54 protein-coding genes, 4 tRNA genes and 1 pseudogene (2 of these 59 running past the window's edge) are annotated in these 57351 nt (G+C 58.6%); 12 read left to right on the top strand and 47 right to left on the bottom strand.

Going from position 1 to position 57351, the window contains the following annotated elements; genetic code table 11:
- The 3 genes in view from trpS to rpe are tightly spaced (at most 19 nt apart) and all read right to left on the bottom strand, a layout consistent with a single transcriptional unit that may run on beyond the window.
- A protein-coding gene (gene trpS, locus R0I78_RS04800) for a tryptophan--tRNA ligase (RefSeq protein WP_019933220.1) crosses the window boundary here: on the bottom strand, positions 1-782 show its 5' portion. 226 nt of this gene lie to the left of the window's left edge; 782 of the gene's 1008 nt are visible here — the first part of the coding sequence; its start codon is at positions 780-782; its stop codon lies off the left edge, out of view.
- 19 nt (positions 783-801) lie between these two features.
- The gene (locus R0I78_RS04795) at positions 802-1470 is read right to left on the bottom strand and encodes a phosphoglycolate phosphatase (protein ID WP_317074510.1); all 669 of its coding nucleotides are present in this window, start codon (positions 1468-1470) and stop codon (positions 802-804) included.
- The gene (gene rpe / locus R0I78_RS04790; RefSeq protein WP_019933218.1) at positions 1463-2137 is read right to left on the bottom strand and encodes a ribulose-phosphate 3-epimerase; all 675 of its coding nucleotides are present in this window, start codon (positions 2135-2137) and stop codon (positions 1463-1465) included. Before rpe ends, R0I78_RS04795 begins: the two co-directional genes overlap by 8 nt.
- A 212-nt stretch (positions 2138-2349) precedes the next feature.
- Here rpe and R0I78_RS04785 point away from each other — a divergent pair, with 212 nt between their 5' ends.
- A complete protein-coding gene (locus tag R0I78_RS04785; RefSeq protein ID WP_317074509.1) occupies positions 2350-2526 on the top strand; it encodes a DUF2970 domain-containing protein in 177 nt (58 codons plus the stop codon).
- On the opposite strand, the gene R0I78_RS04780 is transcribed toward R0I78_RS04785, so the two are convergent.
- From R0I78_RS04780 to pilM, 9 genes and pseudogenes are all read right to left on the bottom strand, one after another.
- Positions 2523-3341 (bottom strand): Dam family site-specific DNA-(adenine-N6)-methyltransferase, encoded by an 819-nt coding sequence (locus R0I78_RS04780; protein ID WP_317074508.1) that lies wholly within the window; start codon positions 3339-3341, stop codon positions 2523-2525. The two genes, R0I78_RS04785 and R0I78_RS04780, sit on opposite strands and share 4 nt — an antisense overlap.
- Before the next feature lie 73 nt (positions 3342-3414).
- Entirely contained in the window at positions 3415-4749 is a 1335-nt protein-coding gene (locus R0I78_RS04775; RefSeq protein ID WP_317074507.1) for an SPOR domain-containing protein, read from the bottom strand.
- Positions 4750-4752: 3 nt separating this feature from the next.
- Entirely contained in the window at positions 4753-5820 is a 1068-nt protein-coding gene (gene aroB / locus R0I78_RS04770; protein WP_317074506.1) for a 3-dehydroquinate synthase, read from the bottom strand.
- Positions 5821-5835: 15 nt separating this feature from the next.
- Positions 5836-6354 carry a shikimate kinase AroK gene (gene aroK, locus R0I78_RS04765; protein WP_026344579.1) on the bottom strand — a complete coding sequence of 173 codons (519 nt, stop codon included), beginning with the start codon at positions 6352-6354 and terminating at the stop codon, positions 5836-5838.
- Between the two features lie 157 nt (positions 6355-6511).
- A pseudogene (locus R0I78_RS04760) lies at positions 6512-7714 on the bottom strand (type IV pilus secretin PilQ); the annotation flags it as partial.
- A 71-nt stretch (positions 7715-7785) separates the two neighbouring features.
- The gene (locus tag R0I78_RS04755) at positions 7786-8328 is read right to left on the bottom strand and encodes a pilus assembly protein PilP (protein WP_317074505.1); all 543 of its coding nucleotides are present in this window, start codon (positions 8326-8328) and stop codon (positions 7786-7788) included.
- Complete coding sequence (locus R0I78_RS04750; protein WP_317074504.1) at positions 8325-8909, bottom strand: type 4a pilus biogenesis protein PilO; 585 nt, start codon at positions 8907-8909, stop codon at positions 8325-8327. The genes R0I78_RS04755 and R0I78_RS04750 overlap by 4 nt, the downstream gene beginning before the upstream one ends.
- Entirely contained in the window at positions 8906-9460 is a 555-nt protein-coding gene (locus tag R0I78_RS04745; protein WP_317074503.1) for a PilN domain-containing protein, read from the bottom strand. The genes R0I78_RS04750 and R0I78_RS04745 overlap by 4 nt, the downstream gene beginning before the upstream one ends.
- The gene (pilM, locus tag R0I78_RS04740) at positions 9448-10506 is read right to left on the bottom strand and encodes a type IV pilus assembly protein PilM (protein ID WP_317074502.1); all 1059 of its coding nucleotides are present in this window, start codon (positions 10504-10506) and stop codon (positions 9448-9450) included. Before pilM ends, R0I78_RS04745 begins: the two co-directional genes overlap by 13 nt.
- 163 nt (positions 10507-10669) lie before the next feature.
- On the opposite strand from pilM, the gene R0I78_RS04735 reads away from it, so the two are divergent.
- Entirely contained in the window at positions 10670-13048 is a 2379-nt protein-coding gene (locus R0I78_RS04735; protein WP_317074501.1) for a PBP1A family penicillin-binding protein, read from the top strand.
- A 51-nt stretch (positions 13049-13099) separates the two neighbouring features.
- Here the strand turns inward: R0I78_RS04735 and R0I78_RS04730 are convergent, their stop codons facing one another.
- The gene (locus R0I78_RS04730; RefSeq protein ID WP_317074500.1) at positions 13100-13945 is read right to left on the bottom strand and encodes a Tim44-like domain-containing protein; all 846 of its coding nucleotides are present in this window, start codon (positions 13943-13945) and stop codon (positions 13100-13102) included.
- Between the two features lie 141 nt (positions 13946-14086).
- Between R0I78_RS04730 and dnaB the strand changes: the two genes are divergently transcribed.
- Complete coding sequence (dnaB, locus tag R0I78_RS04725) at positions 14087-15481, top strand: replicative DNA helicase (RefSeq protein WP_019933205.1); 1395 nt, start codon at positions 14087-14089, stop codon at positions 15479-15481.
- 9 nt (positions 15482-15490) lie between these two features.
- A complete protein-coding gene (gene alr, locus R0I78_RS04720) occupies positions 15491-16579 on the top strand; it encodes an alanine racemase (protein ID WP_317074499.1) in 1089 nt (362 codons plus the stop codon).
- A gap of 73 nt (positions 16580-16652) precedes the next feature.
- On the opposite strand, the gene R0I78_RS04715 is transcribed toward alr, so the two are convergent.
- The 3 genes from R0I78_RS04715 to zur all read right to left on the bottom strand — a co-directional run bounded on the left by R0I78_RS04715 (position 16653) and on the right by zur (position 18289).
- The gene (locus tag R0I78_RS04715) at positions 16653-17531 is read right to left on the bottom strand and encodes a bile acid:sodium symporter family protein (RefSeq protein WP_317074498.1); all 879 of its coding nucleotides are present in this window, start codon (positions 17529-17531) and stop codon (positions 16653-16655) included.
- 63 nt (positions 17532-17594) lie between these two features.
- Positions 17595-17801: a hypothetical protein gene (locus R0I78_RS04710; protein ID WP_317074497.1), complete on the bottom strand. Its 207-nt coding sequence runs from the start codon at positions 17799-17801 to the stop codon at positions 17595-17597.
- Positions 17802-17839: 38 nt separating this feature from the next.
- A complete protein-coding gene (gene zur / locus R0I78_RS04705) occupies positions 17840-18289 on the bottom strand; it encodes a zinc uptake transcriptional repressor Zur (RefSeq protein ID WP_317074496.1) in 450 nt (149 codons plus the stop codon).
- 159 nt (positions 18290-18448) lie between these two features.
- On the opposite strand from zur, the gene R0I78_RS04700 reads away from it, so the two are divergent.
- The 5 genes from R0I78_RS04700 (at position 18449) to oxyR (ending at position 22168) form a co-directional block, all read left to right on the top strand.
- Positions 18449-18631: a type II toxin-antitoxin system HicA family toxin gene (locus R0I78_RS04700; RefSeq protein WP_014293460.1), complete on the top strand. Its 183-nt coding sequence runs from the start codon at positions 18449-18451 to the stop codon at positions 18629-18631.
- Between the two features lie 43 nt (positions 18632-18674).
- Positions 18675-19115 (top strand): type II toxin-antitoxin system HicB family antitoxin, encoded by a 441-nt coding sequence (locus R0I78_RS04695; RefSeq protein ID WP_317074495.1) that lies wholly within the window; start codon positions 18675-18677, stop codon positions 19113-19115.
- Between the two features lie 123 nt (positions 19116-19238).
- Positions 19239-20234, top strand: a complete 996-nt coding sequence (dusA, locus tag R0I78_RS04690) for a tRNA dihydrouridine(20/20a) synthase DusA (RefSeq protein ID WP_317074494.1) — start codon at positions 19239-19241, stop codon at positions 20232-20234.
- 100 nt (positions 20235-20334) lie between these two features.
- Positions 20335-21063 carry a glutathione peroxidase gene (locus R0I78_RS04685; RefSeq protein ID WP_019933196.1) on the top strand — a complete coding sequence of 243 codons (729 nt, stop codon included), beginning with the start codon at positions 20335-20337 and terminating at the stop codon, positions 21061-21063.
- A gap of 211 nt (positions 21064-21274) precedes the next feature.
- Positions 21275-22168 (top strand): DNA-binding transcriptional regulator OxyR, encoded by an 894-nt coding sequence (gene oxyR / locus R0I78_RS04680; protein WP_317074493.1) that lies wholly within the window; start codon positions 21275-21277, stop codon positions 22166-22168.
- 47 nt (positions 22169-22215) lie between these two features.
- On the opposite strand, the gene R0I78_RS04675 is transcribed toward oxyR, so the two are convergent.
- The 13 genes from R0I78_RS04675 to R0I78_RS04615 form a co-directional block, all read right to left on the bottom strand.
- Positions 22216-22292: transfer RNA gene (locus R0I78_RS04675), tRNA-Arg, on the bottom strand.
- A 25-nt stretch (positions 22293-22317) separates the two neighbouring features.
- A tRNA-Arg gene (locus tag R0I78_RS04670) sits at positions 22318-22394 on the bottom strand.
- 25 nt (positions 22395-22419) lie between these two features.
- Positions 22420-22496, bottom strand: a tRNA-Arg gene (locus R0I78_RS04665).
- A gap of 11 nt (positions 22497-22507) precedes the next feature.
- Positions 22508-22600: transfer RNA gene (locus R0I78_RS04660), tRNA-Ser, on the bottom strand.
- Positions 22601-22740: 140 nt separating this feature from the next.
- Positions 22741-22932, bottom strand: coding sequence for a carbon storage regulator CsrA (gene csrA, locus R0I78_RS04655; RefSeq protein WP_019933193.1), 192 nt, complete (start codon positions 22930-22932; stop codon positions 22741-22743).
- A 216-nt stretch (positions 22933-23148) separates the two neighbouring features.
- A complete protein-coding gene (gene alaS, locus R0I78_RS04650) occupies positions 23149-25776 on the bottom strand; it encodes an alanine--tRNA ligase (protein ID WP_317074492.1) in 2628 nt (875 codons plus the stop codon).
- Positions 25777-25878: 102 nt separating this feature from the next.
- Positions 25879-26343, bottom strand: a complete 465-nt coding sequence (locus tag R0I78_RS04645; protein ID WP_019933191.1) for a regulatory protein RecX — start codon at positions 26341-26343, stop codon at positions 25879-25881.
- A gap of 44 nt (positions 26344-26387) precedes the next feature.
- The gene (recA, locus tag R0I78_RS04640; protein WP_019933190.1) at positions 26388-27458 is read right to left on the bottom strand and encodes a recombinase RecA; all 1071 of its coding nucleotides are present in this window, start codon (positions 27456-27458) and stop codon (positions 26388-26390) included.
- Between the two features lie 74 nt (positions 27459-27532).
- On the bottom strand, positions 27533-28018 hold the full coding sequence (locus R0I78_RS04635) for a CinA family protein (protein ID WP_317074491.1): 486 nt from the start codon (positions 28016-28018) through the stop codon (positions 27533-27535).
- Between the two features lie 91 nt (positions 28019-28109).
- Entirely contained in the window at positions 28110-29321 is a 1212-nt protein-coding gene (gene gltS / locus R0I78_RS04630; RefSeq protein WP_317074490.1) for a sodium/glutamate symporter, read from the bottom strand.
- A gap of 28 nt (positions 29322-29349) precedes the next feature.
- A complete protein-coding gene (locus R0I78_RS04625) occupies positions 29350-30474 on the bottom strand; it encodes an ABC transporter permease (protein WP_317074489.1) in 1125 nt (374 codons plus the stop codon).
- Between the two features lies 1 nt (position 30475).
- Positions 30476-33193, bottom strand: coding sequence for a ribosome-associated ATPase/putative transporter RbbA (rbbA, locus tag R0I78_RS04620; protein ID WP_317074488.1), 2718 nt, complete (start codon positions 33191-33193; stop codon positions 30476-30478).
- A 1-nt stretch (position 33194) separates the two neighbouring features.
- The gene (locus R0I78_RS04615) at positions 33195-34265 is read right to left on the bottom strand and encodes an HlyD family secretion protein (RefSeq protein ID WP_317074487.1); all 1071 of its coding nucleotides are present in this window, start codon (positions 34263-34265) and stop codon (positions 33195-33197) included.
- A gap of 867 nt (positions 34266-35132) precedes the next feature.
- Here R0I78_RS04615 and mutS point away from each other — a divergent pair.
- Positions 35133-37676: a DNA mismatch repair protein MutS gene (gene mutS, locus R0I78_RS04610; RefSeq protein ID WP_317074527.1), complete on the top strand. Its 2544-nt coding sequence runs from the start codon at positions 35133-35135 to the stop codon at positions 37674-37676.
- Between the two features lie 219 nt (positions 37677-37895).
- Here mutS and rpoS read toward each other — a convergent pair whose 3' ends face one another.
- The 11 genes from rpoS to pyrG form a co-directional block, all read right to left on the bottom strand.
- The gene (gene rpoS, locus R0I78_RS04605) at positions 37896-38879 is read right to left on the bottom strand and encodes an RNA polymerase sigma factor RpoS (RefSeq protein WP_019933187.1); all 984 of its coding nucleotides are present in this window, start codon (positions 38877-38879) and stop codon (positions 37896-37898) included.
- A gap of 42 nt (positions 38880-38921) precedes the next feature.
- Positions 38922-39854 carry a LysM peptidoglycan-binding domain-containing protein gene (locus R0I78_RS04600; protein ID WP_019933186.1) on the bottom strand — a complete coding sequence of 311 codons (933 nt, stop codon included), beginning with the start codon at positions 39852-39854 and terminating at the stop codon, positions 38922-38924.
- Between the two features lie 32 nt (positions 39855-39886).
- The gene (locus R0I78_RS04595; RefSeq protein ID WP_019933185.1) at positions 39887-40468 is read right to left on the bottom strand and encodes a YqaA family protein; all 582 of its coding nucleotides are present in this window, start codon (positions 40466-40468) and stop codon (positions 39887-39889) included.
- Positions 40465-41085: a protein-L-isoaspartate(D-aspartate) O-methyltransferase gene (locus R0I78_RS04590; RefSeq protein ID WP_019933184.1), complete on the bottom strand. Its 621-nt coding sequence runs from the start codon at positions 41083-41085 to the stop codon at positions 40465-40467. Before R0I78_RS04590 ends, R0I78_RS04595 begins: the two co-directional genes overlap by 4 nt.
- A gap of 5 nt (positions 41086-41090) precedes the next feature.
- A complete protein-coding gene (gene surE, locus R0I78_RS04585) occupies positions 41091-41837 on the bottom strand; it encodes a 5'/3'-nucleotidase SurE (RefSeq protein ID WP_317074486.1) in 747 nt (248 codons plus the stop codon).
- Positions 41818-42858 carry a tRNA pseudouridine(13) synthase TruD gene (gene truD, locus R0I78_RS04580; protein WP_317074485.1) on the bottom strand — a complete coding sequence of 347 codons (1041 nt, stop codon included), beginning with the start codon at positions 42856-42858 and terminating at the stop codon, positions 41818-41820. The genes surE and truD overlap by 20 nt, the downstream gene beginning before the upstream one ends.
- Positions 42855-43331: a 2-C-methyl-D-erythritol 2,4-cyclodiphosphate synthase gene (gene ispF, locus R0I78_RS04575; RefSeq protein ID WP_019933181.1), complete on the bottom strand. Its 477-nt coding sequence runs from the start codon at positions 43329-43331 to the stop codon at positions 42855-42857. Before ispF ends, truD begins: the two co-directional genes overlap by 4 nt.
- Positions 43328-44014, bottom strand: coding sequence for a 2-C-methyl-D-erythritol 4-phosphate cytidylyltransferase (gene ispD / locus R0I78_RS04570; protein ID WP_317074484.1), 687 nt, complete (start codon positions 44012-44014; stop codon positions 43328-43330). The genes ispF and ispD overlap by 4 nt, the downstream gene beginning before the upstream one ends.
- Positions 44011-44301, bottom strand: coding sequence for a cell division protein FtsB (gene ftsB / locus R0I78_RS04565; protein WP_019933179.1), 291 nt, complete (start codon positions 44299-44301; stop codon positions 44011-44013). The genes ispD and ftsB overlap by 4 nt, the downstream gene beginning before the upstream one ends.
- A 275-nt stretch (positions 44302-44576) precedes the next feature.
- The gene (gene eno, locus R0I78_RS04560) at positions 44577-45872 is read right to left on the bottom strand and encodes a phosphopyruvate hydratase (protein WP_019933178.1); all 1296 of its coding nucleotides are present in this window, start codon (positions 45870-45872) and stop codon (positions 44577-44579) included.
- 86 nt (positions 45873-45958) lie between these two features.
- Positions 45959-47596: a glutamine hydrolyzing CTP synthase gene (gene pyrG / locus R0I78_RS04555; RefSeq protein ID WP_019933177.1), complete on the bottom strand. Its 1638-nt coding sequence runs from the start codon at positions 47594-47596 to the stop codon at positions 45959-45961.
- A 267-nt stretch (positions 47597-47863) separates the two neighbouring features.
- Between pyrG and tenA the strand changes: the two genes are divergently transcribed.
- A complete protein-coding gene (gene tenA, locus R0I78_RS04550; protein WP_317074483.1) occupies positions 47864-48532 on the top strand; it encodes a thiaminase II in 669 nt (222 codons plus the stop codon).
- Between the two features lie 66 nt (positions 48533-48598).
- Here tenA and R0I78_RS04545 read toward each other — a convergent pair whose 3' ends face one another.
- Together R0I78_RS04545 and R0I78_RS04540 are read right to left on the bottom strand one after the other, a co-directional pair.
- On the bottom strand, positions 48599-49528 hold the full coding sequence (locus R0I78_RS04545; protein WP_317074482.1) for an electron transfer flavoprotein subunit alpha/FixB family protein: 930 nt from the start codon (positions 49526-49528) through the stop codon (positions 48599-48601).
- Complete coding sequence (locus tag R0I78_RS04540) at positions 49525-50277, bottom strand: electron transfer flavoprotein subunit beta/FixA family protein (RefSeq protein WP_019933174.1); 753 nt, start codon at positions 50275-50277, stop codon at positions 49525-49527. Before R0I78_RS04540 ends, R0I78_RS04545 begins: the two co-directional genes overlap by 4 nt.
- 119 nt (positions 50278-50396) lie before the next feature.
- On the opposite strand from R0I78_RS04540, the gene R0I78_RS04535 reads away from it, so the two are divergent.
- Positions 50397-52040, top strand: a complete 1644-nt coding sequence (locus R0I78_RS04535) for an electron transfer flavoprotein-ubiquinone oxidoreductase (protein WP_317074481.1) — start codon at positions 50397-50399, stop codon at positions 52038-52040.
- 212 nt (positions 52041-52252) lie between these two features.
- Here the strand turns inward: R0I78_RS04535 and R0I78_RS04530 are convergent, their stop codons facing one another.
- The 5 genes from R0I78_RS04530 to R0I78_RS04510 all read right to left on the bottom strand — a co-directional run.
- A complete protein-coding gene (locus R0I78_RS04530) occupies positions 52253-53014 on the bottom strand; it encodes an SDR family NAD(P)-dependent oxidoreductase (RefSeq protein WP_317074480.1) in 762 nt (253 codons plus the stop codon).
- Positions 53015-53908, bottom strand: a complete 894-nt coding sequence (gene mmsB / locus R0I78_RS04525; RefSeq protein WP_317074479.1) for a 3-hydroxyisobutyrate dehydrogenase — start codon at positions 53906-53908, stop codon at positions 53015-53017. It lies immediately after the preceding gene.
- 180 nt (positions 53909-54088) lie between these two features.
- Complete coding sequence (locus R0I78_RS04520; RefSeq protein ID WP_317074478.1) at positions 54089-55201, bottom strand: enoyl-CoA hydratase/isomerase family protein; 1113 nt, start codon at positions 55199-55201, stop codon at positions 54089-54091.
- A gap of 24 nt (positions 55202-55225) precedes the next feature.
- Positions 55226-56380, bottom strand: coding sequence for an acyl-CoA dehydrogenase family protein (locus R0I78_RS04515; RefSeq protein ID WP_317074477.1), 1155 nt, complete (start codon positions 56378-56380; stop codon positions 55226-55228).
- A gap of 373 nt (positions 56381-56753) precedes the next feature.
- Positions 56754-57351: the 3' end of a CoA-acylating methylmalonate-semialdehyde dehydrogenase gene (locus R0I78_RS04510; protein WP_317074476.1), read on the bottom strand. Its footprint extends 896 nt past the window's final position; 598 of the gene's 1494 nt are visible here — the last part of the coding sequence; its start codon lies off the right edge, out of view; it ends in the stop codon at positions 56754-56756.

The following is a 57351-nucleotide window of genomic DNA, read 5'->3' as shown; positions in this document are numbered from 1 at the left end:
AGCTCGGCCACGGAGCGGCCGCCGGCACCGGACATGAGGGTAAGCAGGTTGGACACGCCGGGCTTGTTTTGGGGGTCGAACTTGACCAGGGGCGGATCGTCCGAGTCGGTAACGGCGCGCTTCAGCTTTTTGGCGATCTTTTTGGGATCTTCCAGCAGGCCGATAAAGTTATTGGCGTTATCGTCCGACTTGGACATTTTTTTGGTGGGCTCCTGCAAACTCATAATGCGGGCACCGTCTTCCGGAATAAAGGGCTCGGGTACGGTAAATACCTCGCCGTACAGCTGATTAAAGCGATAGGCAATATCCCGGGTCAGCTCAAGATGCTGCTTTTGATCATTGCCCACCGGCACCTGATTGGCCTGATAAAGCAGGATATCGGCAGCCATTAACGCAGGATAAGTAAACAGGCCGGCGTTAATGTTTTCGGCATAGCGGCTGGACTTGTCTTTAAACTGGGTCATGCGCGACAGCTCGCCGAACTGGGTGTAGCAGTTCAGCACCCAGGCCAGCTCGGCGTGTTCGGGCACATGAGACTGAATAAAAATGGTGCTCTGCTCGGGGGTGAGGCCAATGGCCAGATAAAGCGCAGCGGCATCCAGACAAGCAGAGCGCAGGGCCTGCGGGTCCTGGCGCACGGTAATGGCGTGCATATCCACAATGCAATACAGGCAGTCATAGTCCTGCTGCATTTTTACCCACTGGCGCAGGGCGCCCATGTAGTTGCCTATGGTCAGCTGGCCCGAGGGCTGGGCACCGCTGAGTACGATGGGTTTAGCCATGATATTCCTTGTGGTGTATTTAAAGCTTAAGTATTGAAACCAGACCGGCAAAGTCGTCGAGCACCCAGTCGGGCTGGCTGTCGGCAATGGCGCGGCCATAGTTATAGCCGTAGGTGAGCCCTGCCACCGCCATGCCTGCTGCTTTGGCCGCCAGCACGTCGTTTTCGGAGTCGCCCACCATCAGGCTGCGGGCCGGGCTTACATTAAGCTGCCGGCACACATGCAGCAGCGGAGCAGGACTGGGCTTTTTCTCGGTCATGCTGTCGCCGCCCAGCACCAGTTCAAAATAATCTTCAAGTCCGGCGGCGGCCAGTATGCCCGGCACAAAACGGTAGGGCTTGTTGGTCACCAGCGCCAGCCGTTTACCCGATGCGCGCAACTGCTCAAGGGTGCCGAGCACACCGGGATAAAACACCAGGGTGCCGTAGGCATGGCTGGCGTAGGCCTCGTCAAACCGGTAACGGGCCTGCTGCTGCAGCGTGGCGTCCGGAATATGCCCCAGGGTCGCCGTCAGCGCACGCTGTACCAGCATATCGGCCCCGTTGCCCACCCAGCTGCGCACCGCACTCAGCGGCTGGGTGGCATAATTGAGACTGGTCAGCATGTCGTTGATGGCTTCAGCCAGCTGAGGCACGCTGTCTATTAAGGTGCCGTCGAGATCAAACTGAACCAGATCAAAATCAGCCATGGGCGGCAGCCAGCTCCCGGCGCATGTCGTCAATCACCGCTTTGTAGTCGGGCTGACTGAAAATGGCCGAGCCGGCCACAAACATGTCGGCACCGGCTTCGGCTATTTCCCGAATATTACCGGGCTTGACGCCACCGTCTATTTCCAGGCGAATGTTACGGCCGCTTTCATCAATGCGGCGACGGGCCTCGCGCAGTTTGTCGAGGGTGCCGGGAATAAAGGACTGACCGCCAAAACCGGGGTTGACCGACATCAGCAGAATAACGTCTACCTTGTCCATGACATAGTCAAGATAGCTTAGCGGTGTGGCCGGGTTAAACACCAGGCCGGCCTGACAGCCCTGCTCGCGAATAAGCCCGAGGGTGCGGTCAATGTGCTCGGATGCTTCCGGATGAAAGGTAATAATGGAAGCTCCGGCTTTGGCGAAGTCGGGCACCAGGCTGTCTACCGGCTTAACCATCAGGTGCACATCGATGGGCGCGGTAATGCCATAATCACGCAGCGCCTTGCACACCATGGGGCCTATAGTGAGGTTGGGCACATAGTGGTTATCCATGACATCAAAATGGACCACATCGGCACCGGCCTGCAGCACGTTATCTACGTCTTCGCCCAGACGGGCGAAATCGGCAGACAGAATGGAAGGTGCAATTAAAAAGTCTTTCATCGGGGTTACCTTGAGCGCAAAAAACGCTCCAATTCTACCCCTTCAGAAAGCGGTAAGCTATAACCCCCTCCCAGCCTCCCCCTTAAAAAGGGGGAGGAGACAAAGAAACACCTCCCCTTAAAAAGGGGAAGTGTACAGGAGCACACATTTTCCCTCCCCTTTCCAAGGGGAGGGTCAGGGTGGGGTTGGAAAGAATGTAAGGAGTTTAATTGATGAACTGGAAACACAGATTGCAGGGCGTGCTGGCGGCCTTGTTCGGGGTGCAGTCGGAGCACCATCGCCGGCAGCAGTTTTCCGGCAGCCCCTGGCCCTGGGTGGCACTGGGGGTGGTGTTGATACTGGTGTTTGTGCTGGCACTGCTGGGAATTGTAAAAATGGTGCTGTCTTAGCGAAACAGCGCCAGCAACTCGTTTACTTTTTGCCGGTTATGGCCGTGACGGCTGATGGTGCGCTTGACCGCCACCACATCAAGGCTGGCTTCCCGGTACAGCTCGCGGGTGAGCGGAATATCGTGATTGCTGATCAGCACCGGCACGCCCCTAGCGGCGGTTTCCCGGGCCAGCCGGGCCAGTATGGCCTGATCGTCCAGAGTAAAGCCGTTGGCGGCATAGGTGGTAAAGCTGGCGGTAGTAGACAAAGGTGCATAGGGCGGATCACAGTAAAACACCTGATCCAGAGTGGCATTGGCAAACACCTGATCATAGCCCTGGCACACAAAGGTGGCTTTTTGCGCTTTTTCGGCAAAAAACCACAGCTCTTTTTCCGGAAAATAAGGCTTTTTATAGGCCCCGAAAGGCACGTTAAAACCGCCCTTGCGGTTGTAGCGGCACAGGCCGTTATAGCCATGGCGGTTCAGATATAAAAACAGCAGGGCTCTGCGCCAGCTGTCCTGCTCCTGATTGAACTCGGTGCGCAGACCATAATAAACGGCTTTGTCGTTGTGCTCAGACACAAACAGGCCCGCAGCCTCGCGCACAAAGGCATCGGGGCGCGTTTTCAGCAGCTGATAGAGGTTGATCAGATCGGCGTTGATATCGGCCAGTATGTAGGCATCGAAGTTCGAGTTCAGAAATACCGAGCCGGCCCCCACAAAAGGCTCAACCAGGGTGCCTGCCTCAGGCAGCCGGCGGTTGATGTTGTCTACCAGACCATATTTGCCGCCGGCCCATTTAAGAAAGGCGCGGGTTTTTGTTACTGTTGCCATGCTTGCCGGACCCGGAACGCAAATAAAGGGCGCGCATTGTAACCCCATGGAAGAGTCATGACCATGGCCATGACTAGGGGGTGGCCTCTTTTTGCACCTGGCCAAAAGGCTTGGGCCAGGGCTTGGCAGCCCTGAGCTCTGCAGGCAGGCGGCCAACTGCCGCTCTGGCCTGCTCGGCTGAGGCAAAATCACCGTGCACCAGCACATACCAGGGCTGACCGTTCAGGTTGCGGGAATAGACCCAGGCTGGTGATAAGTTATGGCGGGTCATCAGCTGATTAAGTGCGTTCTTATCCCGGCTGGCCATCAGCTGCAGGGTGTAGTGCCCTGCTGGCTGCCGGGAAAGCGCAGCGGGCTGACCGGCCGCCGGCTGTGCCGCCGGCGCACTTTGTGCCTGCTTGCTGGCCGCTTGTACGGTTTTGCGCTGCATCAGCTGACTGACCACTTCATCGTCTATGACCACCCGCTCCTTGCTGGTGTCTTGCGGCGACTCGGCCACCTGAGTGGTAACACGGGGAGACTCGGGTAACGGCTCTACCGGCCAGTCACTGACTAGGGCTTCTCCCTGCTCTTCAGCAGCAGGCGTCACCGGCAGGGTGTCAGCAGTCACAGGACCGGCCGGAGGCTCAGGCAGGGATTCAGCCTGAAACGGCTGAGCAACCTGGGCCGGCGGCGCTTCATCCTTGCCCAGCAAGGCACTGACAATCACGCCAAGCCCTACAATAATCAGCCCTGTCAGCAGAATTTTAACCGGCTTTTGCTCCAGCCACTGGCGGTATTCGGGTGTTTTCATGCTTGGCTCCGTACTGACCACAAGATCTCCCGGATAATGCATGCTGGCCAGTTGCCCGGCCGCCGGCGCACTATCCCGGAGGCTGCATAACTGCAGTTTATCTTCTTCGCTCAGTTCAGGAACTTCAAGCTCCAGCACCGGCATTTGCAGCTCCTGCAACAGGGTGCGCACGCCACTGGCCCAGGATGACAACCCCATCAATACCATAAAGGGCCGCTGCGCCGATGGCAGTGCCAGGCTCATTTCGGCCAGCTCCTGCAACTGAGCGTCGGTCAGCCACTGGGCGTTATCCACCACCAGCAGACGCTTGCCGGGTGCGGCGGGCAGCAGCCGGTTTACCGAGTCGGAAAGGGGATCGCCGGCATCAAAGATGGCACCGGCAAACCACTGCTCCAGCAAGGCTTCACGAAATACTTTCTGGCTGGTGATTAAACGGGCGTCGAGCACCACCGGCGTCAGCAACTCACTTTGCTGAGTGAGCAGAGTGGCCAGCGTGGATTTGCCCGCCCCTTTGGGGCCAGACACCAGCGCCAGCTCATGGTCGAGCCGGGCCAGATGCAGCAGCCGTTCTAGCAGCTGCTGCTGGGATGAGAGCGCACGCACAGAGCCGGTCACGATTCAGCTCAGCACCTGTGTCAGCTGGGCTTCTGTGACATCACTGACCACTTGAGCCCGGCCTATGCCCTGGGGCAGCACCAGACGCAACTGACCCGCCAGCACTTTTTTGTCCCGCATCATGTGGGGCAGATAATTGGCTGTGGTCATTTGCTCAGGCCCGGCCACTGGCAGGTTAGCCTGCTCCAGCAAGGCCTGAACCCGGGCCACCTCGGCCTCGGTCATATCACCGCGCAGGCGGGCAGTATGACAGGCCTGCATGGTGCCGGCCGCCACCGCTTCGCCGTGCAGCCAGTTGCCATAACCCATTTCGGCTTCAATGGCATGGCCAAAGGTATGGCCTAGATTAAGCAGCGCGCGCACGCCGTGCTCACGCTCATCACTGGCCACCATGTCGGCCTTGATTTCGCAGCAGCGGCGAATGGCATAAGACAACGCCTCGGTATCGAGCTGTTGCAGACGCGTGATGTTCTGCTCCAGCCAGGCGAAGAAGCCGGCGTCCCAGATAATGCCGTATTTGATCACCTCGGCCATGCCGGCGGCAAATTCGCGCGCCGCCAGTGTGCCGAGGCAATCGGTATCTATCAGCACCAGCTCGGGCTGATAAAAGGCCCCTATCATGTTTTTGCCAAGAGCATGGTTAACCGCGGTTTTGCCGCCCACCGAGGAATCAACCTGAGCCAGCAGTGTGGTGGGTACCTGAATAAAGGGCACACCACGCTGATAGCAGGCAGCAGCAAAACCGGTGAGATCACCGATAACACCGCCCCCCAGGGCGATAAGGGTAGTATCGCGGCCGTGACCGTTTTCCAGCAGCGTGCCCATCACCTGATTAAAGGTGTCGAGATTTTTAAACTGCTCGCCGTCGGGCAGCACCAGGCTTTCTGCCTCAAGCGGAGCCAGTGCTGCCAGCAAGGGCGCAAGATACAGCGGTGCCACTACCTCATTGGTGATCACCAGCACCTTTTTGCCCTTGATGGCACTTTTCAGCAAGGTACCATCGGCAAGCAGGCCACTGGCAATATGAATGGGATAGCTGCGCTCTCCCAGGTTCACGGTTAACCTTTCCATGGAGCTTCTCCGGGCTTACAGGCCAATAAGTTCAACAATCTGATTGGCCACCAGCTTGGCGCTTTGCTCATCGGTGCGCACCACATAGTCGGCCACTTCCCGATACAGCTCGTTGCGCTCTTCAGCCAGACGCTCCAGCACATCCCGGGGCTCTTCTTTGGTTTGCAGCAAGGGCCGGCGCTTGTCTTTCTGCACCCGGGCCAGCTGTTTTTCTACCGTGGTTTCGAGGTAGACCACTATGCCCCGGGCCGACAGCCGGTTGCGGCTTTCGCGGCTCTTTATTGAACCGCCACCAGTAGCCAGCACTATGCCCTGCAGCTCGCTCAGCTCATTGATGACCTTTTCTTCGCGTAGACGAAAGCCTTCTTCGCCCTCTACATCAAACACCCAGCTGATATCGGCACCGGTACGGCGCTCGATTTCCTGATCGGAGTCATAAAACTCCATGTGCAGTTGCTGCGCCAGGTATTTGCCGATGGTGCTCTTGCCCGCACCCATGGGCCCCACTAGGAAGATATTGCGTTTTTCAGCCATGTTGCACGAAATTCTCACAAACAAATGCGCCCCACGAACACCGCGGGGTCGACGATGAACCTAACCTTGATTTTCTGAAACTGGACGCCGGATTATCGCAACTGCGCCGGCGACTGGCAAGGAGCATGCCGCCACTGTTTATTTTGGCGACAATTCCTTAAATGCTGTCATGCACGATACGGGGGGTGACGAAGATAATCAATTCCCGCTTGCGGTTGGTGTCTTGCGTGCTTTTGAATAAGTGCCCCATTACCGGTATGTCGCCCAGCAGCGGCACCTTGCTCACCCGGCGTAAAATGTCCTGCTGGTAAATGCCTCCCAGCACCAGGGTTTCACCGTCGTTGACCAGCACCTGAGTGGTGACCGACTGGGCATTGATGGAAGGCACCTCAGAGCCGTCGGCCTGAGTGATAAACTCGCCAACGCTGTCTTGAGTGACCAGTAAATCAAGCACCACACGGTGATCAGGCGTAATTTGCGGTGTGACTTCCAGGCTGAGATAGGCATCGGCAAATTCCACATTGGTGCCTTGCTCACTGACGGTGCTGTAGGGAATTTGTACCCCCTGCTGAATCACCGCCGGTTTCTGGTTGGAGGTGGTCACTCTGGGGCTGGCAATAATTTCGGCGCGGTTTTCCCGCTCCAGCGCGGTCAGTTCCAGATCGAGAATATTACCGCCGGACAACTTGGCAATCTGCAGGCCGATGGAGCCGCCTTCCGCCGACACTGGCAGATTGACATTGAGGTTACCCTCGGTCTGGTTGCTGCCGCCGGCGGTGTCGTTGCGGTATTCCCAGTTAATGCCCAGCTCCTGCTCCAACCCCTCGTTGATGGTGACCATGCGTGCTTCAATCACCACCTGCTTAATGGGAATATCCAGCAGCGTCAGCATGCGGCGCACATTGCTGATGCTTTCCCGCGTGTCTTTAATGACCAGCATATTGGTCCTGTCATCCACCGCTATGGCCCCCCGCTCCGATAACAGCCGGGTGCTTTCATTACTGAGCAGCGCCAGCATGCTGGCCGCTTTGGCGTAATTGATTTGCAAAAATTCGGTCTCCAGCGGGGCCAGCACCTGCTGCGCCTGCTGATTTTCCAGCTGGCTCTGCTCCTGCAGTGCCAGCTCGGCAGCCGGGGCCACCAGCAGAATATTGCCGTTCATGCGCTTATCGAGACCACGCACCTGCAAAATGGTATCCAGTGCCTGCGACCAGGGCACGTTGTCGAGGCGCAGAGTCAGATTGCCCTGTACCGAATCGGTGGTGACCAGGTTAACCTGATTGAAATCAGCCAGGATCTGCAGTGCGGTGCGCACCGGAATATCCTGAAAATTCATGGATATGCCCTTATTCCCCTGCTGGCTCAGCTGCTGTGCCATTGCCGGCATCAGCGCCAGAGACAGTAACACTGACACCATCAGCCTGCCCATGGTTATTGTTTGCATACGGCGCACTCCTGTTCTTTGCTGACCAGCAACAAGGTGCTTTCACGGCGATTCCAGCACCCCCTGCCATCGGACAGATATTCTTCCAGCACAATACGTTCACGGCTGACCACCCTGACTTCACCATGATGCAGCCCCATTCGGTCACCCGGTGTCACTGTGTGGGTAATGCCGTCGGGCGCAGACACCAGACCTGTGATCAGCCCGCCCTGCTGCAGGGTGCCGCGCATGGACAAGCGCTCAAGTGCATAGTGCTCAAGCGGCTGTTTGGGCCCGCGCATAGCGGGCGCAGTGCAATGAGCGGCAGCGGGTGGTGCGGTGGCGGCCACTTCCGGCACAGGCAGCGCAAAGGGGCTGCGCTGACTGGCCGGCTGATAGGGCTCGGGTACATAACTGCTGACCGGTGGCACCGGCTCGGGTGCCGCCCCCGGCCGGGTGCGCACATCCAGGGTGTATTGCTGCAGGTTATCCGGATCACCGCAGCTGGCCAGCCCCAGCAGCAGCACCAGCATCAGCATCAGCGCTTTCATGGCATCTCCTGCGGGTTATATTGATAGGTTTTGGCCTGCATACTCATATTAAGCTGCTCGTTGCCGGTGTGGCTAAGGGTAAAGCTGTCGAGTATGACAATGCGCGGCAGGGCGGCGATATCGGCCACAAAGTGCCCCAGCTGATGATAGCTGCCACTGACAATAATGCGCATGGGCAGCTCGATGGAAAACTTCCCCGGCTGCTCGGCTTCCCAGTTGATGCGCTCTATCTGCAGGCCGTTGTCGGTGGCAATGAAGCTGATGTCGTCGAGCAAACCGGCCACTTCAAGCCGGCTGGGCAGTTTTTGCAGCTCGGTATCAAGCCGCGCTTTAAGAGTTTTGAGCTGTTTTTCATAAGCAGGCAGGGCCGCAGCCTGCGCCGCTTTGGCCTCAAAGGTATTTTTAAGGCTGGCTTCCCGCTCTGTCATGCGCGCGAGTTCGGCTCTGTTATCACTTAACAGAAACTGCCACATCAGTCCGCACAGCAGCAAACAGACAGCCGCAATAACACCAACTCTCAGGGGCCGTGGCCACTGCCCGATATGCTCAAGCTCCAGTTCGTTAAGCTCTTCCAGGTTCATGGCTGCTCTCCTTGCGGGGTGACCATCACATTCATGGAAAACTGGCTGAGGGGAATGTCGCCGTCACCGGCGGCGTAAATGGCACTGAGCCTGGGTCTGGCAAGCCAGCGGCTGGCCTCCATGCGGCGCAGCATGGCAGCCACCCTGGGGTAGGCTTCGGTTTTGCCCGCCAGCTCAAGGTGCTCGCTGCTGACCTTAAGCGAGTTTAAGTACACACCGGGCGGAACCAGCTCCGGCATCTGATTAAACAGATGCACTGAAAAGGCCCTTTGCTGTTGCAGCTCATCAATCAGCCGGACCCGCTCCAGCAATTGCTCCCGCTGCTGACGAATGGTGCTGATTTCTCCTAACGCCTGATCCAACTGGTTGATCTCGGTTTGCAGATAATGGTTACGCGCCTGCTGCCGGGTGATCTCTTGTGTCAGACGGACATTAAGCAGCGCCATGGCCAGCAAGGTAAGCGCCGAGGCCAGTGCCAGCTGCAGCATAAAGCGTTTTCTTTGCCTGGTTGCACGATCTTGTCGCCAGGGCAGCAGATTTATACGGGACACGGGGTAAAGCTCCTTAGCGCCAGCCCCAGGGCAATGGTGCAGGCAGCGGCACCGGGATAGTCCTGCTCACTGCCACCCAGCAGCCGGTCAAAACGCGGCTGCAGCACGGGAATAGCTAACTCCTGCTCCAGCACGGCGGCCAGCTGGGGCAGCTGGCTGGCGCCCCCGCTGAGAAATAGCGCCTGTGGTGGCCGGCTGTCGGTACCACTGTTAAAAAGGTGCATGTTGCGGCGAAGATGCTGAAGCACATTGTTGATATGCTGCTGACTGGCGTTTTCCTGCAGCTCCGCAGGCAGCGTGTGATCCAGCTTGGCTGCTTCTGCCTGAGCAAAGGGCAGCCCGGTCAGCTCACTCAGTTCACGGGTAAGGTCAGCTCCGCCAAAGTGATTAAGCCGGCTGTGGATCAGCTCGCCCTGCTCCAGCACGCCAAAGCTCAGACACTCGGCACCAATATCGGCCAGCGCCAGCCGCTGCACGCCTATTCGCTCACTGGCCAGCAGGGCATGCGCGGCCCTTGCCAGCGCGTGAATGCCAATATCCATTACCTGCACGCGCCAGCCTGCCAGCTCAAGGGCTGAAACCCGGCTGGCAATGCTTTCTTTGCGGGCGGCACTGAGCAGAATGTTTTCTCTGTCGGGGCGCTGCGGGTTGGTGCCCAGACGTTCAAAGTCCAGGCTGATATCTGCCAGAGAAGAGGAAATATGCTGATCGGCTTCCAGACTTATTTGTTGCTCCAGCTCCTCATCGGTCAATCCTCTGGGCAAGGCAATAATTTTGCTGGTGACATTGCTGCCGGAGACCGCGGTGGCCGCAACCCCCGCACGACTGCCAAGCTCACGGCGTAACCGCCTGAGCGCTTCACCAACAGCCGCAATATCCTGTATTTGATGATCCACCATACTGTGAACAGGAGCAGGAACCATGGCCATGGCTGCCAGCTGCATGTGCTCCGGCCGGCCTTTCAGGACCACCGCCTTGAGATTGGCCGAGCCCAAGTCCACACCCACCATCCATTCTGTATCCCGCATTCTGAGCAGACTAAACATGAGCGTCCATACCCTTGTTTTTATTAATGTCTTTAAGCTTAGACGGCCTTGGGGCCAAGGTTGGAATCAGGCTAAATATAGCCAAAAGCGCTCGAACATAACGGCGCTCACAGGATATACTTCGTGGCTACTGGTTAAAAAATGATTTATTGGGTTAACTTGCATGTTTAAATGGCTTATTCGCCTGCTCAGCCTTGTGTTCTTTCTGGGCTTATCGGGCATAGTGGCACTGTTGGTGCTGTATCAGCAGATTGGTGCTGAATTGCCTGATGTGTCTGCGCTGAAGGAAGTTCGTCTGGAAACACCGATGCGAATTTACAGCCAGGACAACGAACTTATTTCGCAATATGGTGAGCAGCGCCGCACGCCCGTATCCATTGAGCAAATGCCCCAGCCACTGATTGACGCCTTTCTGGCTACCGAAGATGCCCGCTTTTATGAGCACCCCGGCATCGATCCTGTGGGTATTGTGCGGGCCGCCATGGTATGGCTGAGCACAGGAGAAAAACGTCAGGGGGCCAGCACCATTACCCAGCAGGTGGCCCGCAACTTTTTTCTGACCCGGGAAAAAACCATAGTGCGCAAGGTAAAGGAGATTTTTCTTGCCCTGCACATTGAAAAACAGCTGAGCAAGAATGAAATTCTGGAGCTGTATCTGAATAAAATTCCGTTGGGACACCGCTCCCACGGCGTGGGTGCCGCGGCCCAGGTGTATTACGGCAAGGACCTGGCGGACCTGACCCTGGCAGAAATGGCCATGATTGCCGGTCTGCCCAAGGCCCCCTCCATTCTGAACCCCATCAGTCATCCGCACCGGGCCGAAGAACGCCGCGCCGTGGTGCTGGGCCGTATGCTGGAAACCGGAAAAATTACTCAGGCTCAATATAACGAGGCCATGGCCGCACCGGTAAAAGCCCGTTATCACGGTGCCGAAATTACCCTGAATGCGCCTTACCTGGCAGAAATGGCCCATCAGTTTGCACTGACCCTGTTTGGCGAAGAAGCCTACACCCGGGGCCTGAATATTTACACCACAGTACATGCAGACGAGCAGCAGGCGGCCAATGAAGCCCTGGTTAACGGCCTGCTGGGTTACGACCTGCGCCATGGCTACCGTGGCTCTGCTGCTACCCTGTGGCAGGGGGGCACGCCCTGGAATGAAGAACAGATCACCGAGCACCTTGATACGCTGCCGGACTACTGGCCTCTGTTGCCGGCAGTGGTAACCGGTGTGAGCGAACGCAGTGCGACTGTAGTGATTAAGGAGAAGGGCAGCAGCACCCTTGAGTGGGACGGCCTGAAGTGGGCCCGGGCCTATATTGCCGACAATCGTCAGGCACATGCACCCAAACAGGCCAGCGAGATTGTAAAGGCCGGCGAGCAAATCTGGGTGCGCCCTCAGGGTGAGGGCTGGATGCTGGGCCAGGTGCCGGAAATTAACGGTGCTCTGGTGGCGCTGGAACCACAGACAGGTGCGGTAACGGCGCTGAGCGGCGGTTTTAACTTTACGCTGAACAAGTTTAACCGGGTGAATCAGGCTGAGCGCCAGATGGGGTCCAATATCAAACCCTTTATCTATTCCACCGCGCTGGATCATGGTTTTACCCTGGCCAGCCTGGTGAATGATGCGCCCATTAACCATTGGGATGCCGGCAGCGGCAACTCATGGAAGCCGCGCAACTCACCCAATGTTTATGACGGCCCCATTCGGGTGCGAGAGGCGCTGGCTCGTTCCAAAAACGTGGTGTCTATCCGCCTGCTGCGCGACAGTGGCATTGCCAATGCCATGCAGCGCCTGAATGACTTTGGCTTTGATACGGCCAGCATTCCTGCTACCGAGAGCCTGGCACTGGGTTCACCGTCGGCTACGCCGCTGCAGATGGTGACCGGCTATGCTGCCTTTGCTAACGGTGGCTACAGGGTATCGCCTTTTGTGGTGGAGCGTATTGAAGATGCCAATGGTCTGGTGCTGTATCAGGCAGCACCGGAGCAACAGCGCATCATCAGTGAGGAAAACGCCTTCTTGATCAGCTCGGCGCTGGGCTCGGCCATTCAGGGCGGAGCCAGTGGCAGCCGCCGCTGGAATGGTACAGGCTGGCGGGCGGGCCGGGCACTGGGGCGCACCGATATTGCCGGCAAAACCGGCACCACCAATGACTCCCGGGACGCCTGGTTTTCGGGCTTTAACCCCAACCGGGTGGCCACTGCCTGGGTAGGCTTTGATGACTTTGGCCGCCCGCTGGGCCGCACCGCCTATAACCCCAACCTGGGGCGGGATCAGGTGGCCGGTGGTGAGTTTGGTGGCAGTACTGCGCTGCCCATTTGGGCGGATTATATGAAAGTGGCGCTGTCGCATTTTCCCGAGCAACCGCGCAGTGTGCCCGCCGGGCTGGTGTCGGCGAGCATAGATACCAGCACAGGTTTGCTGAGCAGCCAGGGGCGCACCGAGTATTTTGTGAAAGGCACCGAGCCTCAGCGCTACAGCCGGCCCGACAGCCACCAGCAGTTTGGCGGCACCAGTGTGACCGACGAGTTGTTTTAAACCACCATAAAAAAGGGCAGCCCGAGGGCTGCCCTTTTGATTTCGGGTTAATCAGGCCAGATCTTCCAGGCCCACAATCAGCCAGGGCGCATCGGGCTGGGTCAGGTCCCGTTCCAGGTGCCAGATTTCATTGATATCCTGCTCCACATTTTCAGCACTGTCGCGGTAGCGGCCGCTGAACTTGAGGCTGACCTGGGCCTGATAGGAAGTGTGATCGGCCCGTACCAGCTCGGCATCCACAAACATCACTTCAGTGTGTTGCTCGCCGCTCAGGGTGGCGCGCTCACGGCTCAGCTCGGCAAACAGCTCAGGCGACATATATTCACGCATTTTTTCCAGATTGTTCTGGTTCCAGGCCTCTTGCAGCGTACGGTAGTGCTCACGGGAGCCCTGCAAAAACGCCTGCAGGTCAAAACCGGGAGGCAGGCTGAAAGGCACATCAGTCTGGCCAAAGCCGCCGGTTGCACCGGCAACCGGTGCCTGAGGCGGTGCCTCAAAACGCTGAGGGCCATTATAGGCGGGCTGTTGTGCCTGTGCCTTGCCCCGGCGCAGCGCCCGGAACAACATAACGGCACCAAAGGCCAGACCGGCAATCAGTATGAAATCCATAAACTGAAAGCCTTCAAAAGCACCGGAGCCCAGCAGGGCCGCAAACAGACCACCGGCCAGCAGGCCACCCAGCAAACCGCCCATCAGGCCGGACTTTTTGGACTGGGGCTGAGTCTGGTTGGTGTTATTGCGGTTAATATTCTGCTGAGCGGGCTGGGCCGGTGCTGTTTTGAACGACTTACCCACAGAGCGGCTGCCGCCGCCCATTTTACGGGCTTCGGCATCAAAGGCGGTGGCGGTGAGGCCGACCGCAAAAATCAGAGTAAAAAGTGCAAGCAATTTGCGCATGGTTATTTCCTTGGTTAACGGGCTGGTAACATCCTAATGCAGTGACATGTTATGTCAATATTCTCGGCAGACAACTTTGAACCTTTCAGTTACCGGTAAAAATTCCGATAATGACGTTTTGCTCAATCAGTGAGAATTTAGATGACAGACAAGACCGCCGCCCGGTCCGATCAGGCCCTGGCCCAGCTGAAAATGCCCCCTCATTCCTTTGAAGCAGAGCAATCTGTGCTGGGCGGCTTGCTGCTGGACAACAACGCCTGGGACAGAGTGGCGGAAAAGGTCTCGGATGCCGACTTTTACAGCCGGCCGCACCGGCTGGTGTTTCAGGCCATGCAGCGGCTGAGCCAGAACAACAGCCCCATTGATCTGATCACGGTGCAGGAAGAACTGGAACGCCACGAAGCCCTGGAAACCGTGGGCGGTTTCTCCTATCTGGTGGAAGTAGCCAAAAACACGCCCAGCGCCGCCAACATAGGTGCCTATGCCGACATAGTACGCGAGCGGGCCGTGGTGCGGGAAATGATATCGGTGGCCAATGAAATTGCCGAGGCCGGTTTTGACCCCCAGGGACGCAGTTCGGCCGATCTGCTGGATTTGGCAGAAAGCCGGGTGTTCAAAATTGCCGAGAGCCGTACCAATGCCAATGAAGGGCCACAACCACTGCGGCACCTGCTTGAAAAGACGATCGATCGCATAGAGGAATTATTTAAAAATCCGCACCAGGGCATTACCGGTGTCTCTACCGGATACAATGATCTGGATAAAAAAACTGCCGGACTGCAGTCTTCCGATCTGATTATAGTGGCAGCACGCCCCTCTATGGGTAAAACCACTTTTGCAATGAATCTTTGCGAGCACGCTGCACTAACAAATGACAAACCAGTGCTCATATTCTCCTTGGAAATGCCATCTGAGCAGATTATTATGCGGATGCTTGCATCCCTGGGAAGAATCGATCAAACCCGTATTCGAACCGGGCAGCTGGATGATGAAGACTGGGGCAGATTGTCTTCCACCATGGGCATGTTGCTGGAAAAGGGTCAGCTGTATATTGATGATTCTTCCGGCCTGACGCCAACCGAAGTTCGCTCCCGCGCCCGTCGCGTGGCCCGCGAACATGGAGGCCTCAGCATGATCATGATTGACTATCTGCAGCTGATGACGGTGCCCAGCCTGGCGGATAACCGGACTCTGGAGATTGCGGAAATCTCACGCTCGCTCAAGGCGCTGGCCAAGGAGCTGGAAGTGCCCGTGGTGGCACTGTCTCAGCTGAACCGAAGCCTGGAGCAACGGGCCGACAAACGGCCGGTCAACTCGGATCTGCGGGAATCCGGCTCCATTGAGCAGGATGCCGACCTCATCATGTTTATCTACCGGGACGAGGTCTATCACGAAGACAGCCCCGACAAAGGTATCGCTGAAATCATTATCGGCAAGCAACGTAACGGACCCATAGGCAAGGTGCGGCTGACGTTTCAGGGGCAGTTCTCCCGCTTTGATAACTACGCCGGACCGGATTTCGATGATGATTATTAAGGAGCGAAGATGGATGCACGGGGAGCGGTGGCCCGCATCAGTCTGGAGGCAATTCGGCACAACCTGAAGGTGGCAAAACAACATGCCCCTGACGCCAGCGCCATTGCCGTAGTAAAAGCCAATGCTTACGGCCACGGTGATCTTGCCGTGGCGGCAGCCCTGGAGCAGGACGCCGACATGTTTGCGGTGGCCCGCTTTGAAGAAGCCCAGCGCCTGCGCGCCGGCGGCATTCAGTTGCCCATTCTGCTGCTGGAAGGTTTTTTTAATATTGACCAGCTGCACTATGCAGCCCGCCACAACTTTCACCTGTGTGTGCACAGCCATGAACAGCTGGCCGCGCTGGAGCGCACTCCCCTTGCAGCTCCGGTCACCGTATGGGTAAAAATTGACTCCGGTATGCACAGGGTGGGTTTTTTGCCGGAAGAAGCCGATGCCGTATTTGCCCGCCTGAGCAAGCTGTCGCAGGTGGTGCAGCCGGTAAATGCCATGACGCATTTTGCCCGCGCCGATGAACCCGACAACCGGGGTGCCACTGATGAGCAGATTGCCCGCTTCAAGGCGGTAACCGAAGGCCGGGTAAAGCACACTGCTCTGTGCAACTCCGCCGGCGTGCTGGCCTTTCCTGATGCCCATGCCGACTTTATTCGCCCGGGCGTGATGCTCTATGGCATTACTCCCTTTGGCGAGCAACAGGGCACCGACGTTGGCCTGCGCCCGGCGATGAACTTTACCACTACGCTGATTGCGGTGCGCGAGCACAAGGCCGGCGAGCCGGTGGGTTATGCCGGCAGCTGGGTCAGCCCCCGGGATACCCGCATTGGCGTGATCGCCGTGGGTTACGGCGACGGTTATCCGCGCATGGCCCCGGCCGGCACTCCCGTGCTGGTGAACGGCCGCCGGGTGACGCTGGCCGGCCGGGTATCCATGGACATGGCCACGGTGGATCTGGGCCCGGATGCCACCGATAAGGTAGGTGATGAAGTGATCTTGTGGGGCGACGGCCTCGCTGCCGAAGAAGTGGCCCGCCATGTGGGCACCATTGCCTATGAGCTGGTAACCCGCATGACCGCCCGCCCCCGGCTGGAGTACACCGACTAAATGACAAGGTTGGGACTCGTTCCAACCCTTCTTCATCAAAAAGCCCGGTTGTATTCAACCGGGCTTTTTTGTTTCATGCCTCTCGCCACTGTACCGGCTGTTGCCGGCGGCGAAACCATCCCAGCAGCAGCAACGCCGGAATATTCATTACAATGCCATAAAGCAGGGCCATCAGCGCCAGCTCATCGGAGCCGAGCTGAGTGTAGGCCACCATAATGGCAATGGCAGCATTCTGAATGCCGGTTTCAAAGGCCAGACTGCGGCAGGCGGCCTCGGAACAGCCTGTAAGCCGCGCGATCCAGAACCCCGCTCCCAGTGCTAGTGCACACAACAGCACCATGGCCAGCGCCGCGCCGCTCCACAAAGAGGGCAAGGCGTCACGGTGACGTGCCACCAGCACTATCAGCAGCAATAAAAACGCCAGACTCACTACCTTTTTCAGGCGGGGCTGATATTGCTGCACCCAGATACACCAGCGCCGGCGCACCAGCATGCCAAGCACCACAGGTACAATGCAGATAAGCGCCAGCTGTGCCATGGCCGGCCCCAGCGGCAAAGACAATCCCGCTTGTTGCTGGCCCAGCCAGCTCAGCTGCAACACCACGGATACGGGCATCCACAAGGGAGCAAGCAGCCCTACAAAGGCGGTCAGGCTGATAGACAGTGCTGTGTCACCGTCTGCCAGAAAGCTGAACATATTGGAGGTGGCTCCGCCGGGGGCCGATGCCACCAGAATGAGTGCGGCACCCAGCAGTGGCGGCAACGCCAGCAACACTATCAGTAACCAGGCCAGCAGCGGCAGTAATAACCACTGCAGCGCCAGGCCGGTAAACAGAGCCCGGGGCCGGTGTAGCAAACGGCGAAAATGGCCGGGCTCCAGCGTGGTACCCATGATCAGGGTCATCAGCCCCAGCAGCAGGGGCAACATCAGATTAATCAGCGGCTCATTCATGCCGGCACTCCGCACTCAAAAATGGCATGCTAGCATGATGGCGCTTTAAGGTTCTGACTCAGGTCATTTTTTGACGTTAAAACGCTGCTCGAACACACCATCGGCGGCATGCCACTTGAGGTAATACCAGGGGTTGTCGGTTTGCCAGACCGGAAAGGTCAGCTCAATTTTATTGTCTTCATAGCGATACAGCGAGGTGCTTAAATGCACCTCGCTGGCCAGAAACAATAAAAACAGCAGGAATATGATTGACCGTATTAATGCACCCATGGATCCGCCCTTGTGGTGGTGACATTAATACAAGCATATCAGCTGGTGGTGTTTTCGCCGGCACAGTGCCGGCACTGGCCGTGGGCCTCAATGGACTGGCTGGTAATGGCAAAGCCGTGCAGCTCAGCCTGATGCTCAAAGGCATGGTTAATCGCCTCGTCGTGCAGCTCTATCACATTGCCGCACTGAGTGCAGATAAGCAGCTGCATGGGGTGATGCTCGGCAAAATGCTCGCAGAACAAAAAGGCATTCAGCGACTCCACCTTATGTACAAAACCCTGGGCCAGCAAAAAGTCCAGCGCCCGGTAAACCGTGGGCGGCTTGGCATGGGGCTCCAGCTCTTTAAGCTGATCCAGCAGCTCGTAAGCGCTCACCGCTCCCTTATGACCAGCGATTAAAGTGAACACATGACGGCGGGTGGGCGTAAAACGCACACCACGCTGGTTACACAGCCGCTCGGCACGCTCAAGTTGTTGTTGCACAGACATAAATCAGGCTCATTAAAAGGCTACTGGGCGTATTCTACCACAGCCGCCCCGCCCTTCCTGCGCCCGGGCAGTCTCTGGACCCATTTCTTCCTACTTTACCCGTCTTGCGCCCTGTGTGTATGCGTGTGTAGAATGAGTTCACTTGGTTAGGAGGCTCTAATGACGTCAGGCGACCTGATCAAGGAATTGAAAGCCGCCGGCTGCGAGCTCAAACGGCAGGGCAAAGGGAGTCACGAGATATGGTACTCACCAATCACGGGCAGAACCTTCCCGGTGCCACACCCGAAGAAATCGCTGCCGGTCGGCACTATCAAGTCCATTAAGAAAGCGGCGGGGATCTAACCCCCCGCTCCTTGGGCCTGACACTATGCTAGCGGAGGTGCTTATGTTGTTTTCAGTCGGTGTTGAATATCCGTCCCATGACGGCGAGGCGCTCGGCCTGGTGGTGCCTGCGCTTTGTAATGATGATTATGCCTGCTTCAGTGCAGCTGACAGTGAAGCGCAAGTGAAAACTATGGCCACAGAAGCCATTGCCATGGTGGTAGAGGAAATGGTCAGCAATGGCCATGGCGTTGACGGCATCAAGGATCTTGGCCCGCGTCATTACCGGCAGATGGAAGACTATAACCACTGCGATGGCTGGCTGTTGCTGGACGTGGATTTAACCGAGTTTATGGGCAAGCCAAAGCGGATTAACGTCAGTCTGCCGGATGGTCTTATTCAGCTGATTGATACTCGGGTGAAGGCATCACAGGGCCAATACCGCGACCGCAGCCACTTTCTGGCCGTGGCCAGCCGCCACGAACTGGAAGAACACTCAATCTAAGCTATCTTGCCGAAGGCAGCAGCCTTCGGCATCAATGTCATTACCCTCCTTCGCCCGGGCTTGGGTCTGTGAGCCGGCTTGGGTATAATGCGCGCCCTCTTGTTCAAAAAGTCATCATTGCTCATGTTTCAATACTCCAGCGCCCGTTTCTCCGTTGCCCCCATGCTCGACTGGACTGACCGCCATTGCCGCTATTTTCACCGGCTGATGAGCCGCCATGCCCAGTTGTATACCGAAATGGTGACCACAGGGGCCATTATTCACGGCAAGGGCGACTATCTGGTTTATAACGAGCAGGAGCATCCGCTGGTGCTGCAGCTGGGCGGTAACGATCCGCAGGCGCTGGCCCAGTGCGCACGCCTGGCTGAAGAGCGTGGTTACGATGAAATTAACCTGAACGTGGGCTGCCCGTCGGATCGGGTGCAGAACGGCCTCTTTGGTGCCTGCCTGATGGCACACCCGCAAACCGTGGCCGACGGCGTGGCTTCCATGAAGGCGGCGGTGTCCATTCCGGTGACGGTAAAAACCCGCATTGGCATTGATGAGCAGGACAGCTACGAGTTTCTGTGCACCCTGGTAGATAAGATAACGGATGCCGGTGTGGATGCGCTGATAGTGCATGCCCGCAAGGCCTGGCTGCAAGGGCTGAGCCCCAAGGAAAACCGGGAAATTCCGCCGCTGGACTATGAGCGGGTATATCAGCTCAAGCGGGATTACCCCGCCCTGACCATGGCGGTGAACGGCGGCATTAAAACCCTGGAAGAAGCTCACACTCACCTGCAGCAACTGGACGGCGTTATGGTTGGCCGTGAGGCATATCAAAACCCCTATATGCTAGCACGGGTAGATGCCGAGCTGTTTGATGATCATCATGAGGTACCCAGCCGCCATCAGGTGATCCGCAACCTGCTGCCTTACATAGAACAGGAGCTGAGCCGGGGCACTTATCTTGGCAATATCACCCGCCATACTCTGGGTATTTTTCAGGGCATGCCGGGAGCCCGGGGCTGGCGTCGTTATTTAAGCGAAAACGCTCACAAGCGGGGTGCCGGTCCGGAAGTGGTGGAAGCGGCCATGGCCAGAGTGCCTGAAGATACCGGCGAAATTATTAATCAATAGATTAAGGCTATCAAAGGCAAAGCCTCAAATGACTTTCCCTTTTTAACCTGACGGGTGATACTGAGTCCTATCGAAGCATATCAACACAAGGACTCAAATAATGCTTACAGACAAAACCGGTCAGCGCGTGCCTCAGGCAGTTTTCCGTACCCGTCAGAATGATGAGTGGGTTAATGTGACCACTGATGAGTTATTCAGCGGTAAAACCGTGGTGGTGTTTTCTCTGCCCGGTGCCTTTACACCCACCTGTTCATCCACTCACCTGCCCCGCTATAACGAACTGGCCCCTGTGCTGTTTGAAAACGGCGTGGATGACATTATCTGCATGAGCGTCAACGATACTTTTGTGATGAATGCCTGGCTGGCAGATCAGGAAGCGGAGCACATTCATGTGATCCCCGACGGCAACGGCGAGTTTACCGATGGCATGGGCATGCTGGTCGACAAGCAGGATCTGGGCTTTGGCAAACGCTCCTGGCGCTATTCCATGCTGGTGAAAGACGGCGTGATCGACAAAATGTTTATTGAGCCAGAGAAGCCCGGCGACCCCTTTGAAGTATCCGATGCCGACACCATGCTGGCTTATATCAACCCGGAAGCAGCCAAGCCCTCGGCCATCACCGTATTCAGCAAGCCGGGCTGCCCCTTCTGCGCCCGTGCCAAGCAAATGCTGCTGGACCGCAAGATGCGCTACGAAGAGGTTATTATCGGTCAGGATGCCACCAGCATCAGCCTGAAGGCAGTATCCGGCCGCAGCACGGTTCCTCAGGTGTTTATTGACGGCCGCCACATTGGTGGCAGTGACGAACTGGCTGAATTTCTGGGCTAAGCCTGACCCAGGCGAAGTATCAACAGGGTTGCTTCCACCGACACGCTTCAAGCCCTTCCATGGGACGCTCGGCAAATGTCATCCCTGACATTTGACGGTCGGTTACAGCAATCCCTGTTGCTCCTTCGCCAGACTGTGCATTACGTATCTTTTCATTCTCACCAGAATCGGGGATCATGCTTATAACGGAGTTGATAACCATGGTGAACAGGTGAATTTACGGGATTTGGAATATCTGGTGGCGCTCGCAGAAGAGCGCCATTTTCGTAAGGCGGCAGAAAAATGTTTTGTCAGCCAGCCCACCCTCAGCGGCCAGCTGCGCAAGCTGGAAGATGAGCTGGGTGTACTGCTGATGGAACGCACTTCCCGCAAGGTGTTATTTACCCCGGCAGGTGACGCCATTACCGCTCAGGCTCGCCGGGTGCTGGCCGCTACCAAGGATCTGCGTGACATTGCCCGCACCTTTACCGAGCCCATGTCCGGTGAGCTGCACATTGGCCTGATTCCTACCGTAGGGCCTTATTTACTGCCCCATATTATTCCCGCTCTGAGGCAACACTTTCCTGAGCTGCAAATCTTCTTATACGAAGCCCAGACCCAGGTGCTGCTAAAGCAACTGGCCGACGGCGATCTCGACTGCCTTATTCTGGCCCAACTGGATGATATGGATAATTTCGGCTCCATACCGCTCTACGACGAGCCCATGTTGCTTGCCTTGCCCGCAGGCGACAAGTGGGCCGAGCGAACTGAGATTGGTCTTGAGGAGCTTAAGGGCGAGAAATTACTGATGCTGGAAGACGGCCATTGCTTGCGGGATCAGGCCATGGGTTTCTGTTTTGCCGCCGGTATAGGCGAAGACAGCCACTTCAAGGGCACCAGCCTGGAAACCCTGCGCAATATGGTGGCGGCCGGCTCAGGCCTTACGCTTATTCCCAAACTGGCCGTGACTGAACACAAAGAAGACAGCGGCGTGCGCTATCTCAGCGTCACCAACCCCTGCCCCAGCCGGACCATTACTCTGCTGCACCGGTCGCACTCAGTGCGCCGCCCCTGCTTTAATGAAATGGCCCGGGTGATCAGCCGTTTGCTGAGCGAGCTGCTGTAACAAATACAGAAAAGCAAAAAGCCGGCACAAGGCCGGCTTTTCTAATATGGCGCATCCGGGAGGATTCGAACCTCCGACCGCTCGGTTCGTAGCCGAGTACTCTATCCAGCTGAGCTACGGATGCATAACAGGTCGCGTTTATTTTCAGATGGCGCATCCGGGAGGATTCGAACCTCCGACCGCTCGGTTCGTAGCCGAGTACTCTATCCAGCTGAGCTACGGATGCTTTTCTGAAAAACGCTTTTAAACAATGGCGCATCCGGGAGGATTCGAACCTCCGACCGCTCGGTTCGTAGCCGAGTACTCTATCCAGCTGAGCTACGGATGCACTACAAAAAATGGCGGTGAAGGAGGGATTCGAACCCTCGATGCGGGTATAAGCCGCATACTCCCTTAGCAGGGGAGCGCCTTCAGCCTCTCGGCCACCTCACCGTGTTTGCGGGGCGTATATTACCGCTGGGCCAAAATAAGTCAAACACTTTTCCAACCCGATTTTTTCGTTCGAACAGACTTTAACCATTTGGGCGCAAAAGCCATCAAAAAGAATGAAAAACACCCCGTAAAACTGAAAATTAATACTGGCTGTCGTCGCCGGTACCCTTTTCTGCCTGTATCCGCATGTAGATTTCTTCGCGGTGTACAGACACTTCTTTGGGTGCATTTACACCAATGCGCACCTGGTTACCCTTAACACCCAGCACTGTGACAGTGACTTCGTCACCGATCATCAGGGTTTCACCTACCCGACGGGTCAAAATTAGCATATGGCTGCTCCTGTTTTGGCTATCTGTTAGTAAAAAATGTTGTTTATTATCCGATAAAGGCGACGAAAAACCCAGCCTTCCTGTGGCATGAAATGGGGCAAAACATCGTCAAAATCAAGAGGCCTGTCAAAGACAGGCCTCTTTTACTGTTCGGCGTATGGCTGCCGACTCAAATTATAGACGCTGTTAGGTAATAACAGGCCGTTTCAGCTGCAATCAGAGGCGCTCGCCCAGCCAGCCGGACACAGACTCCAGCGCCGCCGGCAGGGCTGCCGGCTCACTGCCACCAGCTTGGGCCATATCGGGACGGCCGCCACCCTTGCCGCCCACCTGCTGGGCCACCATGTTGACCAGCTCGCCGGCTTTCACCTTGCCGGTGAGATCCTTGGTGACGCCGGCAATCAGGCTGACCTTGTCACCGGTAACAGTGCCCAGCACCACCACACCGGACTGCAGCTTGGACTTGAGATCGTCCAGGGTGCCGCGCAGTGATTTGGCATCTACCCCTTCCAGATTGGCGATCAGCACCTTGTTGCCGTTGATCTCAACCACCTGATCCAGCAAGGACGCGCCGGCCTGTGCCGCCAGCTTGCCCTTGAGCTGCTCAATTTCCTTTTCCAGCTGACGGCTGCGCTCCAGCACCTGACGCACCTTGGCCGATACCGAGAAGGTATCACCCTTGACCAGGCTGGCAGCCTGGGCAATTTCGTGATCAAGCTGATGCAGATAGGCCAGGGCCGCTTCACCGGTGACGGCCTCAATGCGGCGCACACCGGCGGCAATGCCGCTTTCCGAGAGAATTTTGAACAGACCGATATCACCGGTCCGGCTGACGTGAGTACCACCACAGAGCTCGGTAGATACCTCGCCCATGGATACGACCCGCACTTCGCTTTCGTCATATTTCTCGCCGAACAGCGCCATGGCACCGGCCTGTTTGGCCCCTTCCAGATCCATCAGCTGAGTGGCCACCGGCAGGTTGGCGCGAATGTCGCGGTTGACCATGTCTTCCACTTCCCGCAGTTCCTGGGCACTCATGGCTTCCAGGTGAGAGAAGTCAAAACGCAGCCGCTCGGGCTCGACCAGCGAGCCTTTCTGGGTAACATGCTCGCCCAGCAGCTTGCGCAGGCTGGCATGCAGCAGGTGAGTCACGGAATGGTTCAGTGCCGTGGCCTGACGGCGGGCACCGTCAACGGCCGCAGAGACGGACTCACCCGTTTCCAGGGTACCCAGCTCCAGATGGCCCAGGTGCAAAATGCCGTTACCCGCCTTTTGCGTGTCTTTCACCACAAACAGGCCGTCGTCCATGCGGATCACGCCCGCATCCCCCACCTGACCGCCCGACTCGGCGTAGAAGGGGGTAGTATCAAGTACTACCGCGCCTTCTTCACCGGCAATCAGGGCATTCACCGGCTCACTGCCCTTGAACAGCGCGGTCACCCTGGCCGCCTGAGCCAGGTGCTCGTAGCCGGTAAAGGCAGTTTCACCGTCAACCTTGATGGCCTTGGTATAGTCCACACCAAAGTTGGACGCTTCCTTGGCCCGGGTGCGCTGTTGCTGCATCAGGGCTTCAAAGCCGGCCTCATCAATGCTGAGCTCACGATCGCGCAGCACGTCGGCAGTAAGATCCGCCGGGAAACCATAGGTATCGTACAGCTTGAACACCACCTCGCCGGGCAGCACTGTGCTTTCACCCAAATCATTAATGGCGTCTTCCAGCAGTTGCAGGCCACGGTCGAGAGTACGGGCAAACTGCTCTTCCTCCAGCCGCAGCACCTTCTCGATGATCGGCCGCTGACTGTTCAGCTCGGGATAGGCATCGCTCATCTGCTCGCACAGGGAACCCACCAGAGTATGGAAGAAGGTCTTGTCGGCACCCAGCTTGCGGCCGTGGCGCACGGCACGGCGAATAATACGGCGCAGCACATAGCCCCGGCCTTCGTTGGAGGGCATAACGCCATCGGCAATCAGGAAGGAGCAGGAACGAATATGGTCGGCAATCACCCGCAGCGACTTGTTGTCGAGATCAGTGGTGCCCACCGCCTCGGCCGCTGCCTTGATCAGCGCCTGAAACAGATCGATTTCATAGTTGGAGTGCACGCCCTGCAAAATGGTGGCGATACGCTCCAGCCCCATGCCGGTGTCGACCGACGGCTTGGGCAGCGGCTCCATGGTGCCGTCGGCATGACGGTTGAACTGCATGAACACCAGGTTCCAGATTTCGATATAGCGGTCACCGTCTTCTTCCGGGCTGCCGGGAGGGCCACCCCAGATATGCTCGCCGTGATCGTAGAAGATCTCGGTGCAGGGGCCGCAGGGGCCGGTGTCACCCATGGTCCAGAAGTTGTCGGACGCGTATTTGGCACCTTTGTTGTCACCGATGCGCACAATGCGATCCACCGGCACACCAATTTCCTGAGACCAGATACCAAAGGCTTCGTCGTCGGTCTCATACACTGTGACCCAGAGTTTTTCCTTGGGCAGCTTGACCACGTCGGTCAGGAATTCCCAGGCAAAGCGAATGGCGTCCTGTTTGAAGTAGTCACCAAAGCTGAAGTTACCCAGCATTTCAAAGAAAGTGTGGTGACGGGCGGTGTAACCCACGTTTTCCAGATCGTTGTGCTTGCCGCCGGCACGCACGCAACGCTGGGAGCTGACCGCTCTGTTGTAGGCCCGCTGCTCCAGACCCAGGAACAAGTCCTTGAACTGGTTCATGCCGGCATTGGTAAACAGCAGGGTCGGGTCGTTGTGGGGTACCAGCGAGCTGGACGCCACCACCTGGTGTCCTTGCTGGCGGAAATATTCGAGAAACGCGTTGCGTAACTCAGACGTGGTCATTCGCATGGAAAATCCTGTTGATAGCTTGGTAGGCAATTACTCCCATAATTTAAAAGGAATGGGCAGCAATGTAAAACGCGTCATGGCGCGCGTGGGTGCGAAAAAGCGTTATTGGTCGCCGGCTTCAAGGGCATAACGAATGTGATCCGGGCCAAACCCCCTCGCCTGCAGATAACGCATGCGCCGGGCCCGCTCTTTGAAATCGGGAATGGGGGCATCACCAAAACGAGCGAAATGACACTCCCGGGCCAGCTCAAACCAGTCGGTTTCTTCTTGTTCAAGCGCTGTGGCAATCTCGTCGGGATGAACGCCTTTGCGCTGCAGCTCGGCACGAATACGCTGAGGACCATGCTTTTTGTAGATGTGCTGACGCACCTGCACTTCGGCAAAGCGCGCGTCCTGCAGCCATTGCTGTTGCTCCAGCTTGTTCAGGGTGCGGGTAATGGCCTCCTGCTCAAACTCGCGTTGGCGCAGCTTTTGCTCCAGTTCCCGCCGGCTGTGATCCCGCCGGGACAGAATTCGCAGGGCACAGTCCCACACGGGCTGATCCGGATTGGATGATTCAAATAACATGCCTGTCTCTTAACACAAAGGCCGGGCATTGCCCGGCCTTGTTATCAGAATTCGGCGTTATCGTCAGGGCCGTCCAGTTCCGGCAGGGCTTCACCCTTGCCGTTACCTTCTTCCTTGGCAGAGCCCGGTGCCAGCAGCAACATTTCACGCAGCTGCTGCTCAATTTCTTCGGCAATATTGGTGTGCTCCAGCAGATATTTAATGGAGTTGGCCTTGCCCTGACCAATTTTGTCACCCTTGTAGCTGTACCAGGCACCGGCTTTTTCAATCAGCTTATGCTTCACGCCCAGCTCAATCAGCTCACCTTCCTTGGAGATACCGGCACCATACATGATCTGGAACTCAGCCTGCTTGAACGGCGGCGCTACCTTGTTCTTGACCACTTTCACCCGGGTTTCGTTACCCACCACTTCATCGCCTTCCTTGATAGAGCCGATACGGCGAATGTCGAGACGCACGGAAGAGTAGAACTTAAGGGCGTTACCGCCTGTGGTGGTTTCGGGGCTGCCGAACATGACACCAATCTTCATACGGATCTGGTTGATGAAGATGCACAGACAGTTGGCGCTCTTGATATTACCGGTGAGCTTACGCAGCGCCTGAGACATCAGACGAGCCTGCAGACCCACATGAGAGTCACCCATCTCGCCTTCAATTTCGGCGCGGGGCGTCAGTGCAGCCACAGAGTCAACAATGATGACATCTACCGCGCCGGAACGCACCAGCATGTCACAGATTTCCAGCGCCTGTTCACCGGTGTCGGGCTGGGATACCAGCAGATCGTCTACGTTGACGCCGAGTTTACCGGCATACACCGGATCCAGTGCGTGTTCGGCATCCACAAAAGCACACACCTTGCCGGCGCGCTGGGCCTGAGCGATCACCTGCAGAGTGAGGGTGGTTTTACCGGAAGACTCGGGACCATAGATTTCTACAATACGACCGGTAGGCAGACCACCAATGCCAAGAGCAATGTCCAGAGACAGGGAGCCGGTGGAAATGGCTTCAACATTCAGCGCCTTATTGTCGCCCAAACGCATGATAGAGCCTTTGCCAAATTGCTTTTCAATCTGGCCCAGGGCGGCGGCCAAGGCTTTTTCTTTGTTCTGATCCATAACATGCTCCACTGAAATTGGCTGGTGCTGAATTGTAGTAATTAACGCTGAGTATACTGGTTATTCGTACAGTATCAAGTCGGGTTTTGCTCAAGCAGGGTCAGGCAGGCCTCAAGCGCATTGACCACGGTTTGCCGGCGCACTGCGGCCCGGTTGCCGTCCAGCTGCAGCAGCCGGCAATCAAGCTTATTTTGTGCCACAGAGTAACAAGCCAGCCACACTGTGCCCACGGGTTTTTCCGGGCTGCCGCCACCGGGGCCGGCCACACCGGTCACCGCCACGCCAAGGCCACAGCCAGAGGCGGCACAGGCACCGCGTACCATGGCTTCAGCCACTTCCCGGCTGACTGCGCCGTGGCGCTCTATCAGCGCCATATCCACCCCCAGCATCTCGTGCTTGGCGGCATTGGAATAAGTCACAAAGCCCCGGTCAAACCAGGCCGAGCTGCCGGCGATGTCGGTCAGGGCGCAGGCGATGCCGCCACCGGTACAAGACTCGGCGGTGACCATCATCAGGTGGTGACGCGCCAGGGCCTCGCCCAGCTGTCGTGCCAGTGTCATGCTGTCCAAACCGTGGTTCCTTCCGCTCACCGAAAGCGCCCATTATGCCGGTTGCGCTGTCCCGGCTCCATGGTCCAGACCGATAAATGACTCAGAGCCCGCTCATCAGGCCGATGATCAGGGCGTTGGCGATGTCGATAAAGAAGCCGCATACCAGGGGTACCACGATAAAGGCCTGGTGGGCGGCGCCGTATTTCTGGGTCACGGCGCTCATGTTGACGATGGCGGTGGCGGTGGAGCCCAGGGTGATGCCGCCGAAACCGGCGGCCATGACACTGGCCTCGTAGTTCCGCCCAAGCAGGGGAAACAGCACCATCAGGGTAAAGGCGATGGTCAGCCCTATCTGCAGGGTCAACGCCGTGCCGATAAATAGCAGATAGCCACCCAGTTGCCACAGCTGCATGCCCATCAGGGCCATGACCAGAAAGACCCCGAGGCAGATGTCGGAGATGAGCGACAGCCCCTGGCTGGCGGCGCTCCAGCTTTTCACCCGCCGTTCCCCCAGCAGCCACTGCCCCAGGTTACGGATCAGAATGCCGGCCAGCAGGCAGCCCACAAAGTCGGGCAGCACCAGGTTGGTCTCCGCCAGGGCGGCGCTGATCGCCTGCCCCAGCAACAGGGCCAGGTTGAGCCACATCCAGGCCCAGAGCACGTCGTGATAGCTGAGCGGCGGCTGGTACTGGACGTCGCCCAGGGTGCCCACCTCGAGGCCGACGTCCCCGGACGGTTGCAGCCGGTGCCGCCGGATCAGGTGGTTGGCAATGGGACCGCCGATCAGGCAGGCGGACACCAGCCCGACCGTGTTGCTGGCCACCCCCAGCTCCATGGCGTTGCCGATGCCCAGCCGCTCGCTGAGCAGGGGCGCCCAGGCCAGGGTGGTGCCCACACCGCCGGTGAGGGACACCGAGCCCACCATCAGGCCGGTGGCCGGCGGCATGCCGAACAGGGTGGCGAGCCCCATGCCCAAGCCGTTCTGCAGCAGGATAAACAGGGTGGCAAGCAGCAACAGCATCAGCAGGGGCCGCCCGCCCTTGAGCAGGGAGCCGACCTCCGACTTGAGCCCGATGCCGGCGAAAAAGTAGAGCAGCAGCACCTCGCTCATTCCCAGCTCGAAGCGCAGCTCCAGCCCCCAGATCCCATGGAGCAGCGCCGTGACCAGGGCGCACAAGAAGCCGCCGATCACCGGCTCGGGGATGCTGTAGCGGCGCAAAAAGGGGCTGTGGGCGATCACCGACTTGCCGCAGAACAGCAGCATAATGGCCAGGGTGAAGCTCACCAGCCCGGATACCGATATAATGTTCACTGGCATTCCTCTTGTGCTCGCACCCCGTTCAGGCCATCTGGCTCAGGGTCTTTCTGAAGCGGGCCAGGGCCACGGTGAAAAAGACGCCGCCGATCAGCAGCAGGTACAGCAGCTCGGGCCAGATCACGGACAGCCCCGCCCCCCGGTACAAAATGGCCTGGCTCAGGGACACGAAATGGGTGGTGGGCGCCGCCAGCATCAGATCCTGCACCAGCTGGGGCATGCTCTCCCGGGGGGTCGTGCCGCCCGACAGCAGCTGCAGGGGCAGCAGCACCAGCATCATCAGCAGGCCGAACTGGGGCATGGTACGGGCCTGGGTGGCCAGGAAAATGCCCATGGAGGTGGTGGCGAACAGGTGCACCGCCGTGCCCAGCAGGAACAAGCTTATCGAGCCCTCTATCGGCACCCGCAGCGCCCCCTGCACCACCAGGGCCATGGACAGGGCCACCGCGGCCAGCACCACCAGCCCCATGGACCAGACCTTGGCCAGCATGATCTCGGTGGGGGTAACCGGCATCACCAGCAGGTGCTCTATGGTGCCGTGCTCCCGCTCCCGGATCAGGGCCGCCCCGGTGAGGATGATGGACAGCATGGTGACGTTGTTGATGAGCTCCATCACCGCCCCGAACCAGGACCGCTCCAGATTGGGGTTGAAGCGCATGCGCACCGCCAGATCCACCGGCAGCTCACTGTCGGTGCGGTAGCGCCGCACAAAATCGTCGACCTCCCCCTGGATGATCTGCTGGATGGAGCCGCTGCCGGTGAAGGCCTGGCTCATACGGGTGGCGTCCACGTTCAGTTGCAGGGCCGGCGACCGGCCCGCCAGCACGTCCTGCTGGAAGCCGGGCGGTATGTTGATCACGAAGGTATAGCGTCCCGCGTCCATGCCCGGATCCATCTGCGAGAGGGGGATCATCGCCGGATCCTTGAAGCGGGGCGGATAAAAGGCCGCCGCGATCCGCCCCGACAAGGGGGAGCTGTCTTCGTCCACGATGGCGATGGGGGCGCCGTGCAGGGTCTCCGGCATGGCGGTGGCGGCGGTGTAGATGGCGACGGAAAAGGTATAGGCGATCAGCACCAGCATGATGGGATCCCGCACCAGGCTCCACAGCTCCTTGACCCCGAGCCGGAATACGTTGGCAAGTGCGCGCATCTCATCGCTCCTGTTTTTTAAGCAGGGCCACCGACAGCCCCAGAATGAGGGGCACCGCCAGCAGCAGGGGCCAGAAGGAGGCGGTCAGATCCCCAAGGCCCAAGGCCTTGCCGAACACGCCCCGGCTGATGTTGAGGAAATGGGTGGCCGGATAGACCTGGCCGATCAGCGCCCCCACCCCTTCCAGGGAGGACACCGGGTTGAGCACCCCCGAGAACTGGATGGCCGGCAGCAGGGTACCGATCATGGTCACGAACATGGCAGCGATCTGGCTGCGGGTGAAGGTGGAGGCAAAGAGCCCGAAGCCGGTGGAAAACAGCACGAACAGCCAGGCTCCCAGGGCCAGGGTGGCGAAGCTGCCGGTCAGCGGCACCTCGAACAGGGTGATCGCCAGGGCCACCATCAGCAGGAAATTCAGCATGGCGAGCAACACATAGGGTAACTGCTTGCCGAGCAGAAATTCCGTTTTGGACACCGGCGTCACATAGAGGTTGATGATGGAGCCCAGCTCCTTCTCCCGCACCACCGCCAGGGCGGTGAGCATGGCGGGGATCATCAGCAGCAGTATGGGGATCACCGCCGGCACCATGGCCGGCAGGCTGCGCACGTCCGGGTTGTAGCGGAAGCGGGTCTCGATGGTGGCCGACCCCGTGGCGGTCTGTCCCAGGCTGTAGCGGGCCTGCTCCTGCAGCCAACTGTAGTGCATGCCCTGCACATAGCCGTTGATGGTCTCCGCCCGGAGCGGCATGGCCCCGTCCACCCAGACGCCGATCTCCACCTTGTTGCCGCGCTTGAGCTCCCGGGCGAAGCCGGGCGGTATCTCTATGGCCAGGGACAGCTCGCCGCTGCGCATGCGCCGGTCCAGCTCCTGGTAATCGACCAGGGGCGGCCGCTCGATAAAATAACGGGAGCCCGACAGGTTGAGGGCGTAGTTTTGGCTCAACCCGGATTGATCCCGGTCCAGCACGGCGTAGCGAAGATCCTCCACGTCCATGCCGATGCCATAGCCCATGATAAACATCAGCAGCACAGTGCCCAGCAGCGCCAGGGTGGCCCGCACCGGATCCCGCGCCAACTGCATCGCCTCCAGCCGGCTGAAACTGAGCATGCGCCCCAGGCTGAAGCCCCGCCGGTGCGGGGTCGCCGGGGCGGCGGGCGCCGCCGGGGCCAGGGGCGGCGTTTCCTCCGGGCCCGCCGCCTGCTCCAGGTAGTGGATAAACACCTGCTCCAGGGTGTCGGCCCCGTGCCGCTCCACCAGGGCGGCCGGGCCCTCGCTCACCAGCACCCGCCCCGCGTGCATCAGGGAGATGCGATCACAGCGCTCGGCCTCGTTCATAAAGTGGGTGGTGATAAAAATGGTCACCCTGTCCTGGCGGGCCAGCTCGATCAGCAATTGCCAGAACTGATCCCGGGCGACCGGATCCACCCCCGAGGTGGGCTCGTCCAGGATCAGCAGCTCGGGGCTATGCACCATGGCCACCGCCAGCGACAGCCGCTGGCGGATCCCCATGGGCAGGCGTTCCGGCAGGGCGTGGCGCGCCTCCTCCAGGCCGAAGCGGCGGATCATCTCCTCCACCCGGTCGGGAATGGCCGCCTCCGCCACCCGGAACAGGCGGGCGTGCAGCACCAGGTTCTGCAACACCGTCAGCTCGGAGTAGAGGGAAAAGGCTTGGGACATGTAGCCCACCCGCCGGCGGGTGGCGATGTCGTTGCCGTCCACCGGCAGGCCGAACAGCCAGGCCTGGCCCTCGGAGGCGGGCAACAGGCCGGTCAGCATCTTCATGGTGGTGGACTTGCCGCAGCCGTTGGAGCCGAGAAAGCCGAAGATCTCCCCCCGGCGGATCTGGAAGTTGACCCTGTCCACCGCCACGAAGTCGCCGAAGCGCATGGTCAGATCCCGGGCTTCGATGGCGATCTCCTCGTCCTCGGCCAGTTCCAGGGGCGGGGTCACCACCTCCCGGTGGCCCTGACGGCGGGATTCGGGCAGCAGGGCGATAAAGGCGCGCTCCAGGCTCGGGCAGCCGGTGCGGGTGAGCAGTTCGGCCGGGCTGCCCGTGGCCAGCACCCGGCCCGCGTCCATGGCCACCAGCCAGTCGAAACTTGCCGCCTCCTCCATGTAGGCGGTGGCCACCAGCACGCTCATCTCGGGTCGCTCGGCCCGGATCCGGTCGATCAGGGTCCAGAACTGGCTGCGCGCCAGGGGATCCACCCCGGTGGTGGGCTCATCCAGGATCAACAGCCGGGGATCGTGGATCAGGGCGCAGCACAGTCCCAGTTTCTGTTTCATGCCGCCGGACAGTTTGCCGGCGGGACGGGCCAGGAAGGGATAAAGGCCAGTGCTGCGGGTCAGATCGTCGATGCGCCGGCGCCGCTCGGCCAGATCGTGGCCGAACAGGCGACCGAAGAACTGCAGGTTCTCCTCCACCGACAGGGTGGGATAGAGGTTCTTGCCCAGCCCCTGGGGCATGTAGGCGATATGGGGGCAAACCCGGTTCCGGTGCGCGGCATCGGCCATGCTGCCTTCCATCACCCGCACCCGCCCCTGCTGCACCGCCCTGGCGCCGGCCAGCAGCGACAGCAGGCTGGACTTGCCCACCCCGTCCGGGCCGATAAAGCCCACCATGCGCCCGGCGGGAATGGCCAGATCGATGCCGTCCAGCGCCCGGCTCTCCCCGTATTGCAGACGGACGCCCTCTGCATGGGCCACATGCGCCTTCATGTCAGGGTTCCAGCTTGACGGTCAGATCCGCGGGCCAGGGCTGCTGCTGATCGAGCCGTACCCAGACCACGCCGGGCAGCCCCGTCTTCACCTGGGTAAGATGGGCCCGGAGCAGATCCGGATCCACCTGGGCGCGCACCCGGAACATCAGTTTCTGCCGCTCGCTGGCGGTTTCCACCGTCTTGGGGGTGTACTGGGCGGTGTCCGAGATAAAGGAGATGCGCGCCGGGATCACGTATTCCGGCGCCGCGTCCAGCAGGATGCGCGCCTCGCTGCCGAGCGCCAGCCGCCCCACCAGCTCGGAAGGCAGGAAAAAAGTCATATAGACATCGGTCAGATCCACCAGGTTGAGCACCTTGCCGCCGCCGCCCAGCACCTCGCCCGGCTGGGCGATCAGGTATTGCACCCGGCCATCCCGGGGGGCGCTGAGCTGGCTGTCGTCGATGTCCGCCTGGATGCGGGCGATGGTGGCCGCCGCCGCCGCCACCGCCGACTCGGCTCCCACCACCTGGGCCCGGGCCGCCTCTACCCCGGCCTCGGCGGCGTTCACCTGGGCCCGGGCGGCGCTTACCGCGGCGCTGGCCCCGAGCAGGGCCGCCCTGTCGTCGTCCAGTTGTTGCTGGGACAGGGAGCCCCTGCCGGTCAGCACCTGGGAACGCTCGTAGCGCCGGCGGGCGGCGTCCTCCTCCGCCTCCCGCTGGGCCACCAGGGCCCGCGCCGCCTGTTGCTCGCTCTCCCGCGCCAGCACCTGGGCACGGGCGCTGCCCACCGCGTTCAGGGCCTGCTGGTGCTGGGCCCTGGCCTCCTCCCGCTGGGCCTCCAGCACCGTCACCTGCATCCGGGCCAGGGGCATGCCGGCCTGCACGAAGCTGCCCTCGCGCACCAGTATTTCCTCCACCCGGCCGGCTTGCTTGGTGGCCACATCGATCTCGGTCGCTTCGATACGGCCATTGCCGCTGACAAAGGCATCCCCATAACCGCTGCCGAGGCCCCCTTGCCAGACATAACCGGCAATGGCCGCCACCGCCAATAAAATCAGTAGCAGCAGATGTTTTTTATTGATGTTTTTCATTTATCTCACCCAGGATATAAAGAAGGCGCCCAAACAGTCCTTCCTGACTAGTAGCAATCGACGGTGCGCCCGCGCCGGTAAACGGAAAGCCGGCCCCATAAAGGCAATAGGGACACGCAGGCGCGGCGACACCCGTCCATAGGTCTATATTATCCGAAACGGCGGCGATATGCCGTACATGGGAGGAGCCCCGTGCTCTCTCCAAAATTTTTATTATTTAAAACAGCCAGTTGAGATTTTTATGTGAATACGCCGACCGACAACATGAATAAAAATACCACCATAGAGTTAAAACTCTAAGCTGTATTTTCATTCCCACCGACAATATCGGCCCAACCGAAAACAGCCGCTTCGAAATCAATGATCCAGATCAAGGCAGCCTCATCTTTAATTACAGCGTTATCTTTTCCGCCTTCCCGTTATTTCACCGAACCGCCCCCTCCTCTTCGTCAATAATCGTTCCGAAGGGCAGATCACCGGCGGCAGCGACAGGAATGGGTTCTCGGCGTGTCTGTGTGCGGGCCCCGGTCGATGTCGCACTATTCGGAGCGGTTATTTGTCACCACATCGAATGAAGGCCGATTGCCGACCGCCTTCGGCGGCGGAACGGGCCCTTAAAAAATAGCAGCTGGCGGCCATCCGGCAAGGACGGTCCCGCAATATTGGCGCAGAATGGGTCCGTCATAACTTTTGCCGGGCGCAATTGTTCCCGGTGGCCCAGGTCTGCTACTCTTTGGCCCCGTCCGCGGCGTACCCGCCACCGGCCCCATCCCGCCCGGGTAGCCGGCCCCGGACAGCACCATATTTCATGACAGACAGGGTAAAGGCACCAAGGTGAAAGCGACCGAGAACACTCAACACACGCCCATGATGCAGCAATATCTCTCCCTCAAGGCACAGCATTCAGACATTCTGCTGTTTTATCGCATGGGGGATTTTTACGAACTGTTTTACGACGATGCCAAAAAAGCGTCCCGGCTGCTGGATATCTCCCTGACCAAGCGGGGCAAGTCGGCGGGTACCGCCATTCCCATGGCCGGGGTGCCCTACCACGCAGCAGAAAACTATCTGGCACGGCTGGTGCAGATGGGCGAGTCGGTGGCCATTTGTGAGCAGATTGGCGACCCGGCCACCAGCAAGGGGCCAGTGGAGCGTCAGGTGGTGCGCATTGTCACTCCGGGCACCCTGTCCGATGAAGCCCTGCTCAATGAGCGTCAGGACAACTGTCTGGCGGCTGTGTATCACGACGGCGAACGTTTCGGTTACGGCATTCTGGATGTCAGCACCGGTCGTTTTGTGATCAATCAGTTTGAAAAAGCCGAAACCCTCACCGCCGAGCTGCAGCGCACTCAGCCCGCCGAGCTGCTGTATCCGGAAGGTTTTGAGTGGTTTGGCCTTATCGAGCAGCGTAAGGGCCTGCGCCGCCGGCCGGAGTGGGAATTTGATCCGGGTACCGCCCGCCATCTGCTGTGCCAGCAGTTCGGCACCCGGGATCTGGTGGGTTTTGGTGTGGAGCAGTCCACCACCGCCCTGTGCGCTGCCGGCTGCCTGCTGCAGTATGTAAAAGATACTCAGCGCACCGCCCTGCCCCATATCAACAGTGTGCGGCTGGAGCGGCGTCAGGACATGGTGATCATGGATGCTGCCACCCGTCGTAACCTGGAGCTGACCCTGAACCTTTCGGGTACCATGGAAAATACTCTGGCCGAAGTACTGGACTGCACCGCCACCCCCATGGGCAGCCGGCTGCTCAAGCGCTGGATACACCAGCCCAGCCGCAACAAAGAAGAGCTGACACAGCGTCAGGATATTATCGCCACCCTGATGGAAAACGGCCGCCATGAAGACCTGCACCCGCTGCTGCGTCAGGTGGGCGATATGGAACGGGTGCTGGCCCGGCTGGCGCTGCGCTCGGCCCGGCCCCGGGACTTAAGCCGGCTGCGCGCCGCCCTGCAGGCGCAGCCGGATATTCAAGCGGTGCTGGCCGAAGGCGGCGCCGAGTGCCTGATGCCTCTGGCCGAACACATCAGCGAATTTCCCGAGCTGGCCGAGCTGCTGGAGGCGGCGGTGGTCGATACGCCGCCGGTGGTGATCCGGGACGGTGGCGTGATCCGCGATGGCTACAACGCCGAGCTGGATGAGCTGCGTGAGCTGGCCGCCGGCGCGCATCGCTATCTGGAGGAGCTTGAAGCCCGGGAGCGCATTGCCACCGGCATCAGCACCCTGAAAGTGGCTTATAACAAGGTGCACGGTTTTTATATTGATGTGAGCCGGGCCAACGCTCATCTGGTGCCGGTGCATTATGTGCGCCGCCAGACCCTGAAAAACAACGAGCGCTACATTATTCCCGAGCTGAAGGAATATGAAGACAAGGTGCTCAATGCCCAGAGCAAAGGGCTGGCACTAGAAAAACGCCTGTACGAACAACTGCTCGACCGGCTGCTGGAGCATCTGGCACCGTTGCAGCAAAGTGCGGCGGCGCTGGCCTGTCTGGATGTGCTGGCCAACCTGGCTGAGCGGGCCGAAAGCCTGGATTATTGCCGCCCTGAGCTGACCGACGATGAAGTGATAACGATAGAGGAAGGCCGCCACCCGGTGGTGGAGCAGGTGATGACGGATCCCTTTATTGCCAACCCGCTGTCATTGTCTGATGAACGCAAAATGCTGGTGATCACCGGCCCCAACATGGGCGGCAAGTCCACCTATATGCGCCAGACCGCACTCATTGTGCTGCTGGCCTACATGGGCTCTTTTGTGCCGGCCCAATCGGCCCGCATCGGCCGGGTGGATCGGATTTTTACCCGCATCGGTGCGTCCGACGATCTGGCCTCGGGCCGCTCCACCTTTATGGTGGAAATGACCGAAACCGCCAATATTCTTAACAACGCCAGCCGCCACAGCCTGGTCTTGATGGACGAAATCGGCCGCGGCACCAGCACCTATGACGGTCTGGCCCTTGCCTGGGCCTGTGCCGATGCCCTGGCCAACCGGCTGCACGCCTATACTCTGTTTGCCACTCATTATTTTGAGCTGACCGCCCTGGCAGCACTGTGGCCGGCAGTGGCCAATGTGCATCTGGATGCGGTGGAGCACGGCGATACCATCGCCTTTATGCATGCGGTACAGGAAGGGGCCGCCAGCCGCTCTTATGGTTTGCAGGTGGCGGCGCTGGCAGGCGTGCCCAGGCCGGTGCTGACCCTGGCGCGGCAAAAACTGGCCGAGCTGGAAAGCGGCCGGGATGCGCACGCGCCCGTTGCCGAGCCTCAGGGCTCGCTGCCGCTGTTTGATGAGCCGGAGCATCCGGCGCTGACCTTGTTGGATGGACTGAACCCGGACGAGCTCACTCCGCGCCAGGCGCTGGAGCAGCTGTACCGGTTGAAAGAGGCCAGAAAAGACAGCTGTAAGCTTTAAGCTGTCAGCTATCAGAGGAGCAGCCTGGAAGGTTATCAGTCGTGTTTGTGAACCCGGCTCTGTCTGATACCGGCACTATTCAGCATTAAAAAACCGGCAGAATGACGAGCTCTGCCGGTTTTTTTGTACAGCCATTCAGGGTATGCCGAAGTCACAAGCACGGTCGATGGCTTTCAAGCTCCACCACTTACAGCTGGCAGCTTCCGGCTTTGTTTTTCGTTATTCGCTGTGAAACAGGGTATCGATGCTCAGGCCCTGCTGAGTGAGAATTTCTTTCAGCCGGCGCAGGGCTTCTACCTGAATTTGGCGAACCCGCTCGCGGGTCAGGCCAATTTCCCGGCCCACGTCTTCCAGGGTGGACGGCTCATAGCCCAGCAGACCAAAACGCCTGGCCAGCACTTCCCGTTGCTTGGGGTTGAGCTCTTCCAGCCAACGCACCAGGCTTACATTCATGTCGTTGTCCTGGGTTTCGGCTTCCGGATCCTTGTCGTTCTCATCGGCCAGCACATCGAGCAGCGCCTTGTCACCGTCACCGCCAATGGGCGTATCGACCGAGCTGATCTTTTCATTCAGCTTGAGCATGCGGGATACGTCTTCCACCGGTTTGTCGAGGGCCTCGGCAATTTCATCGGCGGTGGGCTCGTGATCCAGCCGGTGGGCCAGCTCACGGGCGGTGCGCAGATAAACGTTCAGCTCTTTTACCACATGAATGGGCAGGCGTATGGTGCGGGTCTGGTTCATAATGGCCCGCTCTATGGTCTGACGGATCCACCAGGTGGCATAGGTAGAGAAACGAAAACCGCGCTCGGGATCAAACTTTTCCACCGCGCGGATCAGGCCCAGGTTACCTTCTTCAATCAAATCAAGCAGGGCCAGGCCACGGTTGTTATAACGACGGGAAATTTTAACCACCAGCCGCAGATTGGACTCAATCATCCGCTTGCGGGCGGCAAGATCGCCACGCAAAGCCCGGCGGGCGTAATGAACTTCTTCTTCAGCGGTCAGCAGCGGTGAGTAGCCTATCTCTCCCAGGTACAGCTGAGTCACATCCAGACTCCGCAGAACCGGTGCACTCAGAGTTTCTTCTGCCTGCTCATCCTCTTTTTCTTCAGCTTCAGCCAGCTCAACATCAGTGACATTCAGCTCTTCGTCCTTGTTAAAGTCTGTTTCTGCGTTTTGGGTGTTGTACTTTTTCTGGCTCATGGCAGTTCTCCCTTAACCCGGGAACAGCCTTATTCCCGGTATTTATCGCTTAGGCAGATATTTTCTCGGGTCAACCGAGTTGCCCTGATGCCGGATTTCAAAGTGCAACCGGACATCAGTCGCATCACTGCTTCCCATATCCGCTATGTGCTGACCTGCTTTCACCGTGTCCTGCTCTTTTACACGCAGTACTTCATTGTGAGCGTAGGCCGACAAGTAATCATCGTTGTGCTTGATAATGATTAAATTGCCATAACCACGTAGCGCATTCCCTGCGTATACCACTTTTCCTGCTGCAGCAGCCTTGACCGCCTGGCCTCTGCTGCCACGAATGTCGATGCCCTTATTGCCGGTTTCCGACAGTGAGAAACCCGATATGACTGCTCCGCTGACGGGCCACTGCCAGGCAACAGGACCATTGACAGACGCTTTTTTTTGTACTTCTGTGCCAGCGTATGCTTTTCTTTTGACCGGTGCAACTGCCTTTGGCGATTTTGCAACCTCTGTTTTTTTGGATACAGGCGGGGCTGGTTTCGCCCGGGACCCGGCAGCGACCACCGGCTGGCTGATGGCATGCAACGCCAGTTTCTGACCCACATAAATCCGGTAAGGCGGACGCAGTCCGTTCAGGCTGGCCAGGTCGGCCACTGAGTGCTGAGTGCGGCGGGCAATGCCGCTGAGCGTATCGCCCCGGCGCACTTGATATATGCGCGCCTTGCGGCCTGGCACGTCCAGCTTGAGCGTCTGTCCGGGATAAATACGGTAAGGAGCCCGCAGGCCATTATGCCGGGCCAGAGTGGTCACATCCGTGCCCGCCTGCCAGGCAATGGAATAAAGGGTATCCCCCCTGGCCACCACATAATGACGACCGTTGGCTTTTACCTGACCCTGAGCATGTTCACCCACACCGCGCACCGGTGCAGGCCGTGAGGCAGAGCAGGCCGAAAGCAACTGCAACAGTACCAGACTGATCACAGTTCCTTTTAAGGTCTTGCTCCGCCACATCATCAGTTTCTCAGCAGCAGGTAAGCGATCACGGCGGCAGCAACGCACAGCCAGCCCAGCAGATCAATATAACCAATGAGCTTGCGTTCCATTTTTACGCCGCCCCACACCATCAGTCCCGAGACCAGATAAAAACGCAGGCCACGGCCTATCAGCGACACCAGAATAAAAGGCAGAAAGGCCATTTGCAGCAGACCGGCAGTCACGGTAAACACCTTGTAGGGAATGGGAGTAAAGCTGGCAATAAAGATCACCCAGATGCCCCAGTCATCAAACCACTGCCGGGCCACGGCAATTTTACCTTCATAGCCCATGGTCTGAATAAAAGGCGCGACCAGCGGCTCCCACATGGCATAACCCAGAAGATAGCCAAACGCCGCCCCCAATACCGAGAACACAGTGGCCAGAGCAGCATAACGCCAGGCCTTTTCCGGCTTGGCCAGCGCCATGGGGGCCAGCATGACATCCACCGGCACCGGCCAGAAGATGGACTCCACAAAACTGTTCATGGACAGATAAAAAGGTGCATGGCGGTGTACCGCCCACATCATCACCAAACGGTACAAACGGGAAAACAGCTTCACTCAAGATCACCCTGAATTAAAGGAACAAACCGCACCGGCTCAAGCATGGTGCGATCAAATTGATTGCCCCGGCGCTGATACAGCCACAGTGCCTGCTGGCTGTCTCCTACCGGAATGACCATGCGACCGCCATCCGTCAGCTGCGCCAGTAACGCCGAGGGCACCGAGCTGGCCGCCGCCGTCACAATAATGGCATCGAAGGGTGCCTTGCTGGCCCAGCCTTCCCAGCCATCGCCGTGTTTGGTGCGTACATTATATAAATCAAGGCGCTGCAGCCGACGCCGTGCCTGATATTGCAGCGGCTTGATGCGCTCTATGGTAAAAACCTCGTCTACCAGCTGAGCCAGCACGGCGGTCTGAAAGCCTGAGCCGGTGCCAATTTCCAGTACTCTTTGCGGCAGGCCGTCCTGCAGCAGCGTCTGAGTCATGCGCGCTACTATATAAGGCTGCGAGATGGTCTGGCCAAAGCCAATGGGCAGGGCGCTGTTGTCCCAGGCCTTATGGCTCATGGCTTCATCCACAAACTCGTGCCGGGGCAGAGCGGTAATGGCTTTCAGCACTTGTTCATTATCAATGCCCTGCTGTTTCAGCAGGTGATAAAGCTGCTCTGTACGCACCCTCTTTACTCCACATCCTCAATCCAGCGGGACAGTGCCGCCATCTGGTCGTAAGCGGTCAGATCTATGGTGAGCGGCGTAATGGACACAAAGCCCCGCTCTACCGCATCGAAGTCGGTGCCCTCACCGGCATCCTGAATGGCCCCGGGAGGACCTATCCAGTAAATGGGCCGGCCCCTGGGGTCAAACTCCCTGAGTACCGCATCGGAACGATGGCGGTTACCCAGACGAGTCACCTTGATACCCCGAATTTCTGCCAGGGGCAAGTCGGGAACATTGACGTTTAAAATCTGATTGGAGTAAAGCGGCGCACGCAGCAACCCCTGCACCATGACACCGGCAAAATGGGCTGCAGTTTCAAAGTGTTTGTCACCACACAGAGAGATGGCCAGGGACGGCAGCCCCAGGTGCCGGCCCTCGGTAGCCGCCGCTACCGTACCCGAGTAGAGCACGTCGTCCCCCAGGTTGGCACCATGGTTAATGCCTGCTACCACCAGATCCGGGTCCGGATCCAGCAGGTGATTGACCGCCCAGTGTACGCAGTCGGTGGGCGTGCCCTTGACGGAATAAAAGCCGGATTCATCCAGCTTGTCGGCCCGCAGAGGCACTTCCAGCGTCAGGGAGTGACTGGCACCGCTGCGGTTGCGATCCGGTGCCACTGTCACTACTTCGGCAAATTCCGACAGTGCCCGGCTGAGCACGCGAATGCCCCTGGCGTTTACACCGTCATCATTACTCACCAGTATTTTCATGAAGTTCCTTTTCTTTGATAAGTTCCCGCACCAGGCTGGTGGCATAGGTGCCTGCCGGTAACCAGAACGACAGTGTCAGCCGGTCGCCATCACGCTGCCAGCTCAGCTGCTCCGGTTTAAGCAGCAGAGCGCGGCGCTCCTGCTTAAGGCCGTTGGCTTCCAGTCCGGCCATCAGCGCCTGCTGACCTTCCAGCGCTGTTTGCTCAAGAGTACCGGCCTCATCTTCTGCCGGCAGCCGGCCACGCCCCCAGAGAGGGGCACTCAGGCGAATATCGCCACTGGCAAAACGGGCCTGTATGTCTTCGTTGAGCGGATTGTCGTCATTCAGGGTAAAAAACGACTGGCTGCCCGCCAGCATGACGCAGTCGCCGTTCAGCAGCTGCTCCCCCCTGCCTTCAGCCAGGCGCTGGCTGGCAGCCAGGTTAAACAGATAACTGCGGGCCGCCGACAAGTACATCGACCGCTTATTGCGATCCTTGATACGTTTTCCGCCAAACATGGCTCTGGCCTGCTCGATATTGCCGCCGTTGTGGCCAAAGCGCTGATCGCCAAAATAGTTGGGCACGCCCCGCTCGCTGATGGCCTGCAGACGGGCATCAAGATCACCTTCACCGTCAAGCTCGGTCAGGGTCAGCTCAAACCAGTTACCCTTGAGCGCGCCGGTTTTCAGCTTTTTATTGTGCCGGGCAATGGCCATAATTTGCACATCATCGCTTTCCAGCGGCGAGAAGTCGGGCATCTCCTTGCCCGGCAGATGTACGCCAAACCACTGCTCGGTAACTGCATGGCGGTCCTTGAGGCCGGCCCAGGTGACATCCCGCTGAGCAACACCGGCGAGTTTTGCCAGATCTCGGGCTATCCACTGAGTGTTTTGTCCGCGCTTGCGAATATGCAGAAAAATATGTTCGCCTTCACCACCCGGTGCAAAGCCCAGATCTTCACGCACAATAAAATGTTCGGGCTCGGCCTTGAGCCGGCCGCTGACGGTGGGCTCACCATGGAGATAATGCCAGTTATTCATGCTTTTACCAGTAACACCACGGCTTCTGCCGCTATGCCCTCTTTACGGCCCACAAACCCCAGTTTTTCGGTGGTGGTGGCCTTGACGTTAATTTGCGATACCGCTGCCTGCAGATCTTGTGCAATGGTGGCAGTCATGGTGTCGATATAAGGTGCCAGCTTGGGTGCCTGGGCCATGACGGTAACGTCCGCATTACCCAGCACATAGCCGGCGCTCAGCACTTGAGCGTATACATTCCGCAACAGAATGCGGCTGTCGATGCCGGCAAATTCCGCATCGGTATCAGGAAAATGCCGGCCGATATCGCCGGCCCCGATGGCACCGAGCAGGGCATCGCTCAGAGCGTGCAGAATAACGTCTCCGTCGGAATGGGCCAGCAGCCCCTGCTCATAAGGGACTGCCACACCGGCCAGCATACAGGGGCCGTCACCACCAAATTTATGCACGTCAAACCCGTGCCCTATTCGCATCATGAGTTGTTCTCTTTAAGCTGCTGTAGAAAGAAGCCGGCCAGGGCCAGATCTTCCGGCTGCGTGATTTTAATGTTGTCGGCCCGCCCTGGCACCAGCAAAGGGTGAAAGCCGGCCAGCTCCATGGCGGACGCTTCGTCGGTAATGGTCAGGCCTTGTTCCAGCGCCTTGCTCAATGCCCGCTGCAGCTTCCGCGTGTTAAAACACTGGGGCGTAAGCGCATGCCAGAGTTCGTTGCGGGACACACTTTCGGCGATGGCACCACAGCCGTCTCCGCGCTTCATGGTGTCTCGCACCCGGCTGGCCAGTATGGCTCCCTGGGGCTGATTGGCTGCCGCCAGCAAGGCGTCGAGATCCTCCATGGCCAGACAGGGCCGGGCGGCATCGTGCACCAGGACTTGTTCACTGGTGACCTGCGCCAGCGCATTAAGCACTGAGTCGGCCCGCTCCCGGCCTCCGGCAGCCCGCGCTATGCGCGGATCGGACGCCAGCGGCAAAGTGCCGAACCATTGATCTTCCGGGCTGACTGCCACCACCACCCGCTCAATCGCCGGGTGCGACAGCAGACGCATCAGCGTGTGCTCCAGTACGGTTTTATCACCCAGGGGCAGATATTGCTTGGGAATGGTGCTGCCCATGCGTTTGCCTACGCCGGCGGCCGGCACCACGGCGGTCATCTTGATCATTGTGCTGGTTTGTCTTCCGGAAGCAGAATTCGGTAGAAGGTTTCGTCGGGTTTAATCATGCCCAGATCATTCCGGGCCAGTTCTTCCACGGCAGCCAGACCCTGGTTGAGATCCTTGATTTCGCGGTATAACAGGGCATTTCGCTCGGCCAGGCGTTCATTATCAACAAGCTGGCGTTCTACATTGGCGGCCGCTTCATGGTATTCGGCCAGGCCGTTTTTACCCTGCCACAGGTGGTATTGCAGGGTGGCCAGCAGGGCAAGCAGTATCAGCGTCAGGGTGCGCATTCATCCTCCGGAACAAGGCGGCTAGTTTCCCATATTCGACGGCCGAACAAAAGAAACCCCGCACAAGGCGGGGTTTCAGGATAACAACGAAAGCGGTCTGCAGTCACGGGAGCAAGGTCGTACAAAGGGACTGCGCCGCCGACACGCTTCAAGCCCATCCGTGGGACGCTCGGCAAATGTCATCCCTAACATTTGACGGTCGGCTCTGCAGTTCCCTTTGCTCTCCCGGTTCGACTTCCCGGCAGTCTGCCTTTAACAGACAGCAGGGTCAGGCATTACGCCTGGCCTTTAACCTCGGACAGACCGTTGAACGGAGCCTTGGCACCCAGCTCTTCCTCGATGCGGATCAGCTGGTTGTACTTGGCAACGCGGTCGGAGCGGCTCATGGAGCCGGTTTTGATCTGGCCGGCGCAGGTGCCCACAGCCAGGTCGGCAATGGTGGCGTCTTCGGTTTCACCGGAGCGGTGAGAAATAACGGCGGTGTAGCCGGCGTCCTTGGCCATTTTGATGGCGTTCAGGGTTTCGGTCAGGGAGCCAATCTGGTTGAACTTGATCAGAATGGAGTTGGCGATGCCCTTGTCGATGCCTTCCTTCAGGATCTTGGTATTGGTTACAAACAGATCGTCACCCACCAGCTGTACCTTGTCGCCCAGAATCTTGGTCTGGTAGGCAAAACCGTCCCAGTCGGACTCGTCCTGACCGTCTTCAATGGAAACGATCGGGTACTGCTGGCACAGCTCGGCCAGATAATCGGAGAACTGCTCGGAGGTGAAGATCTTGCCTTCGCCCTTCATGTTGTACTTGCCGTCTTCATAAAACTCGGAAGAGGCACAGTCCAGGGCCAGGGTCACATCTTTACCCAGGGTGTAGCCGGCCTGCTCAACGGCTTCCTTGATGGCAGCCAGGGCGGCAGCGTTGGACTCCAGGTTGGGAGCAAAACCACCTTCGTCACCCACGGCGGTGCTCAGGCCCTTGGCCTTCAGTACCTTGGCCAGGTTGTGGAATACCTCGGCACCAATGCGCAGGGCTTCCTTGATATTTTTGGCACCCACCGGCTGGATCATGAACTCCTGAATGTCGACGTTGTTGTCGGCATGCTCACCACCGTTGATGATGTTCATCATGGGCAGCGGCATGGAGTACTGACCGGGAGTACCGTTCAGCTCGGCAATCCAGGCGTACAGCGGCAGCCCCTTGGCGGCAGCGGCGGCTTTGGCGTTGGCCAGAGACACGGCCAGAATGGCATTGGCACCCAGAGTGGCTTTGTTATCGGTACCGTCCAGATCGATCATGATCTGGTCGATCTCGGCCTGTTGGGTGGCGTCCTTGCCTGTCAGAGCGGCAGCAATGCGGTCGTTGATGTTGGCAACGGCGGTCTGTACGCCCTTGCCCAGGTAGCGGGATTTGTCGCCGTCACGCAGTTCCAGCGCTTCGCGGGAACCGGTAGAGGCACCGGACGGTGCTGCTGCACGGCCCATTACACCACCTTCCAGGTAAACGTCGGCTTCCACTGTGGGGTTACCACGGGAATCGATGATCTCACGACCGATCACTTTAACGATCTTAGCCATTCTCACTTTCCTCTTGAGTTAAACGTAAAACCTAACTAACGCACTAAAAATTACGGCCGACCCAAGGGGTCAGCCGTTGGTACTGGTTACTCCAGCTCTCCCTGCTGGTACTGACCGGCCGCCTTTATAAAGCCGGCAAACAGGCCATGACCATCGCGGGGGGTGGAGGTGAATTCGGGGTGGAACTGAGCCGCCACGAACCAGGGATGATCCGGGTTCTCGATAATTTCCACCAGCTTCTTGTCGGCGGAAAGGCCGGTCACCTTCAGGCCTGCCGCTTCAATTTTGGGCAGCAGACGATTGTTCACTTCATAACGGTGACGATGGCGCTCGTAGATGGTGTCGGAGCCATAAAGAGCATGAACCTTGGAGCCCGGTGCCAGGTGACACAGCTGAGCGCCCAGACGCATGGTGCCGCCCAGATCGGACTCTTCGTCCCGCATTTCCACATTGCCTTCTTCGTCCACCCATTCGGTGATCAAACCCACCACCGGATAAGGGCTCTTGGGATCAAACTCACTGGAGTGAGCGCCTTCCAGGCCGGCCACGTTACGGGCATATTCAATCAGTGCCACCTGCATACCCAGGCAGATACCCAGATAAGGCACCCGGTTTTCCCGGGCATAGCGGGCCGCCATGATCTTGCCTTCCACACCACGGGCACCAAAGCCGCCGGGCACCAGAATGGCATCCAGACCTTCCAGCAGGCCGGTGCCTTTGCTTTCCAGATCCTGGGAGTCGATGTATTTGATATTAACGGTAAGACGATTTTTCAGGCCACCGTGCTTGAGCGCCTCGTTCACCGACTTGTAGGCATCGGGCAGCTCTATGTATTTGCCCACCATGCCGATGGTCACTTCACCTACCGGATTGGCTTCTTCGTAAATAACCTGCTCCCACTCGGACAGATCCGCCGCCGGGCATGTCAGGCCAAAGCGCTTGACCACCAGTTCGTCCAGCCCCTGAGACTTGAGCAACGCCGGAATCTTGTAGATGGAGTCGACGTCTTTCAGAGAGATAACGGCCTTTTCAGACACGTTACAGAACAGGGCTATCTTGCCCCGCTCCACTGCCGGAATAACCCGGTCGGAGCGGCAGATCAGCACATCGGGCTGAATGCCGATAGACAGCAGTTCTTTTACCGAGTGCTGGGTAGGCTTGGTTTTTACCTCACCGGCAGCAGCCATATAGGGCACCAGAGTCAGGTGCATGAACAGGGTGTTTTCCCGGCCCACTTCCACCGCCAGCTGGCGCAGGGCTTCAAGGAACGGCAGTGACTCTATGTCACCGACAGTGCCGCCCACTTCCACTATGGCCACTTCATGGCCTTCGGCACCGGCGATAACGCGGTCCTTGATGGAGTTGGTAATGTGAGGAATCACCTGAATGGTGGCACCCAGATAATCGCCGCGTCGTTCCTTGCGCAGCACATCCGCGTATACACGACCGGAGGTAAAGTTGTTGCGACGGGTCATTTTGGTACGAATGAACCGCTCATAGTGGCCCAGGTCCAGATCGGTTTCGGCACCATCATCGGTCACGAAGACTTCACCGTGCTGGGTGGGGCTCATGGTGCCCGGATCCACGTTAATGTAGGGATCCAGCTTCATGATGGTCACATTAAGGCCTCGGGCTTCGAGGATAGCGGCCAGAGAGGCTGCTGCAATGCCTTTGCCCAGGGAGGAGACCACCCCGCCAGTAACAAATATATATTTAGTCGTCATGCTGAACCTGAAAAGCTTGGGAACGAATGAAATGTGGAATTCGAGACGGGGTCACATTATACGCAAGAAGCCCGTTTACGACAATGAAACAATGGTCCCGCCATACGGCATTTTCTCGTTCGAATGCCGGTCACTATAACCGTTAACGTAGTTTTATTACAACAGGATAACATTTACGCCCTTGCCATTATTTGCCGCCGGGTCAGAATGGGCCATGCCGGCTCACTCACCGCCGGCACGGCGGTTTCTCACTAATAAGGATATGAAATGAGCTTTACTTTCAATGATTTGAAAAAGCACTGCGAACACAACTGGCGCGACTACCTGCAGCATGACTTTGTGTGCAAGCTGGGTGATGGCACCCTGGCCCCCGACGCCTTTCGTCATTATCTGAAACAGGATTACCTTTTTCTTATTCAGTTTGGCCGCGCCTTTGCTCTGGCAGCCTATAAAAGCCCTACCCTGAGTGATTTGCGTCATGCCAAGGCCGGGCTGGATGCCATTATTGATCTGGAGCTGGGGCTGCATATCGACTACTGCAACCAGTGGGGTATCAGCGAGCAGGAGCTGGCGGCGCTGCCGGAAGCCCGCGCTACACTGGCCTACACCCGTTATGTGCTGGACACCGGCAACCGGGGTGATCTGCTGGATCTGCATGTGGCGCTGGCTCCCTGCCTGGTGGGCTATGCCGAGATTGCAAGCTGGCTGACGAAGCAGCCTGCCACGGTGCGTGGCGATGCCAACCCTTATGAAGCCTGGATTGCCATGTATGAAAGCGCCGAGTTTCAGGCCGCCGCCCGGGCTGAAATTGCCTGGCTGAACGAGCGTCTGGCGGAAGTGCCGGCGTCCCGCTTTAAGCAGCTGTGCCGTATTTTTGATGACGCCACAAGACTTGAAATCGACTTCTGGGACATGGGCCTCGAGCAGAGAATGTAATGATTTGAGGGGGTAGTGACTGGGGAATGGAGAGCATGACAATATGGCATCCCTATTCCCTGCCCTTCAAAGTTTGTCGATCAGCTCGGGCAAAACGTCGAACAAGTCTGCCACCAGGCCGTAGTCGGCCACCTCAAAGATGGGGGCGTCTTCATCCTTGTTGATGGCCACTATCACCCTGGCATCCTTGATCCCGGCCAGATGCTGAATGGCACCGGAGATGCCCACGGCAATATACAGCTCGGGTGCCACTATTTTGCCGGTTTGCCCTACCTGCTGAGCGTTGTCGGCCAGGCCTGCATCCACCGCCGCCCGGCTGGCACCAATGGCGGCATTCAGCTTGTCTGCCAGTTGCTCTAACAGGGCAAACTGCTCTTTGGTTCCCAGCCCTCGCCCGCCGGAGACCACCACCCGGGCCGAAGTCAGTTCCGGACGCTCGCTGACACTCAGCTCATCCCGCTCAAAACGGCTGCTGTTTTCAACCGGCACCGCCGCCAGCTTTTCCACCGGCACGGGTTCACCGCTTTCAGCCGCCGCGTCAAAGGCGGCAGGGCGAATGGTCAGCAGGCTGACCGCATCCAGTGACTGCACTCTGGCCAGGGCGTTGCCGGCATAAACGGGGCGCACAAAAATGTCTTCGCTTTCAATGGCCACCACATCGGCCACCATGCCCACCCCCAGCAGGGCGGCAGCTCTGGGCAGCATATCCTTGCCAAAGGTGGAGGCCGGTGCCAGCACATGACGATATGCGGTGGCCAGCCGCGACACCAGGGCGGCACAAGGCTCCGCCAGCTGATGCTGATAGAGGGCATCATCTGCCAGCAGCACCCTGGTTACACCAGCAAGGCGGCTGCCCTGCTCCCCCACGGCGGCACAGTCATGGCCCATTACCAGCAGGTGTATCTCGCCCTGCAGCTGTTTGGCCGCACTTATTACCTTGTGTGTATTGAAGTTCAGAGTCTGATTATCGTGTTCGGCTATCACCAGTATGCTCATGGGATCACCTTGGCGTCGGTTTTCAGTCTGGTTACCAGCTCGGCCACATCGGCCACCTTGATGCCCGCCTTGCGCAGCGGCGGCTCGCTGACACTCAGCAGGCGCACATGGGGCTCAATGGCTACCCCAAGCGCGTCGGGAGTCAGGCTGGCCAGTGGCTTTTGTCTGGCTTTCATTATGTTGGGCAAGGATGCAAAGCGGGGCTCGTTCAGCCGAAGATCCGTGGTGATGACCGCCGGTGGCGCAAGGCGCAGGGTGCGCAGACCACCGTCCATTTCCCGGGTGACCAGCAGCTCGTCGCCTTCACGTTCAATGGCCGAGGCAAAGGTGGCCTGAGGCCAGCCGTTCAGCGCCGCCAGCATTTGTCCGGCCTGATTATGGTCAGTGTCGATAGACTGTTTGCCCATGATCACCAGATCGGGCTGTTCGCGCTCACACAATGCTGCCAGCAACCGGGCCACTGCCAGGGGCTCGGCGGGCTTATCGGTTTCTATCAGAATGGCGCTGTCGGCTCCCAGCGCCAGCGCGGCCCGCAACTGCTCCCCGGCGTCGGCCGGACCTATGCTGACGGCCACTATCTCGGACACCCAGCCCTTTTCCTTCATGCGCACCGCTTCTTCCACGGCAATTTCGCAAAAGGGGTTGGCGGCCATTTTAACGTTGCTCAGATCCACGTCGCTGCCATCGGCACGCACACGCACCCGAACATGGTAGTCAATCACCCGCTTAACGGTTACCAGTACTTTCATGCTCGCTCCCGGGATCAATCAGTCCGACTTAATACTAGTCGATTCTGCCGCATCGGCGATTTGTTAAATATCGCCGCCAATACAATACTTTAGCCAGAGCAGTCTGGCAGGAGAGCGCAATGGAACGGGAGTCGATGGAGTTTGATGTCGTGATAGTGGGGGCCGGCCCGGCAGGGCTGGCGGCGGCCTGCCGCCTGATGCAGAAAGCCAACAAAGCGGGCCTGAAGCCGAGTGTATGCGTAGTCGAAAAAGGCGCAGAAGTAGGTGCCCATATATTGTCGGGTGCTCTGCTTGACCCGCGCTCCCTGAGTGAGCTGTTTCCCGACTGGCATGAGCGTGGCGCGCCGGTGAACACTCAGGTTGGCAATGAGCATTTTTATATGCTGAGCAGTGAACAGGGTGGCCTGGAGCTGCCGCCCTTGCTGGTGCCCCGCTCCTTGCATAACAAGGGTAGTTATATCGTCAGCCTGGGCAAGCTGTGCCGCTGGCTGGCCCGACAGGCCGAAGAGCTGGGCGTGGCCATATTCCCGGGATTTGCCGCAGCCGGGGCGCTGTTCGACAAACAAGGGGCCGTATGCGGTGTGCTCACCGGCGATATGGGGGTGGCCGCCGATGGCTCGGCCAGGGCCGGCCATATGCCGGGCATGGAGCTGCATGCCAAATACACACTATTTGCCGAAGGCAGCCGGGGACATATCGGCAAGAGCCTGATCGACCGTTTTGCGCTGGACAGAGGGCGGGATCCTCAGCATTACGCCATTGGCTTTAAGGAGCTGTGGCGGCTGGATTCAAAGCGTTATCAGCCAGGTCTGGTGGTGCACGGCGGCGGCTGGCCACTGGGCAATAATGGCGGCGGTTTTTTTCTCTATCACGGCGACGACGGCCTGGCTTCGGTCGGTCTGATTGTGGATCTTAATTATCAGAATCCGCATCTGGATCCCTTTCAGGAGTTTCAGCGGCTGAAACAGCATCCGCTGCTGGCCCGTTACCTTTGGGGCGGCGAGCGGCTGTCCTGGGGGGCCAGAGCGCTCACCAAGGGCGGGCTGAATTCACTGCCGCAAATGGTGCTGCCCGGTGCCCTGCTGCTGGGTTGTGATGCGGGCACACTCAACGGCGCGCGCATCAAGGGGATTCATACTGCCATGAAGTCAGGCCTGCTGGCCGCCGACGCCCTGGTGCCGGCATTAGCCGAAGGCCGGCGCGGCGACAAGCTGACAGTGTTTGACACTCATATGAAAAACAGCTGGCTGCATACCGAGCTGAAACAGGCCCGGCACTTTGTTCCTGCATTGCATAAATTCGGCCCCTGGGCCGGAGGCGCGATAAACTGGCTGAGCCAGAATCTGCTGGGAGGCCGGTTGCCGTTTGCGCTGCACGACCGCACGCCGGATCACGCCGCTCTTAAACCGGCGGCAGCCTGCCCGGCAATTGCATATCCAAAACCCGATGGTGTATTGAGCTTTGATCGCATGTCGTCAGTTCATCTGGCCAATACCGGCCACGATGAGGATCAGCCCTGCCATTTGCGCCTTGCAGACCCACGGCTGCCGGTGCGGGATAACCTGCCCCGCTTTAATGAGCCGGCGCAGCGCTATTGCCCTGCGGGCGTTTACGAAGTGATAAAGACGAATGGCAAGCCGGTATTTCAGATTAATGCCGCCAACTGTGTGCACTGCAAAACCTGTGATATCAAGGATCCGGCACAAAATATCACCTGGGTGCCACCGGAAGGCGGCAGCGGACCTAATTATTCCGGCATGTAATATAAAAAAAACCCTGAAGGCAATGTTCCCTCGTAAGGAATCAATGCGTTCAGGGGTATGGCAGTGGTTATGGTTATTTTTTTGTTTAACTCTGTTAACGCTAAGGGCACGTTCCGTTGCTGTGCGTTGCAAAAAACAATACGCTTACCACTGTCTGTTAACAAGATAGACTTTAGTGTTAACCTTGCCGACGAGGATCACAAAACCCTGGTTTACAACCGCAAACCGCCATCCATTTCCAGTATGCGCCCGTTGAAATAGTCGTTTTCAATAATATATTGCAGGCTGTGCAGCAACTCATCCACCTTCGCCAGCCGGCCAGCAGGAATGCGCTGAGTAATGCGCGCCATGGCTTCAGGTTTCATTTGTGCTGTCATGTCAGTACTGATCACGCCCGGCGCGATTCCCGCCACCCGAATGCCAAAGCGGGCCAGCTCCCCGGCCCAGCCCACCACCAGAGACGCTACCCCTGCTTTGCTGGCAGCATAGTTGCTTTGCCCCGGATTTCCGGCTCTGGCAACGGAAGAAATATTGATAATCAGACCGCCCTCTCCCCGCTCAGCCATAATGGCGGCGGCTTCCCGGCCACAGAGAAAGCTGCCGGTAAGATTAACGTCAATCACTTGCTGCCAGTCTTGCAGGCTCATTGTGCGGCTGATCTTGCCCTGTTCCAGCTTTACCAGCAGCGCATCACGCATCACACCGGCATTATTGACCAGCACATTCAGGCCGCCCAGCTCCCGTACGATATGGCCAAAACAGTCGGTTACCTGAGCTTCATCGGCCACATCGCACAGGTATACCGCCACCCGGGCACCGGCAGCGGCGACCATTTCACCGCTTTTGGCCAGATCCTGCTCGTTGGTATCGAGCAGTGCCAGCGTCGCCCCCTGCCGGGCCAGATGATAAGCCATGGCTTTTCCAAGGCCGCGGCCGGCACCGGTAATCACCACTACCTTGCCTTTAATATCCATTTAATCCTCTCCCTGATGATAAAACCGGAACAGGCTGGAGAAGTCGAGCCCGCCATGACCTGCACTGTGATGGAAGCTGAACAGGGCCCGCGCCGCCGAGCCCATGGGCACCGGCGAACCACTGGCCTGGCTGAGGCTCATGGCCAGCCCCAGATCCTTGCACATCAGACTGACCTGAAAGCCGCCGTGATAGCCATGGCTGGCGGGGGTGCTTTCCATGACACCGGGTACCGGATTGTAGTGCTCCATCACCCAATTATTACCCGAGCTCTGCTGAATGATCTCCGATAATACGGCGGCGTCCAGGCCGTGGGCCATTCCCAGATTAAGCGCCTCGCAACTGGCGGCCATTTGTGCGGCCAGCAGCAGGTTGTTACAGGCCTTGGCTACCTGGCCGGCCCCATGAGGGCCGGCATGCAGCACCTTTTTTCCCATATGCGCCAACACCGGCTGAGCCCGGGCGAACTGCTCTTCGCTGGCACCAACAATAAAGGTGAGTGTACCCGCCTCGGCTCCGGCCACGCCGCCGGAGACAGGCGCATCCACAAAGTCGAGCCCGTGTTTTGTGGCCATATCGGCCATTTTTCTGGCGGTGTCCGCTTCTATGGTGGAGCAGTCAATGACCAAGCAGCCCGGAGCCAGATGACCAAAGAGCCCCTTGTTACTGCTGTACAGCGCCTCGATCTGCTGCCCGCTCTGCAACATGGAGATCACCACGTTGGCATGGCTGACCGCTGCCACTGCCGTGGTGTGGGGAATGGCACCCAGGGCTGTGGCCCGGCTGACTGCTTCTGGTTGCAGATCGTAGACCTGCACTTGATGCCCGGCCCTGATAAGGTTTGCTGCCATGGGCAGCCCCATATTACCCAGGCCGATAAATGCAATCGTCGCCATAGTGTGCCTCCTTCAGCTTACGTCGCCCCGAAGGCCAACTTCACGACACGCTTCAAGTACCTCCATGTAACGCTCGGCAAATGCCATCCATGGCATTTGATCGGTCGTGAAGCTGTTCCTCCGGATCTCCGTCTCAACATCAGCATGGCCTGCTTGGGCGCAAACTGAATATTTTGTTGCTTACCTGAGATCCGCCAGTGGACTCAGGCCCCAGGGGGACGTGAACAGGGTGTCGAGCAGTGCTGTGTCCACTTCGCTCAGGCTGGTGTAAGTCCAGTCGGGGGTTTTGTCCTTGTCAATCAGGTGAGCGCGTACGCCTTCGGCAAACTCACGAAAGCGGCATAGCTGCACCGACAAATCCAGCTCGGCCTGAAATACCCGCGCCAGCGAGAAATGCCGGCAGCGCGCCAGTTGCCGGTGGATCACCGCCATGGCCAGGGGGCTGCCTGCGGCCAGGGTTTGCTTGGCTCGCCAGAACCAGTCGTCTTCGGTGCTCACTTCCAGTATGGCGTTGACCTTGTCGGCCAGGGTGTCTTTGTCCATCAGTTGCTGAATTAAGTCCTGATGCCGGCGTAAAGGTGAGTCGAGCTGAGCCAAAGCTTCAGCTGATTCGGCTTCCAGTTGTCTGAGCACACTGGCCGGACTGCTCTTTTTTTGCTGCAGTCTGGGCCAGAGTTCACTCAGCTTGTCTTCGGCTATAAAACGGTTGGCCAGCCCCAGCCAGAGGCTGTCTTGGGCATTGAGCGAGCAGCCGGTCAGGGCAATAAATTCGCCCAGCCCGGGCGGCAGGCGGTTCAGAAACCAGCTGCCGCCCACATCCGGATAAAGGGCAATGGTGACTTCGGGCATGGCCAGCCGGCTGCGCTCGGTCACAATGCGCTGACCAGCCGCGGTAAACAATCCCATGCCGCCGCCCATCACTATGCCGGAGCCCACGCAGACCACTGGTTTAGCAAAGGTATGCAACAGATAATCGAGCCGGTATTCGCGCTCAAAAAAGCGCGCCGCCGCTCCGGGCACGGCACCCAGTTCGTGCCTGCCGCAGCCGGCCCGGGCAGCAGCAATCGCCTTGCTCAGCCCCACCACATCACCACCGGCACAAAAGGCCTTGCTACCTGCTCCTTCCAGCACCACAGCGATAATGTCATCGTCTTGCTGCCATTGCTGCAGTGTGGTCAGCATGGTTTCAATCATGTCCTGATTAAGGGCATTCAGCTGCGCTTCCCGATCCAGCACCAGCCGGCCGATATCGCGGCCGTCGGCAGCAGGCTGCCGGCTTACTGTGACACTCATGGCACCTCCTGATAGTTACATTTTTTATTGCAGGTCATCGCCTTCGCTCAGCAGCCGGCGGGCGATCAGCAGTTTCATGATTTCATTGGTGCCTTCCAGAATGCGGTGCACCCGGGTATCGCGCACATGGCGCTCCAATGGATATTCCCGAATATAGCCATAGCCGCCATAAAGCTGCAGCGCCTGATCGCAGACGTTAAAACCCACGTCGGTGGCGAAGCGTTTGGCCATGGCGCAATAAGTAGTGGCATCCGGGTGACTGGCATCCAGCCGGCTGGCGGCCAGCCGTACCAGCTGGCGGGCCGCTACCAGCTCGGTGGCCATATCGGCCAGGGTGAACTGCAGCGCCTGAAACTCCGCCAGTTTGCGGCCAAACTGGCTGCGCTCCTGCAGGTAATTGCGCGCCAGGTTCAGTGCCTGTTGCGCCGTGCCCAATGAGCAGCTGGCGATATTGATACGGCCACCATCCAGCCCCTTCATGGCGAGCTTGAAGCCTTCGCCTTCCCGCCCCAGCAACTGGCTGGCGGGCACCCGCACGCCGTCAAAGGTGACACTGCGGGTGGGCTGACTGTGCCAGCCCATCTTGTCTTCCGGCCGGCCGTACTCAATGCCGGGGCTGCTGGCATCAAGGGCAAAGGCGGAAATGCCGCCGGGGCCTTCGCCGCCGGTGCGGGCCATGACCACCAGCACCTGGGTGCTGCCTGCCCCCGAGATAAACATTTTGCTGCCGGTCAGTTCATAGTGGTCACCCGCTTTTTTCGCCCGGGTTTTCAGGGATGCGGCATCGGAGCCGGCATTGGGCTCGGTAAGGCAATAGGAACCGAGCAAACGGCCACTGATCATGCCTTCCCGCCATTGCTCCCAGACCGCTTTTTCTGCGGTACTGGCAATCATCCAGGTGACCATATTATGAATGGTGAGAAAGGCAGTAGTAGAGGTGCAGCCCATGGCCAGCCGTTCAAAAATCAGGCTGGCATCGAGCCTTGATAAGCCCAGCCCGCCCGCGTCTGCCGGCGTATAAAGCGCACAAAAGCCCAGTTCACCCGCCTGCTGCAGGGTTTCCACCGGAAAGTGATGTTCTTTGTCCCACTCTGCGGCAAAAGGGGCAAGCGCCTTGTCGGCAAACTCTCCCGCCAGCGCCACAAAGGCCCGCTGATCCTCATTCAGTTCAAAGTTCATGGCTCCTCCTGACTGACAACCAAACGTTGACTGCAAATTCCTGCCTGCCTTCGAGCAAAGGGCACTACTTCGCCGACACGCCGTAAACCCCTCCATGGGGGCTCCGCTGCGCCATCCATGGCGCAGAGGGTACGGCGAAGCAGACACCCTTTGCTCTTCGGGAAAATGCCGAGTTGCCTGACGACATTTATAAGGCGACACCGGCATGAAGCGAAGAAGCAGCAGGGATTGCCGGAGCCGACCGTCAAATGCCAGGGATGGCATTTGCCGAGCGCTACATGGATGTACTCGCAGCGTGTCGGCGCAGGTAACCCTGCTGATTCTTCGCTTGGCAGGAGCACCCAAACAGCAGACACTCTTCCCGCTGTGCTCATCATTTCAAATGAATCGACATATTGGGGCCGGCTGCCACATCATCGTCGAACCAGCGGGCGGTAACGGTTTTGGTTTCGGTATAAAAGCGCACCGCCTGTTTACCGTAGGCATGCAAGTCGCCATAAAAAGAGCCGCGCCAGCCGGTAAAGGAAAAAAACGGCAGCGGCACCGGTATAGGCACATTAATGCCCACCTGCCCCACCTGTATCTCTTGCTGGTATTTACGGGCCGCCGCCCCCGAGGCGGTAAAAATGGCGGTACCGTTGCCATAAGGGTTGGCGTTCACCAGGGCAATGGCCTGCTCAAGGCTGTCGGCTGCCATTAACAACAGCACGGGGCCAAAAATTTCTTCGGTATAAATGCGCATGGCAGGGGTGACGCCGGCAAACAGGGTGGGGCCTACCCAATTACCGTCCGGGTGCTCGCTCACGGTACAGTCACTGCCATCCAGAAGACAGTCGGCCCCTTCCTGCTTGCCCGCTGCAATCCGCTCCAGCACCCGTTTTTTAGCGGCTTTACTGATTAACGGACCGTAACCGGCTTGTGGATCATTCCAGACTCCGGGCTGCACCTTCGCCAGTGCTGCTTTAATATTG

Source organism: Oceanimonas sp. CAM02 (assembly GCF_032842915.1).
GTDB classification, from domain to species: Bacteria; Pseudomonadota; Gammaproteobacteria; order Enterobacterales; family Aeromonadaceae; genus Oceanimonas; species Oceanimonas smirnovii.
This window is presented reverse-complemented; position numbering and strand designations above follow the sequence as displayed.

Coding starts and splice junctions, on each gene's coding strand:
- R0I78_RS04535 (WP_317074481.1), top strand. CDS start 50,397: ATGGAACGGGAGTCGATGGAGTTTGATGTCGTGATAGTGGGGGCCGGC.
- R0I78_RS04735 (WP_317074501.1), top strand. CDS start 10,670: ATGTTTAAATGGCTTATTCGCCTGCTCAGCCTTGTGTTCTTTCTGGGC.
- dusA (WP_317074494.1), top strand. CDS start 19,239: ATGTTTCAATACTCCAGCGCCCGTTTCTCCGTTGCCCCCATGCTCGAC.
- R0I78_RS04520 (WP_317074478.1), bottom strand. CDS start 55,201: ATGAGTGTCACAGTAAGCCGGCAGCCTGCTGCCGACGGCCGCGATATC.
- surE (WP_317074486.1), bottom strand. CDS start 41,837: ATGAAAATACTGGTGAGTAATGATGACGGTGTAAACGCCAGGGGCATT.
- recA (WP_019933190.1), bottom strand. CDS start 27,458: ATGGATCAGAACAAAGAAAAAGCCTTGGCCGCCGCCCTGGGCCAGATT.
- R0I78_RS04695 (WP_317074495.1), top strand. CDS start 18,675: ATGTTGTTTTCAGTCGGTGTTGAATATCCGTCCCATGACGGCGAGGCG.
- R0I78_RS04545 (WP_317074482.1), bottom strand. CDS start 49,528: ATGAGCATACTGGTGATAGCCGAACACGATAATCAGACTCTGAACTTC.
- dnaB (WP_019933205.1), top strand. CDS start 14,087: ATGACAGACAAGACCGCCGCCCGGTCCGATCAGGCCCTGGCCCAGCTG.
- R0I78_RS04755 (WP_317074505.1), bottom strand. CDS start 8,328: ATGAAAGCGCTGATGCTGATGCTGGTGCTGCTGCTGGGGCTGGCCAGC.
- rbbA (WP_317074488.1), bottom strand. CDS start 33,193: ATGAAGGCGCATGTGGCCCATGCAGAGGGCGTCCGTCTGCAATACGGG.
- R0I78_RS04785 (WP_317074509.1), top strand. CDS start 2,350: ATGAACTGGAAACACAGATTGCAGGGCGTGCTGGCGGCCTTGTTCGGG.
- pyrG (WP_019933177.1), bottom strand. CDS start 47,596: ATGACGACTAAATATATATTTGTTACTGGCGGGGTGGTCTCCTCCCTG.
- R0I78_RS04780 (WP_317074508.1), bottom strand. CDS start 3,341: ATGGCAACAGTAACAAAAACCCGCGCCTTTCTTAAATGGGCCGGCGGC.
- alr (WP_317074499.1), top strand. CDS start 15,491: ATGGATGCACGGGGAGCGGTGGCCCGCATCAGTCTGGAGGCAATTCGG.
- R0I78_RS04750 (WP_317074504.1), bottom strand. CDS start 8,909: ATGAACCTGGAAGAGCTTAACGAACTGGAGCTTGAGCATATCGGGCAG.
- R0I78_RS04635 (WP_317074491.1), bottom strand. CDS start 28,018: ATGACACTGGCACGACAGCTGGGCGAGGCCCTGGCGCGTCACCACCTG.
- csrA (WP_019933193.1), bottom strand. CDS start 22,932: ATGCTAATTTTGACCCGTCGGGTAGGTGAAACCCTGATGATCGGTGAC.
- mmsB (WP_317074479.1), bottom strand. CDS start 53,908: ATGGCGACGATTGCATTTATCGGCCTGGGTAATATGGGGCTGCCCATG.
- aroB (WP_317074506.1), bottom strand. CDS start 5,820: ATGGAAAGGTTAACCGTGAACCTGGGAGAGCGCAGCTATCCCATTCAT.
- R0I78_RS04515 (WP_317074477.1), bottom strand. CDS start 56,380: ATGAACTTTGAACTGAATGAGGATCAGCGGGCCTTTGTGGCGCTGGCG.
- R0I78_RS04685 (WP_019933196.1), top strand. CDS start 20,335: ATGCTTACAGACAAAACCGGTCAGCGCGTGCCTCAGGCAGTTTTCCGT.
- R0I78_RS04530 (WP_317074480.1), bottom strand. CDS start 53,014: ATGGATATTAAAGGCAAGGTAGTGGTGATTACCGGTGCCGGCCGCGGC.
- alaS (WP_317074492.1), bottom strand. CDS start 25,776: ATGCGAATGACCACGTCTGAGTTACGCAACGCGTTTCTCGAATATTTC.
- R0I78_RS04700 (WP_014293460.1), top strand. CDS start 18,449: ATGACGTCAGGCGACCTGATCAAGGAATTGAAAGCCGCCGGCTGCGAG.
- ftsB (WP_019933179.1), bottom strand. CDS start 44,301: ATGCGCACCCTGACGCTGATACTGCTTGCCCTGCTGGCCACCCTGCAA.
- R0I78_RS04710 (WP_317074497.1), bottom strand. CDS start 17,801: ATGGGTGCATTAATACGGTCAATCATATTCCTGCTGTTTTTATTGTTT.
- ispF (WP_019933181.1), bottom strand. CDS start 43,331: ATGATGCGAATAGGGCACGGGTTTGACGTGCATAAATTTGGTGGTGAC.
- R0I78_RS04795 (WP_317074510.1), bottom strand. CDS start 1,470: ATGGCTGATTTTGATCTGGTTCAGTTTGATCTCGACGGCACCTTAATA.
- tenA (WP_317074483.1), top strand. CDS start 47,864: ATGAGCTTTACTTTCAATGATTTGAAAAAGCACTGCGAACACAACTGG.
- R0I78_RS04625 (WP_317074489.1), bottom strand. CDS start 30,474: ATGCGCGCACTTGCCAACGTATTCCGGCTCGGGGTCAAGGAGCTGTGG.
- rpoS (WP_019933187.1), bottom strand. CDS start 38,879: ATGAGCCAGAAAAAGTACAACACCCAAAACGCAGAAACAGACTTTAAC.
- ispD (WP_317074484.1), bottom strand. CDS start 44,014: ATGATCAAGATGACCGCCGTGGTGCCGGCCGCCGGCGTAGGCAAACGC.
- mutS (WP_317074527.1), top strand. CDS start 35,133: ATGATGCAGCAATATCTCTCCCTCAAGGCACAGCATTCAGACATTCTG.
- zur (WP_317074496.1), bottom strand. CDS start 18,289: ATGTCTGTGCAACAACAACTTGAGCGTGCCGAGCGGCTGTGTAACCAG.
- truD (WP_317074485.1), bottom strand. CDS start 42,858: ATGAATAACTGGCATTATCTCCATGGTGAGCCCACCGTCAGCGGCCGG.
- aroK (WP_026344579.1), bottom strand. CDS start 6,354: ATGGCTGAAAAACGCAATATCTTCCTAGTGGGGCCCATGGGTGCGGGC.
- R0I78_RS04715 (WP_317074498.1), bottom strand. CDS start 17,531: ATGAATGAGCCGCTGATTAATCTGATGTTGCCCCTGCTGCTGGGGCTG.
- R0I78_RS04540 (WP_019933174.1), bottom strand. CDS start 50,277: ATGAAAGTACTGGTAACCGTTAAGCGGGTGATTGACTACCATGTTCGG.
- R0I78_RS04615 (WP_317074487.1), bottom strand. CDS start 34,265: ATGAAAAACATCAATAAAAAACATCTGCTGCTACTGATTTTATTGGCG.
- R0I78_RS04645 (WP_019933191.1), bottom strand. CDS start 26,343: ATGTTATTTGAATCATCCAATCCGGATCAGCCCGTGTGGGACTGTGCC.
- pilM (WP_317074502.1), bottom strand. CDS start 10,506: ATGTTTAGTCTGCTCAGAATGCGGGATACAGAATGGATGGTGGGTGTG.
- eno (WP_019933178.1), bottom strand. CDS start 45,872: ATGGCTAAGATCGTTAAAGTGATCGGTCGTGAGATCATCGATTCCCGT.
- R0I78_RS04730 (WP_317074500.1), bottom strand. CDS start 13,945: ATGCGCAAATTGCTTGCACTTTTTACTCTGATTTTTGCGGTCGGCCTC.
- rpe (WP_019933218.1), bottom strand. CDS start 2,137: ATGAAAGACTTTTTAATTGCACCTTCCATTCTGTCTGCCGATTTCGCC.